This window comes from Herbaspirillum sp. GCM10030257 (genome assembly GCF_042666555.1).
Lineage (GTDB): Bacteria > Pseudomonadota > Gammaproteobacteria > Burkholderiales > Burkholderiaceae_D > Noviherbaspirillum.
On sequence record NZ_JBHTDH010000006.1, the window covers coordinates 111,043 to 168,713 of the forward strand.

Annotated in this window: 52 protein-coding genes (2 of these 52 only partly in view); 32 read left to right on the plus strand and 20 right to left on the minus strand. The window is 57.3% G+C overall.

The features are described 5' to 3' along the window. The 4 genes from ACFQUU_RS11285 to ACFQUU_RS11300 all read right to left on the minus strand — a co-directional run. On the minus strand, positions 1-1,236 hold the 5' portion of the coding sequence (locus ACFQUU_RS11285) for an amidohydrolase family protein (RefSeq protein ID WP_382247039.1). The gene continues 36 nt to the left of window position 1, outside the view; only the first 1,236 of its 1,272 coding nucleotides appear in the window; its start codon is at positions 1,234-1,236; its stop codon lies beyond the left edge, outside the window. A 36-nt stretch (positions 1,237-1,272) separates the two neighbouring features. Beyond that, positions 1,273-1,467 carry a hypothetical protein gene (locus ACFQUU_RS11290; RefSeq protein ID WP_382247041.1) on the minus strand — a complete coding sequence of 65 codons (195 nt, stop codon included), beginning with the start codon at positions 1,465-1,467 and terminating at the stop codon, positions 1,273-1,275. Next, complete coding sequence (locus tag ACFQUU_RS11295) at positions 1,464-2,366, minus strand: ion transporter (RefSeq protein WP_382247044.1); 903 nt, start codon at positions 2,364-2,366, stop codon at positions 1,464-1,466. The genes ACFQUU_RS11290 and ACFQUU_RS11295 overlap by 4 nt, the downstream gene beginning before the upstream one ends. A gap of 185 nt (positions 2,367-2,551) precedes the next feature. Then, positions 2,552-2,911 carry a cupin domain-containing protein gene (locus ACFQUU_RS11300; protein WP_382247047.1) on the minus strand — a complete coding sequence of 120 codons (360 nt, stop codon included), beginning with the start codon at positions 2,909-2,911 and terminating at the stop codon, positions 2,552-2,554. 224 nt (positions 2,912-3,135) lie between these two features. Between ACFQUU_RS11300 and ACFQUU_RS11305 the strand changes: the two genes are divergently transcribed. The 8 genes from ACFQUU_RS11305 (at position 3,136) to ACFQUU_RS11340 (ending at position 11,824) form a co-directional block, all read left to right on the plus strand. Beyond that, entirely contained in the window at positions 3,136-4,260 is a 1,125-nt protein-coding gene (locus ACFQUU_RS11305) for a branched-chain amino acid ABC transporter substrate-binding protein (RefSeq protein ID WP_382247050.1), read from the plus strand. 647 nt (positions 4,261-4,907) lie between these two features. Next, positions 4,908-6,068, plus strand: a complete 1,161-nt coding sequence (locus ACFQUU_RS11310) for a histidine kinase (RefSeq protein ID WP_382247053.1) — start codon at positions 4,908-4,910, stop codon at positions 6,066-6,068. A gap of 140 nt (positions 6,069-6,208) precedes the next feature. Continuing rightward, positions 6,209-6,808 carry a DUF924 family protein gene (locus ACFQUU_RS11315; protein WP_382247056.1) on the plus strand — a complete coding sequence of 200 codons (600 nt, stop codon included), beginning with the start codon at positions 6,209-6,211 and terminating at the stop codon, positions 6,806-6,808. 106 nt (positions 6,809-6,914) lie between these two features. Continuing rightward, entirely contained in the window at positions 6,915-8,084 is a 1,170-nt protein-coding gene (locus ACFQUU_RS11320) for a DNA topoisomerase IB (protein WP_382247059.1), read from the plus strand. Positions 8,085-8,235: 151 nt separating this feature from the next. Further along, positions 8,236-8,538, plus strand: a complete 303-nt coding sequence (locus tag ACFQUU_RS11325; RefSeq protein ID WP_382247062.1) for an antibiotic biosynthesis monooxygenase family protein — start codon at positions 8,236-8,238, stop codon at positions 8,536-8,538. 182 nt (positions 8,539-8,720) lie between these two features. Further along, positions 8,721-9,278 (plus strand): hypothetical protein, encoded by a 558-nt coding sequence (locus ACFQUU_RS11330; protein ID WP_382247064.1) that lies wholly within the window; start codon positions 8,721-8,723, stop codon positions 9,276-9,278. A gap of 312 nt (positions 9,279-9,590) precedes the next feature. Next, complete coding sequence (locus ACFQUU_RS11335; RefSeq protein ID WP_382247067.1) at positions 9,591-10,658, plus strand: SRPBCC family protein; 1,068 nt, start codon at positions 9,591-9,593, stop codon at positions 10,656-10,658. Beyond that, a complete protein-coding gene (locus ACFQUU_RS11340; RefSeq protein ID WP_382247070.1) occupies positions 10,655-11,824 on the plus strand; it encodes a zinc-dependent alcohol dehydrogenase in 1,170 nt (389 codons plus the stop codon). Before ACFQUU_RS11335 ends, ACFQUU_RS11340 begins: the two co-directional genes overlap by 4 nt. A 51-nt stretch (positions 11,825-11,875) precedes the next feature. On the opposite strand, the gene ACFQUU_RS11345 is transcribed toward ACFQUU_RS11340, so the two are convergent. After that, positions 11,876-12,460, minus strand: a complete 585-nt coding sequence (locus tag ACFQUU_RS11345) for a molybdopterin-dependent oxidoreductase (RefSeq protein ID WP_382247073.1) — start codon at positions 12,458-12,460, stop codon at positions 11,876-11,878. Between the two features lie 630 nt (positions 12,461-13,090). Between ACFQUU_RS11345 and ACFQUU_RS11350 the strand changes: the two genes are divergently transcribed. Beyond that, positions 13,091-13,639: a superoxide dismutase family protein gene (locus ACFQUU_RS11350; protein WP_382247076.1), complete on the plus strand. Its 549-nt coding sequence runs from the start codon at positions 13,091-13,093 to the stop codon at positions 13,637-13,639. 154 nt (positions 13,640-13,793) lie between these two features. Here ACFQUU_RS11350 and ACFQUU_RS11355 read toward each other — a convergent pair whose 3' ends face one another. Together ACFQUU_RS11355 and ACFQUU_RS11360 are read right to left on the minus strand one after the other, a co-directional pair. Further along, entirely contained in the window at positions 13,794-14,495 is a 702-nt protein-coding gene (locus ACFQUU_RS11355) for a substrate-binding periplasmic protein (protein ID WP_382247078.1), read from the minus strand. 232 nt (positions 14,496-14,727) lie between these two features. Then, positions 14,728-15,057: a hypothetical protein gene (locus ACFQUU_RS11360; protein WP_382247081.1), complete on the minus strand. Its 330-nt coding sequence runs from the start codon at positions 15,055-15,057 to the stop codon at positions 14,728-14,730. Positions 15,058-15,336: 279 nt separating this feature from the next. On the opposite strand from ACFQUU_RS11360, the gene ACFQUU_RS11365 reads away from it, so the two are divergent. Further along, on the plus strand, positions 15,337-16,035 hold the full coding sequence (locus ACFQUU_RS11365) for a methyltransferase domain-containing protein (RefSeq protein ID WP_382247084.1): 699 nt from the start codon (positions 15,337-15,339) through the stop codon (positions 16,033-16,035). A gap of 133 nt (positions 16,036-16,168) precedes the next feature. Then, positions 16,169-16,996 (plus strand): DUF4198 domain-containing protein, encoded by an 828-nt coding sequence (locus ACFQUU_RS11370; RefSeq protein ID WP_382247087.1) that lies wholly within the window; start codon positions 16,169-16,171, stop codon positions 16,994-16,996. 46 nt (positions 16,997-17,042) lie between these two features. Here the strand turns inward: ACFQUU_RS11370 and ACFQUU_RS11375 are convergent, their stop codons facing one another. Both ACFQUU_RS11375 and ettA read right to left on the minus strand, forming a co-directional pair. After that, positions 17,043-17,258 (minus strand): hypothetical protein, encoded by a 216-nt coding sequence (locus ACFQUU_RS11375; protein ID WP_382247090.1) that lies wholly within the window; start codon positions 17,256-17,258, stop codon positions 17,043-17,045. A 382-nt stretch (positions 17,259-17,640) separates the two neighbouring features. Then, positions 17,641-19,308, minus strand: a complete 1,668-nt coding sequence (ettA, locus tag ACFQUU_RS11380; protein WP_382247093.1) for an energy-dependent translational throttle protein EttA — start codon at positions 19,306-19,308, stop codon at positions 17,641-17,643. Positions 19,309-19,581: 273 nt separating this feature from the next. On the opposite strand from ettA, the gene ACFQUU_RS11385 reads away from it, so the two are divergent. Beyond that, positions 19,582-21,459, plus strand: a complete 1,878-nt coding sequence (locus ACFQUU_RS11385; RefSeq protein WP_382247095.1) for a potassium transporter Kup — start codon at positions 19,582-19,584, stop codon at positions 21,457-21,459. A 35-nt stretch (positions 21,460-21,494) separates the two neighbouring features. On the opposite strand, the gene rarD is transcribed toward ACFQUU_RS11385, so the two are convergent. Then, positions 21,495-22,379, minus strand: coding sequence for an EamA family transporter RarD (gene rarD / locus ACFQUU_RS11390; RefSeq protein WP_382247098.1), 885 nt, complete (start codon positions 22,377-22,379; stop codon positions 21,495-21,497). A gap of 325 nt (positions 22,380-22,704) precedes the next feature. Here rarD and ACFQUU_RS11395 point away from each other — a divergent pair, with 325 nt between their 5' ends. Beyond that, entirely contained in the window at positions 22,705-23,391 is a 687-nt protein-coding gene (locus ACFQUU_RS11395; protein ID WP_382247101.1) for a Crp/Fnr family transcriptional regulator, read from the plus strand. A gap of 106 nt (positions 23,392-23,497) precedes the next feature. On the opposite strand, the gene ACFQUU_RS11400 is transcribed toward ACFQUU_RS11395, so the two are convergent. The 3 genes from ACFQUU_RS11400 to ACFQUU_RS11410 all read right to left on the minus strand — a co-directional run bounded on the left by ACFQUU_RS11400 (position 23,498) and on the right by ACFQUU_RS11410 (position 28,706). Then, the gene (locus tag ACFQUU_RS11400) at positions 23,498-27,058 is read right to left on the minus strand and encodes an indolepyruvate ferredoxin oxidoreductase family protein (RefSeq protein WP_382247104.1); all 3,561 of its coding nucleotides are present in this window, start codon (positions 27,056-27,058) and stop codon (positions 23,498-23,500) included. A gap of 220 nt (positions 27,059-27,278) precedes the next feature. Next, the gene (locus tag ACFQUU_RS11405) at positions 27,279-28,214 is read right to left on the minus strand and encodes a LysR substrate-binding domain-containing protein (RefSeq protein WP_382247107.1); all 936 of its coding nucleotides are present in this window, start codon (positions 28,212-28,214) and stop codon (positions 27,279-27,281) included. A 45-nt stretch (positions 28,215-28,259) separates the two neighbouring features. Further along, positions 28,260-28,706: an Lrp/AsnC family transcriptional regulator gene (locus ACFQUU_RS11410; RefSeq protein ID WP_057288780.1), complete on the minus strand. Its 447-nt coding sequence runs from the start codon at positions 28,704-28,706 to the stop codon at positions 28,260-28,262. 120 nt (positions 28,707-28,826) lie between these two features. On the opposite strand from ACFQUU_RS11410, the gene yedA reads away from it, so the two are divergent. Both yedA and ACFQUU_RS11420 read left to right on the plus strand, forming a co-directional pair. Further along, the gene (gene yedA / locus ACFQUU_RS11415) at positions 28,827-29,765 is read left to right on the plus strand and encodes a drug/metabolite exporter YedA (protein WP_382247112.1); all 939 of its coding nucleotides are present in this window, start codon (positions 28,827-28,829) and stop codon (positions 29,763-29,765) included. After that, complete coding sequence (locus tag ACFQUU_RS11420; protein WP_382247115.1) at positions 29,762-30,391, plus strand: LysE family translocator; 630 nt, start codon at positions 29,762-29,764, stop codon at positions 30,389-30,391. The genes yedA and ACFQUU_RS11420 overlap by 4 nt, the downstream gene beginning before the upstream one ends. Before the next feature lie 131 nt (positions 30,392-30,522). Here the strand turns inward: ACFQUU_RS11420 and ACFQUU_RS11425 are convergent, their stop codons facing one another. Further along, positions 30,523-31,554: a GGDEF domain-containing protein gene (locus tag ACFQUU_RS11425; RefSeq protein ID WP_382247118.1), complete on the minus strand. Its 1,032-nt coding sequence runs from the start codon at positions 31,552-31,554 to the stop codon at positions 30,523-30,525. Between the two features lie 416 nt (positions 31,555-31,970). Here ACFQUU_RS11425 and ACFQUU_RS11430 point away from each other — a divergent pair, with 416 nt between their 5' ends. Further along, positions 31,971-32,603: an ANTAR domain-containing response regulator gene (locus ACFQUU_RS11430; RefSeq protein ID WP_382247121.1), complete on the plus strand. Its 633-nt coding sequence runs from the start codon at positions 31,971-31,973 to the stop codon at positions 32,601-32,603. Positions 32,604-32,607: 4 nt separating this feature from the next. Here the strand turns inward: ACFQUU_RS11430 and ACFQUU_RS11435 are convergent, their stop codons facing one another. Continuing rightward, positions 32,608-34,710 carry an EAL domain-containing protein gene (locus ACFQUU_RS11435; RefSeq protein WP_382247124.1) on the minus strand — a complete coding sequence of 701 codons (2,103 nt, stop codon included), beginning with the start codon at positions 34,708-34,710 and terminating at the stop codon, positions 32,608-32,610. Between the two features lie 305 nt (positions 34,711-35,015). On the opposite strand from ACFQUU_RS11435, the gene ACFQUU_RS11440 reads away from it, so the two are divergent. The 6 genes from ACFQUU_RS11440 (at position 35,016) to ACFQUU_RS11465 (ending at position 44,740) form a co-directional block, all read left to right on the plus strand. After that, a complete protein-coding gene (locus tag ACFQUU_RS11440; RefSeq protein WP_382247127.1) occupies positions 35,016-37,940 on the plus strand; it encodes an EAL domain-containing protein in 2,925 nt (974 codons plus the stop codon). Between the two features lie 103 nt (positions 37,941-38,043). Beyond that, on the plus strand, positions 38,044-39,072 hold the full coding sequence (locus ACFQUU_RS11445; RefSeq protein WP_382247130.1) for a Bug family tripartite tricarboxylate transporter substrate binding protein: 1,029 nt from the start codon (positions 38,044-38,046) through the stop codon (positions 39,070-39,072). 17 nt (positions 39,073-39,089) lie between these two features. Continuing rightward, the gene (locus ACFQUU_RS11450; protein ID WP_382247133.1) at positions 39,090-40,175 is read left to right on the plus strand and encodes a PAS domain-containing sensor histidine kinase; all 1,086 of its coding nucleotides are present in this window, start codon (positions 39,090-39,092) and stop codon (positions 40,173-40,175) included. A gap of 1 nt (position 40,176) precedes the next feature. After that, the gene (locus ACFQUU_RS11455) at positions 40,177-40,815 is read left to right on the plus strand and encodes a response regulator (RefSeq protein WP_382247135.1); all 639 of its coding nucleotides are present in this window, start codon (positions 40,177-40,179) and stop codon (positions 40,813-40,815) included. 430 nt (positions 40,816-41,245) lie between these two features. Next, a complete protein-coding gene (locus ACFQUU_RS11460) occupies positions 41,246-43,627 on the plus strand; it encodes a DUF6351 family protein (RefSeq protein ID WP_382247138.1) in 2,382 nt (793 codons plus the stop codon). 132 nt (positions 43,628-43,759) lie between these two features. Continuing rightward, positions 43,760-44,740 (plus strand): tripartite tricarboxylate transporter substrate-binding protein, encoded by a 981-nt coding sequence (locus tag ACFQUU_RS11465; RefSeq protein WP_382247141.1) that lies wholly within the window; start codon positions 43,760-43,762, stop codon positions 44,738-44,740. Between the two features lie 356 nt (positions 44,741-45,096). Here ACFQUU_RS11465 and glmS read toward each other — a convergent pair whose 3' ends face one another. Continuing rightward, positions 45,097-46,914, minus strand: a complete 1,818-nt coding sequence (glmS, locus tag ACFQUU_RS11470; RefSeq protein ID WP_382247144.1) for a glutamine--fructose-6-phosphate transaminase (isomerizing) — start codon at positions 46,912-46,914, stop codon at positions 45,097-45,099. A 152-nt stretch (positions 46,915-47,066) separates the two neighbouring features. Here glmS and ACFQUU_RS11475 point away from each other — a divergent pair, with 152 nt between their 5' ends. From ACFQUU_RS11475 to ACFQUU_RS11485, 3 genes are all read left to right on the plus strand, one after another. Further along, positions 47,067-47,537, plus strand: a complete 471-nt coding sequence (locus ACFQUU_RS11475; protein ID WP_382247147.1) for an Lrp/AsnC family transcriptional regulator — start codon at positions 47,067-47,069, stop codon at positions 47,535-47,537. Between the two features lie 84 nt (positions 47,538-47,621). Next, positions 47,622-48,029: a hypothetical protein gene (locus tag ACFQUU_RS11480; protein WP_382247149.1), complete on the plus strand. Its 408-nt coding sequence runs from the start codon at positions 47,622-47,624 to the stop codon at positions 48,027-48,029. A gap of 5 nt (positions 48,030-48,034) precedes the next feature. Then, the gene (locus ACFQUU_RS11485) at positions 48,035-48,505 is read left to right on the plus strand and encodes a hypothetical protein (RefSeq protein WP_382247152.1); all 471 of its coding nucleotides are present in this window, start codon (positions 48,035-48,037) and stop codon (positions 48,503-48,505) included. A gap of 19 nt (positions 48,506-48,524) precedes the next feature. On the opposite strand, the gene glmU is transcribed toward ACFQUU_RS11485, so the two are convergent. Further along, positions 48,525-49,883 carry a bifunctional UDP-N-acetylglucosamine diphosphorylase/glucosamine-1-phosphate N-acetyltransferase GlmU gene (glmU, locus tag ACFQUU_RS11490; RefSeq protein WP_382247155.1) on the minus strand — a complete coding sequence of 453 codons (1,359 nt, stop codon included), beginning with the start codon at positions 49,881-49,883 and terminating at the stop codon, positions 48,525-48,527. A 54-nt stretch (positions 49,884-49,937) separates the two neighbouring features. Here glmU and ACFQUU_RS11495 point away from each other — a divergent pair, with 54 nt between their 5' ends. Beyond that, entirely contained in the window at positions 49,938-50,789 is an 852-nt protein-coding gene (locus ACFQUU_RS11495; protein ID WP_382247158.1) for a DUF6279 family lipoprotein, read from the plus strand. Between the two features lie 101 nt (positions 50,790-50,890). Here the strand turns inward: ACFQUU_RS11495 and ttcA are convergent, their stop codons facing one another. From ttcA to ACFQUU_RS11510, 3 genes are read right to left on the minus strand one after another with little or no spacing between them, the layout of a single operon-like run. Further along, positions 50,891-51,814 carry a tRNA 2-thiocytidine(32) synthetase TtcA gene (gene ttcA / locus ACFQUU_RS11500; protein WP_382247161.1) on the minus strand — a complete coding sequence of 308 codons (924 nt, stop codon included), beginning with the start codon at positions 51,812-51,814 and terminating at the stop codon, positions 50,891-50,893. A gap of 14 nt (positions 51,815-51,828) precedes the next feature. Further along, positions 51,829-52,221 (minus strand): dihydroneopterin aldolase, encoded by a 393-nt coding sequence (locus ACFQUU_RS11505; RefSeq protein ID WP_382247164.1) that lies wholly within the window; start codon positions 52,219-52,221, stop codon positions 51,829-51,831. Between the two features lie 12 nt (positions 52,222-52,233). After that, entirely contained in the window at positions 52,234-53,001 is a 768-nt protein-coding gene (locus tag ACFQUU_RS11510; protein WP_382247166.1) for an SDR family oxidoreductase, read from the minus strand. A gap of 98 nt (positions 53,002-53,099) precedes the next feature. On the opposite strand from ACFQUU_RS11510, the gene ACFQUU_RS11515 reads away from it, so the two are divergent. The 6 genes from ACFQUU_RS11515 to ACFQUU_RS11540 all read left to right on the plus strand — a co-directional run. Beyond that, positions 53,100-54,263, plus strand: a complete 1,164-nt coding sequence (locus ACFQUU_RS11515; RefSeq protein ID WP_382247168.1) for a class I SAM-dependent methyltransferase — start codon at positions 53,100-53,102, stop codon at positions 54,261-54,263. Positions 54,264-54,324: 61 nt separating this feature from the next. Continuing rightward, on the plus strand, positions 54,325-54,522 hold the full coding sequence (locus ACFQUU_RS11520; RefSeq protein ID WP_382247170.1) for a DUF2905 domain-containing protein: 198 nt from the start codon (positions 54,325-54,327) through the stop codon (positions 54,520-54,522). Between the two features lie 11 nt (positions 54,523-54,533). Continuing rightward, positions 54,534-54,749 carry a DUF2905 family protein gene (locus tag ACFQUU_RS11525; RefSeq protein ID WP_382247172.1) on the plus strand — a complete coding sequence of 72 codons (216 nt, stop codon included), beginning with the start codon at positions 54,534-54,536 and terminating at the stop codon, positions 54,747-54,749. Positions 54,750-54,871: 122 nt separating this feature from the next. Continuing rightward, on the plus strand, positions 54,872-56,293 hold the full coding sequence (locus ACFQUU_RS11530) for a DHA2 family efflux MFS transporter permease subunit (RefSeq protein WP_382247174.1): 1,422 nt from the start codon (positions 54,872-54,874) through the stop codon (positions 56,291-56,293). A gap of 198 nt (positions 56,294-56,491) precedes the next feature. Then, positions 56,492-57,472 carry a hypothetical protein gene (locus ACFQUU_RS11535; RefSeq protein ID WP_382247176.1) on the plus strand — a complete coding sequence of 327 codons (981 nt, stop codon included), beginning with the start codon at positions 56,492-56,494 and terminating at the stop codon, positions 57,470-57,472. Positions 57,473-57,474: 2 nt separating this feature from the next. Continuing rightward, on the plus strand, positions 57,475-57,671 hold the beginning of the coding sequence (locus tag ACFQUU_RS11540) for a hypothetical protein (protein ID WP_382247178.1). Its footprint extends 286 nt past the window's final position; 197 of the gene's 483 nt are visible here — the first part of the coding sequence; it begins with the start codon at positions 57,475-57,477; its stop codon lies beyond the right edge, outside the window.

The following is a 57,671-nucleotide window of genomic DNA, read 5'->3' on the forward strand; positions in this document are numbered from 1 at the left end:
ACCTGGCAAATCGAGGCTGGCGCGTACGGCGGGTGACTGGCTGATGACGCGCCCGCGCCGGATCACATAGCGTCTTGCCGCCCGCAGGCGGATCGCTTCGATCGGATCGCCGGCGTCAAGAATGACCAGATCCGCATGGCAGCCGGGTTGCAAGCCATAGTCTTCCAGCCCGAGAATGCGGGCCGGGATTTCCGTCACCGCGTTGAAGCAGGCCAGCATGCCTTCCTGACTGGTCATCTGCGCGACATGCAAGCCCATATGCGCGACTTCCAGCATGTCGCCGGAGCCCAGCCCGTACCAGGGATCCATAACGCAGTCATGACCGAAAGCGACGTCGATGCCGGCCGCCATCAGTTCCGGCACCCGTGTCATGCCGCGCCGCTTCGGATACGTGTCATGACGGCCCTGCAGCGTGATGTTAATGAGCGGATTGGCAATTGCGGCGACACCGGCTTCACGAATCAACGGCAGCAGCTTGCTGACGTAGTAGTTATCCATCGAATGCATCGAGGTCAGGTGAGAACCGGCGACGCGTCCATGCAGGCCGAGCCGGTTTGCATGGTAGGCCAGGGTTTCGATATGGCGAGACAGCGGATCGTCGGATTCGTCGCAATGCATGTCGACACGCAAGCCCTTGTCGGCGGCGAATTCGCACAGCAGCCGCACCGATTCGGCACCGTCGGCCATGGTCCGTTCGAAATGCGGTATGCCGCCGACCACATCGACGCCCATCGCGATCGCGCGCTTGAGATTGTCGAACGCGGTCGGGCTACGCAACAGGCCATCCTGCGGAAACGCGACCAGCTGCAGGTCGATATACGGCGCGACACGGCGCTTCACTTCCAGCAGCGCCTCGACCGCCAGCAGGCGATCGTCACAGACGTCGACATGGGTACGAATTGCCAGCAGGCCGCGTGCCGCCGCCCAGTCGCAATACTGCATCGCCCGTTCGATCAGTGCTTCCTGCGCCAGCATCGGCTTCAATTCGCCCCACAAGGCAATCCCTTCGAGCAGCGTGCCCGACTGGTTGACACGCGGTAGCCCATAGCTGAGCGTCGCGTCCATATGGAAATGCGCATCGACGAAAGGAGGTGTCACCAGGTCACCGCCAGCATCGATTTCCTGCCTCGCATGCAAGGCGAGATCGGTACCGATAGCGGCAATACGGCCTGCGACAATGGCAATATCAGCCCGGGTACGATCGGGCAGCGTGGCGTCGCGAATAATCAGATCCATGCGGTTTCCCTGTTTTCTAGTCGGTCAGTATGTCCGTTATTGCTGGCCGCCGGCAGGCATGGACGCGCCGAAATCCTTGCAGAATCGGACGTCGTCATCATGGCCTTCGCTACCGCAGATTTCGCAGATGCGTGCGCGCCGGCGCAAGCTCGCGGTCAGGTTGAGCCGCTGCGTCGTCATCTCGGTAGTTACAATACCGGCCGCGAGCGCCCCTTCCAAAATTAAATTCACTCTTGCTGGTACGGAGGCAGGCCGGTACCGCAGCGCTTACAGTAGTTGGCGTCAGCATCCAGCCCCGATGTGAGGCACTCCGGGCAAGTACGTGTCGTTAGCCGATTACCGACTCTTTGCACTGTCATCTCCGTGGTGATGATGCCCGTGGGGACAGCGAGAATGCTCCAGCCTATTAACATTGTGAAGGAAGCGACTGCCCGACCAGCGGAACTTATGGGGGCGACATCACCATAGCCAACTGTAGTAACAGTGGTAATGGCCCAATATACCGAAGTCGGAATGCTGCTGAAATTTGTGCCAGGTCCGCCCTCAATCACGTAGAGCAAGGTGCCATTGAAAATGACAATGATGACCACCACCGATAGGAAGATAAAAATCTTGCGCCGACTGGCCACCAGCGCCTGGACAAGCATGGTGTATTCCTCGACGTATTGGGTCAGCTTCAGCAGGCGGAACATGCGTAAAAGCCGCAGCAGGCGCAGATCGATCAGAGAATGCAGCTCCGGTATAAATAAGGCGGCATAAGTCGGAATAATCGACAGCAGGTCGATGACGCCAAAAAAACTGGTAGCGTAGCGTATCGGATGGCGTACGCAGGATAAGCGCGCAATGTATTCCAGAGTGAAGGCGATGGTGAAGATCAACTCGATCCGGTGGAGTGCAAGACCGTGTCTTTCACTGATTGCCTGGATACTATCTAGCATGACGACGAACACACTGATCAGGATGGCAGCAATCAGGCCAAAGTCGAACACTTTGCCGGCGCGCGTGTCTGCCTCGAAGATAATGACGAATAATCGCTCGCGCAAACCTGGCTCCGGCTTGCCAAGATAGGCAGAGGGATCGCTTTCAAAGCTCTGCTGCGTCTGGTACTTCTTCACACTTGTCACTGTCATTGGTTATTCCATTACGTCAATCTAGTCTTGAAACCTCTGTCTACCGGCGCCAACCGCCTTCCGGCGGGCCGAATGGCGCTGGCGGTAGTGGTTGCGAGGACGACAGGTCACGGTTCATTGAGGATTCAGGCAAGGGATTTTTGTTATGGGATGGGTGCTGGTAGCCGCTGGCAGATCGAGGGGGATCATTTGTCGGCCGCCTGTGCATAAAAAACGGCTAGCCAAACCGTGTCGGTACCATCATTCCTTGTCCATTCTACGCGGTGGCGTTCGCCCGCCGGAATAGTCACGTGGTCGCCTTCGGCGAGCAACAGCTTGCGGTCATCGCGTTCGAAGCGCAGGCAGGCTTCGCCTTTGAGCAGCAGCACCCATTCGTGTTCTGCCTGCTCATACCAGAATCCCGGGGAAGAACAATGGCCGCGCGATACGATACGCTCAATCCGCACCCCGCCAGCACCGGCCAAGGTTTGAATGAGTTCATCGGCAAGCGCGGCGGGAATGTCCTGATAAACATTCGCGATTCCGTGATTTTGCATATTGTGCATGGACTTGCTATTCCGCATTGATCGTCAGACGCCAAATTTAATTTGAAATTGCCGGTTACAGGAAAATTTATCGTCAAAAATGTCGGGATTCGGGCAAAAGAACGCAAGATAATTTGCCGAAACCTTGTCCATAATCCACATCCGTAACTTAACCACTTCATAACGCTGGCGCTTGCCGACATAACCGGACGTGCCGTCGACAGAGACTTCAACAAGGAAAACGCATGAACCTCAACAAGATTATTGGTGGCCTCGCTCTCGCCGGCATGGTGGGTATGGCATACGGACAAGAAACCGTCGTCAAGATTGGGCACAGCGGGCCGTTGTCCGGTTCCCAGTCGTTCGCGGGCAAGGACAATGAAAACGGCGCCCGTCTTGCCGTGGAAGAACTGAACGCCAATCCGATCACCGTCGCTGGCAAGAAGATCAAGTTTGAACTGGTTAGCGAAGACGACCAGGGTGATCCGAAGGCTGGCGTCAACGTCGCGCAGAAGCTGGTCGACAGCGGCGTCAAGTTCGTTGTCGGTCCGTACAACTCCGGTGTCGCCATTCCCGCATCGCGCGTCTATAACGATGCTGGCGTAATTGTCGCTACAGTGGGCTCCAATCCAAAGATCACCGAACAGGGTTACAAGACCCTGTACCGTATCAACGCCAGCGATACCCAGCTCGGCTCCAAGATGGCGCTGTATGCTGCCAAGGAACTGAAACTGAAGAACGTCGCCGTGATCGATGACCGTACCGCATACGGCCAGGGCGTCGCCGAAGAGTTCAAGAAACAGGCCAAGGCTTCTGGCATGAACGTGCTGGGTCACGAGTTCACCAACGACAAGGCATCGGACTTCACCGCGATCCTGACCAACCTGAAGTCGAAGAAGGTCGAAGCGGTCTTCCTCGGCGGCTATGCACCGCAGGGTGGCCCGATGGCACGTCAGATGAAGCAGCTCGGCCTGAACGCCAAACTGCTCGGTGGCGATACCATCTGTGCAGCTGAAATGGGTAAGCTGGGCGGTGATGCAGTCGGCGAAAACGTCCTCTGCGCACAGGGCGGCGCAATCCTCGACAAGGCAGCTTCCGGCCCGGAATTCAAGGCCAAGTACAAGAAGCGCTTCAACCAGGACCCGGACGTCTACGCTGCATCCTTCTATGACGGCATGATGATGTTCGCCGACGCAATGAAGAAGTCCGGCTCTGTCGATCCGGTCAAGGTCAACGCCGAAATCCGTAAGGGTTCCTTCAAGGGCGTCGCCGGTACTTACTCGTTCGATGAAAAAGGCAACATGAAGCAATCTCCAGTGACTGTGTTCACCTTCAAGAACCAGCAGCCAGTACCGCTGACCAGCTATTGATCAGCTATTGATTGGGTTGGTAATTTCCTGTCAGTTGCGAAAATAAGAAGCGGCGCACCGGCGCCGCTTTTTTTATTTCTGTGCACCGCTTTCACACTTCCTCTGACTTCCGCCTTATACCGATTCCAATCTGGGACGTCACATTAGATCGTCTCTTTACCGGCATCGACATTCGACGCCCGAGTGGCTCTGTAATCAGCGCAACCTGTAAACGGTTGCAGCCGTTGGTCTCAGCCCTGTACAGCGCGTAATCGGCAAGACTAAAAAGTCGGCGGGAGATTCATCCCGTTCGTATCGCGCGACACTCAGGCTGATGATGATATGACGGTCAGGGAATGCCGGCGAAATGCCGTGACTGTCGATGGATGGGCCGTGGATATGCTTGCAGGAAACGATACTGGGGCCTCCAACATGTTGAAAATTAGCAATATGGAAATCTGGCCCTTCCTCCTGCTACACTGATTCTTATAAACAAAAGGTGGCTTGGCGACGCCCCATACCCGCTGCCGCTGCGGCCGCAGCAACGGTAGAGCAACGCTGATCTAGAGGAAATCCTCTGTTGCCAGACATGCATGTCTGGCGTCACTCAGGCATTATTGATCGGTGTTGTGGACCGGCCATGTCTGTATAGCGAGAGGGAGACAAGGGTGTCGAACGTTTTTGCCCAATGGTTTTCAGAAGGCGGCTTCCGGCCGCTTGGGGAAGGCTTTCTCTGGAATGGTGACCTGCTCTGGACCTACCTGGTCCCGGACGCGACCATCGGCTTCGCGTATTACCTGATCTCGATTTCTCTACTCTACTTCCTCCGCAAGCGACCGCACACCCAGTTCCGCTGGATGTTCGGCATGTTTTCACTTTTCATTTTCCTCGCCGGCAGCACGCATTTCGCTTCCATCCTCACGCACTGGCGAGCAGAGTATTGGCTGGCTGCTTTGCTCAACGCCGCGACCGCCATCATCGCCATCGTCACCGCATTGCTGATGTTGCCGGTGATTCCCAAGGCTGCGAGATTGCCCGCACAGAGTCAATTGCGAGAAGTCATTACCCGGCTCGAACATGAAGTCGACGAGCGCAAGAAGGCCGAGGCAGCCCTGCGCGATTCGCAAGCGACGTTACGCGAACTCGCCGCTTACCAGGAACGTATCCGCGAGGATGAACGCAAGCGCATTGCCCGCGAAATCCATGACGAACTCGGGCAAAACCTGCTGGCCTTGCGTCTTGACGTCGCCAGCCTGCATGAACGCGCCGGCAGCCGTCATCCGGCCCTCAAGGAGCGCGCATCGACCGCGCTGGAATACATCGACATGACGATGAAATCGATTCGCAGCATCATGAACAACCTCAGGCCATCTGTGCTCGACCTCGGCTTGCAGGCGGCCATCGAATGGCAAGTCAGGCAGTTCGAGACACGCAACCACATACCGTGTGAATTGCTGATGACCGATGACGGAGCAACGGACTCGGTGCCGGATGCACACGCTACCGCCGCTTTTCGGATACTGCAGGAATCTCTCAATAATATCGGCAGGCATGCACGCGCCACCTTTGTGAGTATCGAGTTGCGCGTCGACCAGCGCCTGTTGACCATGGCCATCAGGGACAATGGAGTCGGCATGTACCCCGGGGATCGCCGCAAGGCGCACCGCTTTGGTTTGGTCGGCATTGAAGAGCGCATTACGATTCTCGGTGGCGAATTGCATATCGAAAGCATGCCGGGGAATGGGACGGTACTGCGCATCAGCATCCCCTTGGGCACAGCGCCTTCGCCCGAGATCGACAAACGCGTCACTGCATCGCTGGACGTATAGAGGGCTAGCGCAAGCGACATGGCGCGAAGCCGGTCGCCGGCTGCGCCGAAATGAGTGCGGGTTTCAGTGGCCCTGATCCTGCCGGCACGCCTGGCTTCGCTCCGCTATCATTGGCTACCCTATCCAACGAAAGCCCCTGTATGGAAAATGTTGCCACCATTCTTGATTTCTGGTTCGGTTCCGAGGCTGACGACAAGGCAGTCGCCGATGGACAGGCAAAACTGTGGTGGAGCAAGAATGCCGCCGTCGACCTTGCCATGCGCGAGCGCTTCGCCACATTGACGGATAAGGCTGCGTCGCATGCTCTCGATGACTGGGCCGACACGTCGGCAGGCCTGCTTGCGCTGATCCTGCTCACTGACCAGTTTCCACGCAACATGTACCGTGAGACGCCGCGCTCGTTTGCCTTCGATGCGCTCGCGCTGGCCTGGTGCAAACAAGGATTGGGCGACGGTCTTTATGCAACACTGAGGCCGATTGAGCAGGTCTTCTTTTTTCTTCCGCTTGAGCATTCCGAGTCGCTCGACGACCAGGATCATGCAGTCGAGCTGTTTGCCGAACTGCTCGCCAAGGCGCCGCCACCACACCGCGACACTTTCGCCGGCTTCCATGATTTTGCGCTTCGCCATCGTGAAGTCATTCGCCGCTTTGGCCGTTTCCCACATCGAAATGACATACTGGGCCGTACCTCTACGCCGGAAGAACTGGCTTTTCTTCAGGAAAAAGGTTCACGTTTCTGAAAGGCGTGTTTCTGAAGGGATGTTGCCTAGCACTAGTTGACTTCGCTCACGGCAGGCAAAAGCTGTAACGGTAAAGTGAGAGCTCGCCTCTCCTGCCAGCAAGCTCATGACGACAGCCTCTCCTCCGGTTCAAGATATCCCCTCGGTTGCCAAGCAGATCGGTCTTCGCTATGTCGCAGATAATATTCCCGGCATTACGCGCTGTCCGCATGGTGAAGGGTTTCGCTATATCGACGCAGACGGCAAAGCGGTCGCTAATGAAGTGACACTTGCACGTATTAAATCGCTGGCAATACCGCCGGCGTGGACCGATGTCTGGATCTGTCCATGGGACAACGGGCATCTGCAGGCAACCGGCCGGGACGCCAAGAAGCGCAAGCAGTACCGTTATCATCCGCGCTGGCGCAGCGTACGCGATGAGGCCAAGTACGAACGCATGATCAGCTTCGGGCAGGCTTTGCCGGGCATTCGCAAGGAAGTCGACAAGGCATTGAAGCTCCCCGGACTGCCGCGGGAAAAAGTGCTGGCTACCATCGTCTACCTGCTGCAGGCCACCATGATGCGGATTGGCAATGAGGAATACGCACGGCAGAACAAGTCATTCGGCCTGACCACGCTGCGTGACCGCCATGTCCGTATCGACGGCTCGGAAGTCGAATTCCGGTTCCGTGGCAAAAGTGGCGTCAACCATACGATTAAGGTGGATGATCCGCGACTGGCGCGCATTATCCGAAAGACGCGGGACTTGCCGGGGCAAGATCTGTTTCAGTACGTCGATGATGATGGCGAGCAGCGTACGATCGGATCGAGCGACGTCAACGATTACCTGCGCAGCATCACCGGCGAAGACTACACAGCCAAGGATTTTCGTACCTGGTCCGGAACCGTGCTCGCTGCCCTGGCACTGCAGGAATACGAAAAGTTCGATTCGGAAGCGCAGGCCAAGAAGAATGTCGTGCGCGCCATCGAATCGGTCGCCGAAAAACTCGGCAATACACCCAGCATCTGCCGCAAATGCTATGTGCATCCGGCGGTGATTGAATCCTATCTTGACGGCACCATGCTGCATGCCTTGCAACAGCGGGCACGGGATGAGTTAAAAACTGACCTCCATGCGCTCGGACCTGAGGAGGCCGCCGTGGTGGCCTTGCTGCAACAGCGTCTGAGCATGCCATCTTCGAGTACAGCCAAGGAAAAAACGGTCAAAGCGCGCAAGACTGCACCGCGCAAACGTAGTGTTAAAGCAGCACCTTCAGTTGCAAGGGCTTCGAGGTAAGCGGTGTTGCGCTCCTGCGGCAGCGCTGGCGGTTCAGGTCCGGTAAAACATCCACTTGTCCAGGATTTTTCCCTCGGGTACGGCAGTGGCGAACCCAAGGCAACATAAGATGTAATAATTCCAAACCGAACCAATCACCGCAAGGAACAACATGATTCTCGAACTCGCAGACATCCGCATCCAACCCGGCAAGCAGGCTGAATTCGACGCCGCCATCCAGCGTGGTGTGGAACAAGTCATTTCCAGGGCCAAAGGCTTTCAGGGTTACAAGGTCAACAAGGGCATTGAATCGCCCGACCGCTACGTGCTGATGATTTTCTGGGAGACGCTGGAAAACCATACGGTCGACTTCCGCCAGTCGCCGGCATTCCAGGAGTGGCGGGCGATCGTTGGCCCCTACTTCGCTGCGCCGCCGGCGGTAGAGCATTTCACTCTGCTGACAAAGTCCGCCTGAAGCCATCCGGGCGCTGGCATTGTTGTTGGAATTCGTCCTACAGGCGGCCATTATCGGCCGCCCGCTTTGCATCAATTCAATTCATTCTGCCGCGCGCAATGATATGATCCGAATGCAGTCCGCGAACCAGCAAGCATGCAGGGGGACAGGACAATCTCCATTGCCACAGAGGTTGAACAAGAATGCCATTCAATGCTGACGTAATTACCCTGACGCTGATCGCGCTGCTTGCCGCGCTCGTCATCGGCATCGTCGCATATGCCGTCTCGGCCAAGGCCAAGCTGCGCAGTACGCAGCGTGACATCACCTCCATCAACGCAACGATCATCGATTACTTCCGTCGCAGCGGTGTCCAGGTTGCCTGCGACAGTACCCGCCTGGCAGGACGCAATGCCTTTACCGCCGTTGTCGAATCCGAGCCGATGAAGCGATTCCGGCTGTCACACATTATCGAAATGACCCTGCGCGAACATGTGCGCAAGAACTGCGGCTTGCAGCTTGAAAAGGTTTACTGGCGCTTCCCGATCAAGGAAACCGCGCCATCCGAGACGGGCGATAAAGCAGCCGATGCGTCACCTGACACTGGCAAGGCCGAACAAAGTCCTGACGATTACATCAACGAAGGTCTCGAACATTACCGACACATTCCCAAGCCCGAAGTCACCGAGCTGGACTGGGAAACCTTCGAACAAGTCTCCACGCTTGGGCGCGACAAAAACGAACAACAGGGCAATCCCTGATTTCCCGATACGCTGTGCGATTGCCCGCCTGAGTGCAGCTGCCAGCCGCGCGCTGTATCGTTTTCCCTCTATTCCATACGGATGTATTTCCTGACTGGTATCGCAAGCGCGATGCTATTTCCTCTTTCCAAGCCAGTCGGGGCGAACGGGTTCTAATACCAATCCCCGTCTCGCCACTGCAGGGAACTCCCCCGAATCATTGCCTGACTAACTAACTCTTTAGTTGTTGAAATGTCATGCCCGGCCGCAAGATGCGTTTGCATGCCGGCTCCGCAATTCATGTGGTTCATTCAGCCAGCAAGGTGCGGGCGGATGACCAGCGCCACGGAGGAATACATCATGCAGGATCAGGCAGCACGACCGGCCCCCATCGGGCCGGCAGCGAGCGGGCATCATCTGCCGAGCGCCAACGATTTTCTTAGCAGTTCAAACCCCCAGTACGCATCATCTTATGACGCCCAGTATCGGGCACCCAATGCCGGACGCGCCGAACAGCTGGCCAAGGCATTGGGATGGTTCAGCATCGGCCTCGGTCTTGCACAACTGCTTGCGCCGCGCCAGGTTTCGCGTGCCATCGGCGTGGCAGAGAGTCCGACACTGATGCGCGCAATCGGTGCGCGCGAGCTGACCGCCGGTGTTGGCATCCTGAGTCAGCGGCGTCCTGCAAACTGGCTCTGGAGCCGGGTTGCCGGCGATGCGATGGACCTCGCCATGCTGGGTGCCGCAGCCCGCTCTCCCGGTACCCAGCGCCGCAGGCTTGCGATTGCCGGTGCGGCCGTTGCGGGGATTGCCGCACTTGACCTGCTGTCGAGCATGGACAATCAGCAACGCAAACTCATGGGACAGGGACCGACTATCAGCGGCGCGGTGAATGTCGAAAAATCCGTCACCATCAACAAGTCGCCGGAGGAATGCTATCGCTTCTGGCATGACTTCGAAGCGTTTCCCCGCTTCATGAAGCACATCGAATCCGTGCAGCTGACCGGTGAAAACCGCATGCACTGGAAAGCAACAGGGCCACTGGGCATGACCGTGGAATGGGATGCAGAGCTCACCGAGGATCAGCCGGGTCGACTACTGGCATGGCGCTCGGTCGAGGGTGCCGATGTCGACAATGCCGGCAGCGTACGCTTCGAGTCTGCGCCAGGCGGGCGCGGCACCATTGTGCGCGTCGTCATGCAATACAGTCCGCCGGCCGGTGTTGCCGGTGCGCTCATCGCCGGCATGTTCGGTGAAGAGCCGTCACAACAGATTGACGAAGACCTGCGCCGCTTCAAGTGGCTCATCGAAACCGGCGAGATTCCGACTACCGTGGGCCAGCCTTCCGGTCCGCGCGGCGCATGGAACCGCACACTGTTCAGGAAAGGAACACCAGGATGAGAGCAAATGTCTGGCATGGCAAACAGGATGTGCGGATCGACAATGTGCCTGATCCCGAAATACTTAATCCACGCGACGCCATTGTGAAGATCACGTCGACCGCGATCTGCGGCTCCGACCTGCATCTGTACAACGGCTTTGTGCCGACCATGGAGAAGGGCGACATCATCGGCCATGAATTCATGGGTGAGATTGTCGAGCTTGGCAAGGACGTGAAAAACCTGAAGATCGGCGATCGGGTAGTGGTGCCTTTCCCCATTGCTTGCGGCAATTGCTTCTTTTGCGAGGAAAAGCTGTATTCGGTCTGCGAAAACTCCAATCCCAATGCCGCGATGGCGGAAAAGATGTGGGGCCATTCACCGGCCGGTATTTTCGGTTATTCGCACCTGACCGGCGGTTATGCGGGCGGTCAGGCTGAATATGCGCGCGTGCCTTATGCCGACGTCGGACCGATCAAGATCCCGGACGGCATGACCGACGAACAGGTACTGTTCCTGTCCGATATTCTGCCGACCGGTTACATGGCGGCTGAAGCCTGCGATATACGGCCCGGTTCCGTGGTCGCGGTGTGGGGATGCGGCCCGGTCGGCCAGTTCGCGATCCAGAGCGCCTATCTGCTTGGCGCCGAGCGTGTGATTGCGATTGACCGTTTCCCGGAGCGCCTGCGCATGGCGCGTGAAAAGTCGAAAGCGATCACCCTTGATTACGAAGAAGTCGATGTATCGGCCGCATTGAAGGAAATGACCGGCGGCCGCGGGCCGGATGCCTGTATCGACGCGGTTGGCATGGAGGCGCATGGTATGGGGTTGATGGGTGCCTACGACCGCGTCAAGCAGGCGATGAGCGTGGAAACCGATCGTCCGATTGCCCTGCGCCAGGCACTGATGGCGTGCCGGAATGGTGGCGTAGTGTCGATTCCCGGCGTATACGGCGGCTTCCTCGACAAGATCCCCTTCGGCTCGGTGATGAACCGGTCGCTGACCATCCGTACCGGCCAGACGCATGTGCAGCGTTACATGAAGCCGTTGCTCGAGCGTATCCAGAAAGGAGAAATCGATCCGACGGTTGTCATTACGCACCGCATGTCGCTCGACGAAGCGCCGCACGGCTTCGATATCTTCTGCAACAAGCAGGATGAATGTATCAAGATCGTATTGAAGCCTTAGCCTAAGGCTTCACCGAGGCGGCGGGCTGCCTGCTCATCCTGCTACGGGGCGCTATTGCACTTCGATGTGGTAGAGCCCCCAAGGGCACCAGCCGAAGCGCTCGTTTAACGGGCGCGCCGCCATGTCCGGAAAACGATCCGCATCGTAGACTGCCCACAGCGGTCCGAGTCCACCCAATGGTATTGGCCGTTCGTCGAGATGGGTCGCGACGATGAAGCGGTGTTTTTTCAGGTCGGCTACCGTCACTGCCACCGCATAGCCGTCTACGGCACGCAGCAGCAATTTCGCATTGTCCTGCGGGCGGGCGCCTGCCGCCTTTACCACGTCTAGTAACAGCGGGCCGCGCAATGCATGCGGCTTGCTGTCATATTCCAGGGTCGGACGAATGGCGACGGCGGGCATTGCCGCCAGCGCGGCGAAATCAAAAGTGTGCGCCTTGTCGAATTTTACGCCCTGCTTCTTCATCATCTGATCGAGCGCGGGGTCCAGCGGTCCGCGGTTGCCGGCACCGATTGCGCCGGTAATGGTAAGCAATGCCGGCCCTGGGCGCGTCGTGCTGCCGGTTTTGGCGTTGGCCACGGCGGGTAGTAGGGTTCCGGCGGCCAGTCCGGCACGGATGAATTCGCGCTTGTTCAAGTGTTCTCCCTGGGTGAATGGAGCGAACGATTTTAACGTAGAGGACCTATCAAAATACCCTTTATCGCATTAGTCCTTCTACCGTAAGCCATTGTCTTTGTTGAGGCGCCTTCCTATCGTCATGCTGGCAGGACACTGACAGGGGGCACTTATACCAATCCCAACCCATAACGCACCATGACATCGCGTCTTTTTCCGCCTGCCTGCGTTGCACTCGTCGTCAATAGCCCGCTATTGACTCCTCCTACGCCTTGCCAGTCAAAAAAATCCATCGATCTCATTTGTCACGTTATAGGTTGGGATTGGTATTAGTGCCATCGGTTGACGCGGGCATCCACTCCTTGTGCATTTGGGCAAGCTCAAACACAGTCTGTTCCTATTGTTAAAAAGTTACGTTGCATGAGAATATGTGCTGCCAACCCGATTCACAACACAACATAAAACTGCGGCTTTTTCCGACTGGCCACACTGCACTCATCATGTCGATAGCAAGATTATGCGTTTCTCCTGTGCCGTGTCGGTCAGAAACCCCCGCCGAGTTCATTCGTGCTGTTACGGGTCAGAATTGGTGTAATCGTGGAGACGTTTTAATCGTGTCAATCAAAAGCATTCAATAGAAGGAGGTCTCGTATGCGCATCATTTCCAGCGTGCTGCTCGGCAGCGTCGTTCTCACCGGCTGCGCCGGTATGTCCGGTAAGTCCAGCGATGGTGGCGGAACGCCCACGCCCATCGCCGTGTCGCAGCTCAACCCGACTCAAGGCAACAAGGCGAACGGCGCCGTCAGTTTTGTGCAGAAAGGTGACAAGATCCTCGTCGATGCGCGCATCGATGGCTTACCGCCGGGACTGCATGGCTTCCATATCCATGAAAAGGGAGACTGCAGCGCACCTGACGCAACAAGTGCCGGCGGCCACTTCAATCCTTCCTCGAAACCGCATGGTGATCCGGCGCATTCGGAACATCACGCGGGTGACCTTGGTAACCTGAACGCGAATGCAACCGGCAACGCAGTAATGCAATTGGCAGTCCCCTTGAGCGACTTCAGTCTTGCCAAAAACGCGCCGAACAGCATTGTTGGCAAGGCGCTGATCGTCCATGCCGACCCGGATGATATGAAGACCCAGCCTACCGGTAATTCCGGCAAGCGCGTCGCTTGCGGTGTGATCACTTTAAAGTAACTACAGCTTGGGATTGGTATAAACGGTGCCGGGCATGGTCATTCAATAAGCCAGGTCGCGACTCCTGAATTTGACGTTTCTTAAGCCGCGTGTACTTGCATTCGCTTTCATGCCCTGTGCAGTGCACTAAGGACGAATAACAGGAAACCGCTGCTCAGGGCTGAAGGAATTCCTGGTATTTTTTGAGAATCGTGCCATAGGTGCCGTTTTGTCGAATCGTCCTGAGCCCGGTATTGAATCCATTACGAACCGCAATGTTACGGAACGCCGCCATCCTAGGGCTTGGAGGGAACAGGGGATGGAAAGTCAACGCTTGCACCGAATCGATGGGCGATTCGATCTGCTGCGACAGATATCGGAAAACTAGGCGATCCGTCACAACAACGTCGGCCCGCCCAGTAAACAGCAGCTTGTTCTGGGTCAGCTGCTGCGGATATTCCTTGTACGCTGGGTGCCCGGTGACGGCGTCTTTGTAGGCGTCGCCGAGAACCATGCTGGCATTCTGGAACGCAGCAACCGAATACAGGCGTAAGTCATCCATCCCGCGCAGCCGGATCTGCCGGCTGGTTAGAGTAATCGCAAAATTCTGATAATGCAGGTAGGGGTCGGAAATGTATTCATCGCCACCAATGCCTTCCGTGATACTCAGCATGCCATCGAGGTGACGTGCGCGCAGCAACGCGAGGGCGCGGGCTGGCGGCAAATGTTGGGCAACCATCCGGTAGCCGCCGGCTTCCAGTGCTTTCTCTGCAATTTCGTATTCAAGACCGCCTGCGCCGGCGCCCATGATATAGGGCGGCTTGGCAAGTCCGACTCCAATCTGCACCTCAATGAGCGGCGCACCGGTGTCGGCCATGCCTTGCCTGGCAGGGACAAGCACTAGCGCCAGAAGCAGGGATAGTGCGTGCCTTCGCCGCTGCGAATTGCCTATTAAGGTAGGGCTGCGTGTAGAAAACATAAGGTATAACGCCGTGCGGAGACCATTCTGCAGTGTAACCAATCCCGACATGGCCGAAAGCCGATTATAGATTGGGAAAGAAAATAAAGCTGCTCGATATCAAGACCTTGCTGAGGTCCCTTTCCAAGCTTCAGGAAAAGCTTGAGTCTACCGTTTGCAGCGGTTGTCCGACCTGGTGTTCGTGCAGCGTTCCAGACATGCGTGCTGTTATGCCATATGCCAGTACGGTGAGCTGCGCAAGCGCGTTAATGCCGGCGACCAGGGCAAATAATGGGCTTTTTACGACATAAATGGCATACAGGATCGTGACCAGGGTAACGCCTATCCACCCACCCCAGGTCAATAGAGAAATCGAATGGCGCATGAGTGGATCGCGGTGATAGCGCAAAATCTGTGGGATATACAGAGCCGTCGCGGCGAGGCCGGAGACACCATACAAAACGCTTAACACTTGTTCCATGGTTTCCTGATAAATGCATCCATCCAATGTCAAGGCGTTGTTCTGCCATTGATGGGCAATAGACTGGTGTTATGCGGAAATGTTCCCTTGGGAAATTTTTTAACGTATGGACGAGCTTGCGAAGACATGGCGCTTGTGTTTTCACAATCGCTGTTCTGCAGCGGCATTGAATAATGTGCAAGGAGAAAATCCAGCATGGCAGTTCGCTGCGCCGGCTATTGTTTGAGGGGCAGCGCCAAACCTGCTTGCCGGACCACTTTATCTCGGGAGAAGGAAGATATGAAGAACGCAGTCCATGCGCGATACAGCGAAGCACCGGCCGGGGGATTCGTTGACAGAATCCTGACAGCACAGCGACGCAAACTATTCGAGTCATTTCTGGAATTCAAGAAGGGTAACGCCAACGACACCACGCTCAATGTGGGCATGATGCCGGCGACGCTGTTCGAGAAGCCGGATTACCTGAGTACGTGGAGCGACCAGAAGGAACGCTCCCGCATTTTGTCCTATCAGATTGAACCGCCCATGACTGGCCCGGTCCAGCGCGGTGCGCCGTTAGTCAAAGAAGAGGGACTGCTTTTGCCATTCTCCGACGGTGCATTCGACTGGGTAGTGTGCAATGAAGTGATTGAGCACGTCGGCAATAATGCCCGGCAATTTGCATTGGTAAAGGAGTTGTACCGCATCGCCCGTAAAGGCGTATTTGTGTCGACCTCCAATCGCCGGCATCCGATTGAATTCAATACTGGCATGCCATTCATTCATTTACTGCCAACACCGGTATGGCGCGGAATTCTCGGCAAGACGGGCCATCATGGCTGGGCGTCAGAGTCTGTGCTGAACCTGGTGGACGGTCCTGCGCTGTACCGCTTCGCCGAGATGCTGCCGGGTTCGCCAAAGCACGATGTCGGGCATAAACGTGTGTTCGGGGCCAAGGCGCATTTCTTCCTGATGATTCATAAACCGCAAGTCAAATGAGGCGGTATGGCATGAATCCGAATAAGGGGCGCGCTCGTACAATTGATTAACGATTAACGGGGGCAGCGTTGCCTCGCGTGCTTACTGTTTTAGCCGTTCTTCATGTCCATCGCTAACCGACACTGAATCCGAAATGATAAAACGCCTGGGCGCTGCATGCGCTGTTCTTGCATTGCTCGCCAGCTTGCCCGCCGCCGCACATGAATTCTGGATGATGGCAAAGCCGTTTTCTCCGGCCGTTGGTGCACCCACGTCGATTACCTTGCATGTCGGAGAGTATTTCCATGGCGACCTGTTGCCTATCGCGTCAAGACAGACAGCTGCGCTGCTGCTCTATTCAAAAGGCAATCCGCGTGATCTGCAGAGGCAATTGCTGACCGAAACGGCGCTACCGGATTTGCAGATGTCCTTCCCGAATTCCGGCACTTACATGCTGGCCTACGACAGCAATCCCAACCAGATTGCGCTCTCGCCAGATAAATTTCACGCCTATCTGCATGACGAGGGACTGGACCACATCATTCGTCAGCGCGAAGAAGCAGGCAACGCCACTGCGCCCGGACGCGAACGCTACCGGCGTAACGTCAAAACCTTGTTACGTGTCGGCGGCAAGTCCGATGGCAGTTATGCGGCGCTGACAGGGCAACGCCTGGAAATCGTGCCAACTTCGGATCCGCTGGCCAAATCGGCAGGCGACAACCTGAGCTTCACGCTGTTTTTTGACAGCAAGCCATTGTCAAACGCCCTGGTCAAGGCGTGGCATAAACGCGAAGGGCAAACCATCACGATTCGTGCACGCACCCGGGCTGACGGCAAGGTCAATTTCAACCTGCCTTATGCGGGACCCTGGATGATCAGCGTGGTGCATATGGTGCCGGCTGTCGATGCGCCGGATGTAGACTGGGATAGCTTCTGGGGAAACCTGACGTTCGAACTGGCTGGAAGAAAAAGCGGCCGATAGACGCATTCACCACGCTTTCCATCGGCCGATGCTGCTTTGTCTGAAGTTAGCCGCCGAAGTACGGGTCGGAGGCGGAGTCATGCCGGTTGTTGCCTGTCCATTGTCGGTCGGATGAGCCGGCGCCACCCATCATGCTACTGTGCATGCGGCCATCGCCGCTCATCATGCTGGTACCGCTGGACATCCTGCTTCCTTGATGCATTCCCATGCCCGAACAACCGGCAAGAAAAGCGACGATGGTCATGATGGAAAGTTGTTTCATATTGCACCTACCTTGTTTGTTATTGCGTTGAGTCAGGCGCGTCTCCAATATGGTGGCAAACGCGGTGCTGTACTATAGGACGCATGTCGGAGGGCTTATGGTGCGGCGCACTAAGGTTTGAGACCGCTCAAGCAGGTAGCAGATTGACGTTGAGTTCAGGCTTGTCTGATCAAGAAAGTGGATTCAGCCCTTATTGAGCTTGGGGAAAATGTGTGTGCTGAGGGAAAAACGTGCCATCGCCGCGCGACGCAGGTCATCGCCTGGAAAACCTCTTTTAACGCGCAACTCGATCGCCAGGCAGCCTGAGCATTCCAATAAAAATCGCCCCGGCTGACGGGGCGATTTTCAGGGCTGATAGCAGCGCATTGGCGCTTTCTCCGGATCAGCGAGTAACCGGCTTGTAGCGAACACGCTTCGGCTTCGCGCCTTCCTCACCCAGACGTTTTTTCTTGTCGGCTTCGTATTCCTGGTAATTACCGTCAAAGAACACAACCTGTGAATCGCCTTCAAAGGACAGAATATGCGTGGCGATGCGGTCGAGGAACCAGCGATCGTGCGAGATCACCATCACGCTACCGGCAAACTCGAGTAGCGCATCTTCGAGTGCACGCAGGGTTTCGACGTCGAGGTCATTGGACGGTTCGTCAAGTAGCAGCACATTGCCGCCCATCAGCAGCGTCTTCGCCAGGTGCAGGCGTCCGCGTTCGCCGCCGGACAGGTTGCCCACGATCTTTTGCTGATCGCCGCCCTTGAAGTTGAAGCGACCGAGATAGGCGCGCGATGGCATTTCGAATCGTCCAACGGTCAGGATGTCGGCGCCGTTCGAGACGTCTTCAAATACCGTCTTCTTGTTTTCGAGTTGTTCGCGCGATTGCTCGACCAGCGACAGCCTGACTGTCGGTCCGATCACCACTTCGCCGCCGTCCGGTTGCTCTATGCCGGCGATCATCTTGAACAATGTCGATTTACCAGCACCGTTCGGGCCGATGATGCCGACGATGGCGCCAGGCGGAACCTTGAAGCTGAGGTTGTCGATCAGCAAGCGATCGCCAAAGGCCTTGCTGACATTCTTGAATTCGATGACTTCATTACCAAGGCGCTCCGCAACCGGAATGAAAATTTCCTGGGTTTCGTTGCGTTTCTGGTATTCGTGTTCGGACAATTCGTTGAAGCGAGCCAGACGCGCCTTGCTCTTGGCCTGACGGCCCTTCGGATTCTGGCGCACCCATTCCAGTTCCTTGGCAATGGTTTTCTGGCGTGCGGACTCGGTCGCTTCCTCCTGCTTCAGGCGAGCTTCCTTCTGCTCCAGCCAGGAACTGTAATTGCCTTTCCAGGGAATGCCGTGGCCGCGATCGAGTTCGAGAATCCATTCGGCCGCATTGTCGAGGAAGTAACGGTCGTGGGTAATGCCGACGACGGTACCCGGGAAGCGCTGCAGGAATTGTTCGAGCCAGTCCACCGATTCCGCATCGAGATGGTTGGTCGGCTCATCCAGCAGCAGCATGTCCGGCTTGGACAGCAGCAGGCGGCATAGTGCGACCCGGCGTTTTTCACCACCGGATAGCACGCCGATCTTGGCATCCCAAGGCGGCAGGCGCAGCGCATCGGCGGCCATTTCGAGTTGCACGTTGACGTTGTTGCCGTCGCTGGCGGCAATGATGGCTTCCAGCCGGGCCTGCTCGGCGGCCAGTGCGTCGAAGTCGGCATCCGGCTCCGCATACGCGGCGTACACCGCGTCCAGCTTGGCCTGTGCCTCGAAGACTTCGCCCAGCGCCGATTCGACGGCCTGGCGCACGGTCTGTTCCGGGTCGAGCTGCGGTTCCTGCGGCAGGTAACCGATGTTCAGTCCCGGCATCGGGATCGCTTCGCCTTCGATTTCCTTATCGATACCTGCCATGATCTTGAGCAGCGTGGATTTGCCCGAGCCGTTCAGGCCAAGCACGCCAATCTTGGCGCCCGGAAAGAAAGAAAGCGAAATATCCTTAAGAATCTGGCGCTTGGGCGGGACAATTTTGCCCACGCGGTTCATGGTATAGACGTATTGAGCCATAGGAATATCAGAGATCGAGTAATCGTCCTAAATGAGGAAGAATGCAAGCATACCCGATCATGCCTTACGAAGGCGCGCCCTGAGGGGGGAAAACCGGATTGGCAAGCTGAGGCAAAGCTTTATTCGAGAATTTTGTGTTTAGCGACCAGGGCGGCAGCGCGTTCTCAGTCGCGATGATATATGTACGTATGCTTGCAGGTATGTCAAAAATTACTTGCAATTCCGTCGTGCACCTCCTATTGTGCAATGCACCATAACAACCTATCACCACACGTGGCACATTCCCATCACAAGTCCGGTCTTGTCCCCCTTACGCTGGCGGCAATCGGCATTGTTTATGGCGACATCGGCACCAGCCCGCTGTACACCATGAAAGAAGTCTTTTCCAAGGAGCATGGTCTTCCGCTGACACCCGACAATATCATGGGTATCGTGTCCCTCATCTTCTGGGGGCTCACCGTCATCGTTTCGCTCAAGTACGTCACGCTGGTTCTGCGCGCCAACAATCGCGGTGAAGGCGGAATCATGGCCCTGATGGCGCTGGCCTTGTCGTCGGTCAGTCGCTCAGGAAGATTTTATTTTCCGCTGATGGTCATGGGTTTATTCGGCGCCACCCTGTTTTACGGCGACAGCATTATCACACCGGCGATTTCGGTTCTGTCGGCCATAGAAGGACTGGAAGTCGCAGCACCCGGACTGGAACCTTACGTCGTACCGTTGACGGTAATCGTACTAGTTGGTCTTTATTCGGTGCAGGCACGTGGCACCGCCGGCATTGGCAAATGGTTCGGGCCCATCATGGTGGTCTGGTTTGCGACACTGGCAGCCATGGGCATTGTCAATATCATTGAAGCTCCCGACATCCTCGCCGCGCTCAATCCCCTGTATGCGCTGAAATTCATGGTCCAGAACGGACTGGTCGCCTTTATCGCGCTGGGGGCCGTCGTGCTGGCGTTCACCGGTGCGGAAGCGCTCTATGCCGACATGGGGCATTTCGGTCCCAAGCCTATACGCATGGCATGGTTCCTCGTTGCTTTTCCCGGCCTGGCCCTGAACTACCTGGGCCAGGGTGCACTCCTGATTCACCGCCCTGAGGCGGTCGACAATCCCTTCTTCCAGCAGCTTGGACCCTGGAGCATTTATCCGCTGGTGGCCTTGTCAACCGTAGCAACCGTGATCGCGTCGCAAGCCACGATTTCCGGTACGTTTTCGATGACCAAGCAGGCGATCGCACTGGGTTTTCTGCCACGCATGCGCGTCGAGCATACGTCGGCGACCGAAATGGGGCAAATCTACCTGCCCATGGTGAACTGGCTACAACTTGCCGTCGTGGTGCTTGCGGTGATCGGTTTCGGCTCGTCAAGCAATCTGGCCGCCGCGTACGGTATCGCCGTCACCGCCACCATGCTGGTTACTACAGTGCTGACTTTTTTCGTGATTCGCTACCGTTGGCACTACAACCTGTTGCTGTGCTTCTTTGCCACGGGTTTTTTCCTGATCATCGACGTCGCACTGTTTTCTTCCAATGCATTGAAAATTCTGCATGGCGGCTGGTTCCCGCTACTGCTCGGCATCATCCTGTTTACGATCATGCTGACCTGGAAGCGTGGCCGCGAACTCGTGTTCGATAACCTGCAAAAACACGCGATTCCGCTCGACGCCTTCCTTGAGTCGCTATTCATTGCGCCGCCGATACGTGTTCCTGGCACCGCCATCTATCTGCGCGGTGAAACCGATGGTGTGCCGCACGCGATGCTGCACAACCTGGCGCATAACAAGGTGCTGCACGAAAGGGTTATTTTCCTGACCGTGAAGATTCATGAAGTCCCATGGGTACCGCTGGCCGAGCGCGTGCGTGTGTACGCCTTAGGTCATGACTGCTATCAGCTTAACGTGCATTACGGCTTCAAGGACGAACCCAACATTCCACAAGCGCTGGAAGCTGCCGCCGAATTTGGGCTGACATTTGAATCCCTGGAGACCTCCTATTTCATCGCCCGCCAGACCGTAATCAAGGGACCTGGCGCCGGGATGGCACCGTGGCGCGAGCACCTGTTTGTCGGCATGTCTCGCAATGCGCGTGGAGCCGCCGACTACTACCAGGTACCGTCGAACCGCGTGATTGAACTGGGTACGCAGATCATGATTTGACGTCAACGTGCGCCGGTTTCCGGCGCACGTTGACGTCATGCGCTGGATGCCTTGCGGCTCCACGCCTGCCACAGCCCCTCCAGCGAGTACACCGCCAGTGCACCCCAGATCAACGCGAACCCGGCGAGGCGCGCCCCGCCAAACGGCTCATGGTAAAGCCATACCCCGAGCAGCAACTGGATCGTCGGCCCGATATATTGCAGCAGTCCGAGCAGCGATAGCGGAATACGTCGCGCTCCGGCCGCAAACAGCAGCAGTGGAATCGCTGTAATCGGACCGGCCGCAGCCAGCAGCAGTTGCGTACTGGTCGACGCTGTGATGAAGCTGTTATGGCCCTGGCTCGCCAACACGGCCAGATAGATAAACGCTACCGGGAACAGCAACAACGTTTCCAGTGCAAGGCCTTCCAGCGCACCTAGCGATGCGGTCTTACGTAGCAAACCGTAAAACGCAAACGTTGCGGCCAGCAGCAACGCAATCCATGGTAAATGCCCGCCATGCCAGGTCAGCCAGGCAACACCGCAGGCAGCCAGCGCGACGGCCATCCACTGCACCACGCGCAAGCGTTCGCGCAATAGCAGCGATCCCAGCAGCACGTTGAACAGGGGATTGATGAAATAGCCAAGGCTGGCCTCAACCACGTTGCCGTTGTTGACCGCCCAGATGTAGATAAACCAGTTGCTCGATAACAGCACCGCACTGGCCGCGAAACCTGCCAGCACTTTGGGCTGACGCATGACACCCCGCAGCCATCCCCAGTGGCGACGCCAGGCCAGCACCACCACGACGAAGGCCAGCGACCACACCATGCGATGCAGAAGAATTTCCAGCGGCGGGACTTCCTGCAGCGACTTGAAATACAGGGGAAAGATGCCCCACAGCGCATAAGCCGTGGCGGCGTAGAGCATGCCAATGTTCATAAAGGGTTCGGTCGTAGGAGTATGCCGCACCGATTACCAATGCAGGCCGATGCAGCGTGTGGCAATGCCACGGAAGCGGGATGCCCGCGAGCGCGTACATTATGTCAGCAATCATCATGCCGCGTGACTGCGCCCTGCGTTGGGTAACACGTCATACGCAAGATAAGACAACGACATTCGCGTACCGCGATGCTTGGCACGCATTGCGCCTGCGGTTATGATCAGTTTCATCAGGTCCGCGTCCCGGCGATATCAGCCATCACCAAACGACAACGAACGATATCAACCGATATCGACTGATATCAATTCATCACCTTACGACTTCATGACATCCACCCCCATCACGCTCATCAACATGATTCGCCAGACCGCATGGGCGCATTCGCTCACCGCTACGCAGATGGCGCAGGTCGAACAGGATGCTGTAGAGCGTTTCGTCCCTTCGGGCAGCTATGTCTGTCGCAAGGGCGACAACGTTGAGTGCTGGATCGGCACCATCGATGGTTTGCTGAAGATGAGTAGTGTTTCGCCGGAAGGCAAGTCGATTACTTTTACCGGGGTTCTGACCGGCGCCTGGTTTGGCGAGGGCTCGCTGCTCAAGAGCGGGCCGAGGCAATACGATGTGGTCGCCTTGCGCGATACCCGGATAGCCGAGATACCGCGTGCGACCTTCCTTCATCTGCTCGATAACAGCATCGGTTTCAACCGCTTCGTCATGACGCTGCTCAACGAGCGTCTCAGCCTGTTCATTTCACTGGTTGAGTATGATCGCATGCTTGACACCAACGCGCGCCTCGCACGGTGTCTCGCCGCGCTGTTCAATCCGCACCTCAATCCGGGTATCAGCCATCAGCTGAAAATTTCTCAGGAAGAGATCGGTTACTTGTGTGGCGCATCACGACAGCGCGTCAACGGCGCCATTCGCGTGCTTGAGGATGCGGGACTGGTACGTGCCGAATACGGTGCCATTACCGTACTCGATCTCGATGGATTGCGCACGTTCCAGGGATAAGGATTCGAACAAGGTCAATCGCAGGCGGTCTATTAGTCGGACCTGGGCGGAGACCGGCATGGTCGCGTGCTGGCTTTGCACGCGACCACCCTGACGTTACCGGACGTCAGGCCGCATGCGGTAAGCCCTTCTGCACAGCCGCATAGTTCTCCATCAAGGCCTTACGCTGAGTTTGATATTGCTGCACCGCTGACTCCTTCACATGCCCGAAGCCGCGTATTTTTTCCGGCAGACCGGCAATCTCGATAGCGAGTGGAAGCTGGTCGGCGCTCAGTGTGTCGAGCAGTGACAGGATCATGTCGCGGTACTCGACGATCAATTGCCGCTCCATCTTGCGCTCGGCGGTATAGCCGAACACATCGAGCTTGGTGCCGCGAAGCTTCTTCAATTTCGCCAATACGCGGAAACCTTGCCATACCCAGGAACCATACTGCGCTTTGACCAGATGGCCTTTGGCATCCTTTTTGGCGAGCAATGGCGGCGCCAGGTTGAATTTAAGCGAGAAGTCACCGTCGAACTGCTTCTTTAGCGATTCGACGAACTGGCCGTCGGTGTACAGACGCGCGACTTCATATTCATCCTTGTACGCCATCAACTTGAAATAAGACTTGGCCACCGCCCGCGCCAGCTTGTCACCCTGGCCCAATGCAGCTTCGGCATTGCGCACCGTGTTGACCAGTTGCTCGTACTGCGCCGCATAGGCGGCATCCTGATAATCGGTCAGGAATGCGACACGCCGCTTGATCAGGGTATTGAGGCTTTCCGGCATTTGCACGGTAACGGTCTGAGCCGGCACCGCAATGCGTTCGACGCGTGCAAGATCAACCGCGGCGCGCCGTCCCCACAGGAAGCTTTTCTTGTTTGACTCGACTGCCACACCGTTCAGCTCGATTGCCCGCAGCAATGCCGCTTCGGAGACCGGCAGTGCACCTTTCTGGTAAGCAAAGCCGAGCATGAACAGGTTGGTCGCAATCGCGTCGCCCATCAACGCTGTCGCCAGCCGTGTCGCATCAATGTAATCGGCGCGGTTGGCGACCGATTCATTGATCAGCGCCTGTACTTCATCGAACGGGAACTGCCAGTCCGGGCTCTTGGCAAAATGCCCGGTCGGTTGCTGATGGGTATTGACGACGGCACGTGTGCGGCCGGCGCGCATCTTGGCAATGGCGTCCGCCGCACCGGCGGTCAGCATGTCACAGCCAAGCACCAGGTCGGCCTCGCCGGTCGCGATGCGCTGCGCACGGATCGAGCCCGGCGTGCGCGCAATACGGATGTGCGAGGTGACCGAACCGTTCTTCTGGGACATGCCTGTCATGTCCAGCACCGACACACCTTTTCCTTCAAGGTGCGCAGCCATGCCGAGCAAGGCGCCGATGGTGATCACGCCGGTGCCGCCAATGCCGTTGAGCAGGATATTGTACGGCGCGTCGCAGCTCGGTAATGCCGGATCGGGCAGGACCCCGAAGTCATCCTGTTTCGCGGTGCCGGTTTTCGATTTTTTCAGCGTGCCGCCTTCGACCGTGACAAAGCTGGGGCAAAAACCTTTGACGCAGGAATAGTCCTTGTTGCAGGATGATTGATCGATGGTGCGCTTGCGTCCGAATTCCGTCTCCAGCGGCATGATCGACGTGCAGTTCGATTGCACGCCGCAATCGCCGCAGCCTTCACACACCGCGGCATTGATGAACAGTCGCTTGTTGGGATCGGGGTATTCGCCTTTTTTGCGGCGACGGCGTTTTTCAGCAGCACAGGTCTGGTCGTAAATCAGAACCGAAACACCTGGTACTTCACGCAATTCACGCTGTACCGCATCCATGTCCTTGCGGTCATGCAGGCTCACATTGGCCGGCAACGACGAGCGGTCTTCGTAGCGGGCGAGGTCCTCCGTGACCAGGGCGATGCGTTGCACACCTTCGGCCGCCATCTGCTGCGCGATCATCGGCACCGAAACCGTGCCATCCACCGGCTGACCGCCGGTCATCGCAACCGCGTCGTTGTACAGGATCTTGTAGGTCATGTTGACCTTGGCCGCAACCGCTGCACGGATGGCCAGGTAACCGGAGTGGAAATAGGTGCCGTCGCCCAGGTTCTGGAATACGTGCGGTACCTTGGAAAATGCCGCCTGGCCTATCCATGGTGCGCCTTCACCGCCCATGTGCGTAGTCAGCTTGTTGAATTCCGGGTAGATCGCGGTGGCCATCACATGGCAACCGATGCCGGCCAGCGCAAAACTGCCTTCCGGAACTTTGGTCGACGTATTGTGCGGGCAGCCGGAGCAGTAATAGGCCGGGCGTGGCGGCGTATTCACCGCTTTGGTCAGCACCTTGTCCTTGGCTTCAAGGAAAGTCAGGCGGGCCTTGATCAGGTCGCTGGTATGAAAGCGGGCGATGCGCTGCGCGATCACGCGCGCGATCTGCGCGACCGAAAAGTCGGCTTTCGAGGTCAGCAGCCAGTCGCCGCGCGGATGCACCCATTCACCTTTTTCGTCGAACTTGCCGATCACGCGTGGGCGGACGTCATCACGCCAGTTGTAAAGTTGTTCCTTGAGCTGGTATTCGACGATCTGGCGTTTTTCTTCGACCACCAGGATTTCATCGAGCCCTTGCGCAAATTCGCGCACGCCGTCCGGCTCCAGCGGCCAGGGCATCGATACCTTGAACAGGCGGATACCGATGTCGGCGGCCATTTTTTCATCGATGCCGAGTTCTTCCATTGCTTCCAGCACATCGAGGTAAGACTTGCCCGAGGCGATGATGCCCAGCCGTGCGTTCGGACTGTCGATGGTGGTGTGGTTAAGCTTGTTGGCGCGCGCATAGGCCAGCGCGGCATAGATCTTGTAGTCCTGCATCAGCGCTTCCTGCTTGCGCGCCTGGATGCCGAGGGTATCGGTCGACAGCCGTGCATTCAGCCCGCCCTCCGGCATCACGAAATCAGTCGGGTAGGCGATCTGCAGGCGGAAGGGATCGGCGTCGACCGAAGCGGTCGACTCGACCGTATCGGCCAGCGCCTTGAAACCGACTGCGCAACCGGAATAACGGGACATTGCCCAGGCATGCAAGCCGAGATCCAGATATTCCTGCACGTTGCAGGGATACAGCACCGGGATCATGCAGGCAGAAAAGATATGGTCGGACTGGTGCGGCAGTGTCGACGAGTATGCGCCATGGTCGTCGCCGGCCACCAGCAGGATGCCGCCATGCTTTGCCGTGCCGGCATGGTTCATGTGCTTGAAGACGTCGCCGCAACGGTCCACGCCCGGCCCCTTGCCGTACCACATCGCAAACACGCCATCGTATTTGGCCGGGCCGATCAGGTCGACTTGCTGCGTACCCCAGACCGCGGTCGCCGCCAAGTCCTCATTGACGCCGGGGACAAACTTGACATGGTTTTCCTCGAGGATCTTTTGCGTCTTCCACAGGGTTTCATCGAGCCCGCCCAAAGGCGAGCCGCGATAGCCGGAAATGAAACCGGCAGTATTGAGTCCAGTCGCCAGGTCGCGCTGACGCTGCATCAGCGGCAAACGCACAAGCGCCTGTATGCCCGAAAGAAAAATCTTGCCGGAAGTTAAGGTGTATTTGTCGTCGAGTTTGACGGGGGCGAGAGCAGAAGCGCCGGTGGATACGGCGTCTGTCAGCCCAGCAGTGGCCACTGCTGTATCGGCTTGCATTACATTGTCTCCAAAATGGTGATTTCAGATAGCGCCTGGCACTAAGGCTGTCGGGTAAGACGGACTTCATGCCAATGTCGCCGGATCGTTGTCGGATCCATACAGCAAACTCTGGTGTGAATCTGCTATGACCTAAAGTGTAGGGCGCGAGACAAACAGATGCAAATATGGAATGCGGATAGGGGTATAAGTTAAACTTATACCTCATCGGGTGATCGGCTCAGGAACCTAGTGCCTCGGCGCTTGACCACTGGCCGCTTTCACACAGGTTCCTAGTAATAGCGAGCACCAGACGGCGTACTGCGGCAGCGCCGTTGGTCAGAGGAATGTTTTTTGAGTAGCAAAGCGCCACGGTACGCGACATCCGCGCGTCGCTGATCGGATACGCAACAAGCAAACCGCGTTCGATTTCCGACAGCAGTGGAGCGACAGGGAGGATCGTCGCTCCGATGTCGGCTAGCAGCGCCGACTTCAGGATCGCGACGGAATTGATGTCGATGACATTCGACACCGATAGTCCAGCGGTACGGGCGCAGTTCTCGATCCGCGGACGCACGCCGTGTTGCAGTCCCGGCAGGATCAGCGGCACCTGCAACGCCTTGGCCAAGGTAATCGATGCGGTCTTTGGTGCAAACTGCGACGCTGCACGCGTCACGAACATCATGTCTTCTTCGACCAGCGGCGTTGTTGCAAACGAGCCGAGTTGCCCATCATCGAACAACACCGCGAGATTAATACGACCGGATTTGAGCTGGTCAATCAGTGTGCCGGATAATTCCTCGGTCAACTGCAGTGAAATTTCCGGATAGGTCTGGCGCACCGCCGTCAGCAGCGGCAACGCCAACGCGTTCGATACGCTTTGCGGGATTCCCAGCGCCACCGTGCCGGATGGCTTGTCGGCGGACTGGGCAACCGCCGACCGGGCGTCGTCGACCTGTTTCAGGATCGCTTGCGCATGCTCGTAAAAAGTCTTGCCGGCATCAGTTGATAGCACGCCCTGTGCGCTGCGATGCAGCAATTGTGCGCCGAGCTCTTCTTCCAGTTGCTGGATTTGCTGGCTCAACGCCGGCTGCGCAATGTGCAGCACGCGTGCGGCGCGCGACAGCGACCCGTGATCGACGATGGCAACAAAGTAGCGGAGTTGACGAAGTTCCATGGGCGGGATGATAACCGGGATTGCCGCAGCGGCCGCGTTTGTCCGTCAGGCGGCCGGCCTGATCGGTTTGCGCTCAATAAAAGACGACAGGATTAGCGAAGTCGACGTTACGCCGCAGCGAGTCAGCTCGACGATGACCTTTTCCAGTTCACCTACCGAGCTCGCTACGACTTTGACGATGCTGCAGTCGTCGCCGGTAATCGAATGGCATTCCACAATCTGCGGCACCTGGGCGGCTACCACTTCGACAGGCGTTTCATGGCTGCGCTTTGACACACGAATGAAGGCGGTAATGCCATAACCCAAAGCGGCCGGATTGACGCGCGCATGGTAGCCAGTGATCACGCCGGTAGTTTCCATGCGTCGCACCCGCTCAGCTACCGCTGGCTGGCTCATATGGATACGCCTTCCGATTTCGGCCAGCGTGATGCGGGCGTCGCCTTGTAGGATTTCGAGAATCTTCGCATCCATCAGATCAAATTCATACTTCATGGCGATTTCTCAGAATTTCAATGAAAGAAAAGGAAAAAACAGAAATTTGCCTTTGATTATCTATTTTAACAGCGCTTTTTGACCACTAGACTGGATATCCGTAAAAAGAAGGATAACAAAATGCGAACCCTCCCCAGACTTGCCTTGCTCGCCCTGCTGACTGTGTATCTGGTCTGGGGCTCGACTTACCTGGCAATTCACTTTGCCTTATTTTCGTTCCCTCCGTTTTTGCTGATGGGAAGCCGTTTTCTCGTCGCCGGCGCACTCTTGTTTGTCGTACTGAAGCTGCGTGGCACGTCCAGTCCGACTGGCCGCCAATGGCGAGACGCCGGAATCGTCGGCACATTGCTACTTGGCGGCGGCATGGGTTTCACGGCAGTCGCGCAGCAAACCGTTTCGTCAGGATTAACGGCGGTCTTCATCGCCAGCGCACCCCTGATGTTTGCCCTGTGGTCCGGCCTTTTCGGCGAATGGCCGGGCCGCCGTGACTGGGTTGGCATTGTCCTCGGCTTTTGCGGAGCCATGCTGCTGGCAAGCGGGGGCGAAATGGCGGCCAGCCCGATCGGCGTGATGGCATTATCGGTCGCTGTATGCAGCTGGACCTTTGGTTCGGTGCTGTCTCAAAAGAAGCTGGCCATGGCGCCCGGTGCCATGGGCTTTGCCAGTGAAATGCTTTTGGGCGGCGCGTTGCTGACCATCGCCGGTCTGCTGCAGGGAGAGCGTATCACCTTGCCGATCGAACTCCAGGCATGGTGGGCCTGGACCTATCTGGTCACCGCCGGATCGCTCGGGGCCTTTTCTGCCTATATGTATCTGCTGTCGCGGGTGTCTCCTGCACTCGCCTCCAGTTATGCCTATGTGAACCCGGTGATTGCCGTTGCGCTGGGTGTCGCACTGGCCGGTGAAACGGTCGGGCCACGTGAAATGGTCGCCATGGCCATCATCCTTGGCAGCGTGATTTTGCTGACCACCTCGCGCACCGCCACCAAACCGACGGACAAGCCGGCGCAGCAAAGAGACGATCTCACCCCGCAACTAAAACCAAGGAGAGCAACATGAGCTGGGAAACCTTCCTGATTTTCGTCGTCACCACCGCGGTGGTTTGCCTGACGCCGGGGCCGGCGGCCTTGCTGGTGGTCGCGCAAGGCATGTCGAACGGCTATCGGCGGTCGTACTGGGCGATTGCCGGCATCGCGCTTGGCAATGCCATTTATTTTGCCTTGTCGGCAACCGGTGTGGCTGCATTGATCGTTGCCAGCAGCACCTTGTTTTCGGTGATTAAATGGATAGGCGTTGCCTACCTGTTCTATCTCGGTATCTCAGCAATCCGCAGTAAAGCGAGTGCGCTGACCGTGAGCAGCGACGCCACCCATGCGACTACCGGTATGCGTGCCTTCTGGCAGGCGATGGTGGTTGAACTGTCCAACCCCAAGGCTTTGCTGTACTTCGTCGCCCTGCTGCCGCAGTTCATTGATCCCTCGCGCCCAGTCGGGCCGCAATTACTGATATTCGGTATTACCTGCATCGGTCTGGATACGATGGCCTACAGCTTGTATGCCTGGCTGGGCAGCAAGACGCGTCGCTTTACCGCAAATGCGCGCTTTGTGAAGACCAGTAACCGTGCGGCCGGTGGCTTGCTGATGGTCGCAGGCGCGATGATGGCAACCTTGAAAAAGGTGGCATGAACCACGCGGGACAGGTCGATATGGGGCTTTGCCCGCCTCCAATATAACCGATGGATAAACGAGGCACTCTTTAGCCGATAGCAAACCAAGGAGTCGGCTGAATGGATTGAGGTTAGCGAGAGAACTAAGACTCAGAAGAACTCGACGGTATCGTTCGAGACTTCGGAATGCAGTTCGCCGCTCTTGACCAGTTCGTCGTAGTAGCAGACGCGGTTGCGGCCATTGGCCTTGGCGTAGTACAGGGCCTGGTCGGCGTGGCCAAGGATGACCACCGGCGATTCATTGGAAATACTGGCAAAGCCAAGGCTGACAGTGACTTTTCCAACCTGTGGGAAGTCATGCTGCTCGACATTGGTGCGGAAGCGCTCGAAAATCTTGCGGGCGTCTTCCAGTGTGGTGGAGCGCAGCAACACTACAAACTCCTCGCCGCCGAACCGGAATACGCGGTCCTGCGAACGGAAGGACTGGCGCAGAAGATTGGCTACCAGGATCAGCACTTCGTCGCCGTAGAGATGGCCGAACTGGTCATTGACCCGTTTGAAATGATCGATGTCGACCACCGCCAGCCATTGACCGATGCCGGAACCCGGCTGATGCCGGCGCTCATCCTGCTCCTGCAGCGCGCTTTCCGGCGAACTGGAGGTCAGAAGGCGTGAAAACTTTTCATCGAAGGTTTTCCGGTTGAGCAAGCCGGTTAGCGAGTCGCGTTCACTGTAATCGAGGATGTTCTGGTAATTCCGGTAGACGCTCAGTATACCTTCCATCATATGCAGCGTATGGCTGCTGTAAGGCGTCGGATTGGTGACCTCGAGGCAGGTGCTGACCTTATCGTTCAGCCAGACCGGCAGCCAAAGCGTACGATCGCCGGCGGCATTGACGTCTTCCATGCAGGTCTTGCGCTGCTTGATGCTTTCGACCAGGGCCGGATAGCGGGTAATCGGCTCGCCATTATTGTCTGGCGCCTCTTCCATCGAAGCGATTTTGCCATCCTTGATGCCGACGCGGGGTCTAATGTACAACTCATCCCTGAACCGGAACAGTTCATGCACAAACACCCTGGAAGCACCAACCAGCTCGTGGAGAGCTGAGACGATGGAACTGTCGAGCAAAGTATGATCGCGCTGACAGGTAATATCCACCAGGTGCTTGAGCAGGGCTTCCATGTTCAAGATCCTGGGTTTTTAAAGAGACTGAAACGAACCAGGGGCAGCCGGCCTTGTGCGCAGAATGGGTTCAGCATGAAAGCGGATGATCCTGGATTCTTGTAAGCGGTGGCGATAACCCGAACCGGCGACTGTACTGCACTGCAGGACGGCAACCAGTCCGAACTTGTAGTTATTTTTGGTAAGACCTTGCGGCTATTCTATCCCGAATCTGCAAAAGTGTAGACGCCTGTCGCATTTATGTCATGGACACTGTGGTATGTGGGTAAAAACGGTCGTAACAGGCGCAAAAGCATCTATTTAGCCTGTCGGCGCGGGTTAAGCGAAGAAGTACTTTGTCATGCTTTCCAGCGTTTCGCTAGAATGGACGCGGTCATCCGACCATTGATTTCCGTCTTGTCAGGAGTGCCCAGCCAATGCCCGCCCAAGTTGCCGCCAGCCGCCACCTTCTTATTGTGGATGACGATGCGCTCATTCTTGCTTTCGTCGCCTCGGTGCTGACACACGCCGGCTATCATGTGACACAGGCCGACTCGGGCGAGACAGCCTTGTCGCTCGCCCTGGAAAATCCGCCGGACCTCGCGCTGCTGGATATCACGATGCCCGGTATGTCAGGCATCGAACTGGCTCGCCGATTACAGGAAGAGACGACGACGCCGGTCATGTTTCTGTCCGCGCATGGTGAAATCGATATCGTCAAGGACGCCACGGCCCATGGAGCGGTCGGTTATCTTGTCAAGCCGGTCGAGGCAACCCAGATCGTGCCGGCGGTTGAAGCTGCGCTGGCCCGTGCCGAAGATATCAAGCGCCTGCGCCGCACTGAGGCCAATTTGACAACAGCGCTGGCAGCCGGCCGTGAAACCAGCATGGCCGTCGGTTTACTGATGACCCGTTTCCAGACGGACCGGGAAACCGCGTTCGAGGTACTGCGGGATTTTGCCCGTTCGCGCCGGCGCAAAATCAATGAAGTCGCTGATGAATTGCTGAAGGCTGAGGAAACGCTGAACGCGTTCAGGAGCGCATTTCTGGAACATGCCCGCAGCAAGTAAGCCTTTAATGTAGTCCGGCCTGACGGTACCAGGCGCTGAACTCGGCACCCGGCATCGGCCGTGCCAGGAAATAGCCTTGCGCCTGATAACAGTGGCGCTGCTCCAGAAAGCCGCGAACCTGTTCCGACTCCAGTCCCTCAGCGATGACCTCGATGCCGAGTGAATGACCGTACGCAATTGCCGCTTCGGTCACCGCGATACTTGCCCGATCGTTCGGCAGCGTCGCGATCAACGAGCGGTCAATCTTTACGCGGTCGATGGGCAGACGGCTGAGTTGCTCCAGGCTGGCATAGCCGGCACCGAAATCATCGAGCGTGATGCGCATGCCGAGCGCCTTCAGCTCGTTCAGTGCGCCGATCGCATAGTCGAGATTGCCAGTCAGTGCACGGTCGCTGATTTCAAACCAGAGCAGGCTTGGATCGATGTCAAGCCGAGGCATTTTGCTGGCAAGGGCATTTGCCAGACCGGCCTCACGAAATTCCATCGCAGACAGGTTGATGCCGATATCGATGGCACGCAAGCCTTCATGTCGCCAGCGACCGTGCTGGGCACAAGCTTCGCGTAGCACCCAGCCGCCGATTTCACGCATCATGCCATTCTGTTCGGCCACCGGCAGGAAGACGTCCGGCGGTACAAAAGAGCCATCCGTTCCAGGCCAGCGCAACAGCGCTTCGACGGCCATCAGCCGGTGCGTATGCATGTCCACGATGGGCTGAAAATACAACTGCAGTTCGTTATGCGCAAAGCCGGTACGCAGGCGCTGCTCGATCTGCCTCGGATCGACGATCGTATCGCCCCCGCCCGCATAAAAGCGGTAGCTGGCCTTGCCGCGCTGTTTGGCTTCATACATTGCCGTATCGGCATTGCGCAGCAGGGAAGCGATATCTTTCCCATGGCTGGGAAAAAGACTGATGCCGATGCTGGGTGAAGTGCGCAATTCAAGATCCTGGATGCGGTAAGGCAGGCTCAGTTGCGTAACCGCATGCTGTGCGGCATGCGCTGCACCCAGTGCATTGTCGAGCTGGGTTACCAGCACCACGAACTCGTCGCCACCCAGCCGGCCAATGATGTCCTGGGAGCGAAATGACATCTTGAGCCGCATCGCAACCTCCTTGAGAACCAGGTCGCCGATGTGATGCCCATAGCTGTCGTTGATCGGTTTAAATTCATCGAGGTCGATGAACAAGACCGCAAACAGCTTGCCACTACGCTGCGCCGCCGACAGCCAGCCGTCCGCCAGTTCCAGCAGCAATGCGCGGTTTGGCAGGCCGGTCAGTCGGTCATGCTGAACCGTCTGGCGCACTTGTTCTTCACGTTGCCTGTGGTCGGTAATGTCGAGGTGGGTACCGATCATGCGCTGCGGCCGGCCATGTTCGTCGAGCACCAGCCTTGCCTTAGCCTGGATCCAGCGATAGCTTTTATCCCGGTGCCGGAAACGAAATTCGATTTGATAATCCTGTGTCGGGTTTTGCAGGAAGTCCTGAATGCGTTCCTGGGTCATAGGCAAGTCCTCCGGATGAACTCGCCGCAGCCATTCGTCATAGCGATTGGTAATTTCGTGATCCTGGTAGCCGATCTGCCGTTTCCAATGGGGTGAAAAGTAGGCATCGTTGCTTGCGATGTCCCATTCCCAAAAGCCCAGACTCGCCATATCGACCGCAAGTTGCAGTTTGGTTTCCGCGTCCTGCAGGCGTAATTCGGCAAGCTTTTTGTCGGTCACATCGGAAAATGTGGCTACTGCCTCAACGATGGATCCCTTCGCATTGCGGACCGGCCTGGCGTTGACCAGCAGACAGACGGTCGTGCCGTCACCGCGCAGATAGGTGATTTCTTCCGGGCCGACATGTTCGCCGCGCAAGGCGCGAATGATCGGAGATTGCTGCGGATCGGCCGGACGCCCTTCGAATACGATTGCGCCATGAGCGGTATGGCTGTCAAAACCAGACATCGCGCGTAACGGCAGGCGCAGCAGGCGCAGCGCCTCGGCGTTATTGAAGAGCAATTTACCGCTGGGTGCTTCCGCAATGGACACACCAACCGGCATCTGATCCAGCACTTCAGCCAAATGGCGAAAGCGCAGATGAGGATCGTTTAACGGGTCGTCCAATAGCATGTTTCCCAATCGAAGATGGGACTTCAGTTCAGCTGATAGACCGGGAAAGGCAGCTGTTGTTTCGCTTTTTGGTCAATAAATCCATCGACAAATGGTAGAAATGCAAAATGTTTTGTCTTGATCAAGTCATGTTTCCTGCGAGCCATATCAATCCCACGCGGTTGCGTCATACGTTGGGGTCGGTGGCAGGAAGTGCTTGTGCTTTCTCACCCATGTTGCTTGTGGAAAGAAACCCATGACCCGGCTTGCTGTCTGATCAAAACGTCCAGACGCGCGTTGCGCCCACCACAATCATCTCAATGAAACTTCTGTTCCAAGAGGCAAGCCAGGCTGATGAACTGTATCGCCTGATTATCGACAATGCTCTCGATGCGTTCGTCGCGATCGACCATCATAGCCGTATCGTTGAATGGAGCGACGGCGCCGAAAGAACCTTTGGCTGGACAAAGGAGGATGTTGTCGGGCGCCTCCTTACCGATACGATAGTTCCGGAACGATTTGCCGCCGCACATGATGCAGGTTTGAAGCAATACCTGAATGGCGGGCCAGGACGTATTGTGGGACGCCATGTTGAAATGCCGGCGCGCCGCAAGGACGGCAGCGAAATCCCGGTCGAGCTGACTGTTACGCCGATGGAGATGCCGGGCACTCAGCTGTTCTTCGCTTCGCTACGTGATATCTCCCAACGCAAGGCGCTGGAAGAATCCCTGCACCAGCATGCCAATATCACGACCTCGGTGCTCAACAGCATGGCGGACGCCGTGGTTGTCGCCGATCTCGATGAACGGCTCATCATGGTCAATCCAGCCGGACAGCGCTTGCTGGATCCTGATCGCAATGGTCTGACGGAAGGCCAGTCACTGGATGCCATCCAGTTGTACCGGACTGACCGATTGACGCCTTATCCCCATAACGAGCGGCCGATTCCGCGCGCATTGCGCGGCGAACATGTCGATGGACTGGTGGCATACGTGCGCCACGCGGGTGACGGCGAAGGCGTATGGGTCAACGCCAATGCGCGTCCGTTGATGGATATCCAAGGAGCGCTGGTTGGTGGCGTGGTGGTGTTCCATGACATTACCGAACTGCGCCGGCGCGAAGAAGCCATGGCGCAGCAGTCGCGGCTGTTGCAGAAGCAGGCGAGTTTGCTGGACCTTGCGCGGGATGCGATCCTCGCCCGCACGACCGAAGACGTCATCACCTACTGGAATCTCAGCGCCGAAAAACTTTATCAGTATCCGCGCGAGGAAGCGCTCGGCCAGGTCAGCCATGTCCTGCTGCGTACGCGGTTTCCGCAACCGCTTGACGAAATCCGGGCAATCGTCCAGCGCGACCATTACTGGGAAGGCGAGGTCATCCATGTTGCCAGGGACGGCCGCGAAATGATCATCTTCAGCCAGTGGGCACTCGAGTTCCACAATGGCCAGCCTTACCGCTATCTTGAAACCAATGCCGACATCACCCAACAAGTCGAGACGGAGCGTGCGCTCAAGCAGTCGCAGCAGGACTTCCGGCTATTGGTCGAAGCATCGACCGACCATGCGATCATGATGATCGATCCACAAGGGTTGATCGCCAGCTGGAACTCGGGCGCTGAACGTATTTTCGGTTACGCCGCGGACGAAGCGATCGGACGTTCAATGGACATGTTGTTTACCAGGGAAGACCGTAGCGTCGGCATGCCATTGCGTGAACTGGAAGAGGCAAAAAGCAGCGGCCGGTCCGACGACGACCGCTGGCACCAGCGCAAGGATGGCGAGCGCTTCTGGGCAACCGGCGCCGTGACGCCGTTATGGAATCCGGATGACAGCCTGCGCGGTTACGTCAAGATCCTGCGCGACCAGACCACCCAGCGGCTAGCGGAAGAGCAGACCCATTTCCTCGCCAACCATGACGGCCTGACCGGCTTGCCGAACCGGGTCTACTTCAGTAATCAGTTGCACCAGTCACTGTCCCTGTCACAGCGCAACGGCGTGCCTTTGGCCATTCTCCTGCTGGACCTGGACCGATTCAAATACGTCAACGATACTTTCGGCCACCATACCGGCGACCTGCTGCTCAAGGAAGTTGCGCTGCGCATTCGCTCCTCCATCCGGGAATCCGACTTTATCGCCCGCCTGGGTGGAGATGAATTCGTCATCATCCAGATGGATGTGTCGCAACCGGACGCGTCGGAGACCCTGGCCCGCAAGCTGGTGCTCGAACTGGGACGCCCATTCCAGCTTGAAGGTCAGGAAGTGTTGAGCGGCACCAGCATCGGCCTGTGCGTGTTTCCGAAAGACGGCAAGAATTCGGTTGAATTGCTCAAGCGCGCCGACCTGGCGCTGTACCGTGCAAAAAATTCCGGGCGCCATAATTTTCAGTTCTATACCTCCGACCTGTATTCGGAACAGACCTGGAAGAAAGACCGCGAGGCGGCGCTGCGCGGCGCATTGAAGAATCACCAGTTCGAGCTCTACTATCAGCCGCTGGTCGAACTGAGCAGCTGGAAGATTTCCACGGTCGAAGCGCTATTGCGCTGGAACGCCACCGAGCTGGAAACCGTGCTGCCAGGAGAGTTCCTGGAAATTGCCGAACAGAGCGGCCTGATCGTCGAGATTGGCCAATGGGCGCTGCGTGAAGCTTGCCACCAGGTACGGCGCTGGCAGGCGCAGGGTTTGAGCGAGCTGCGCCTGTCGGTCAACTGTTCGGCCCGGCAGTTCAATGATCCGAAGTTCGTTGCCATGATTCCTTTCATCCTGGAAGAAGAAGGCCTGCCAGCCGCTTGCCTGGAACTGGAAGTACCGGAATCCATGCTTGCTCAGCATCCGGAAATCAAGGAGCAGCTGTCCTTCCTGCGGGGCTTGGGCATCCGGCTCACCATCGACAACTTCGGGACTGGCGCAACCGCGCTGATCGACTTCAAGGATTTTGGTATCGATGCGCTGAAGATCGACAAGGCGTTCGTGCAACACGTGCCGCATCGCCGCGAAGACTCGGCGATTACCTCGGCCATCATCAGCCTCGCGCACAACCTCGGCATCAGCGTGGTGGCGGGCGGCGTCGAAACCGCGGAACAGCTTGCGTACCTGAAGGCGCGGGACTGTACCGGCGCACAGGGCTTCATCTTCAGTCCGCCGTTGCCGGCGCATGAATTCGAAGAACTGATGCTCAACGGTAGCTGGGCACGCGTGAACCGTATTCCCGGAATGAATGACGGACTCACGGCCAACGACCTGCATTGACGTCGACGTAGTTTCCCTCCGTGCTTTCCTTCAGCACCTCGCGCGGGCGCTCGCTATACTGTGGCGCTCATATCTATTCAACCGATTCGCCCAGGAGACCCGCATGACATCGAAGCGGAATGCATTGCCCAACCCGCGTCGCCGTATCCTTTCCATTGCCGCCCTTGCCCTCGCTGCACATGCTCCATGGGCCGCGGCGCAGTCCTCGGATTTTCCGGCATCCGGCAAACCGATTACCTTTGTCGTTCCTTTTCCACCGGGTGGTCCGCTCGACGCGGTTGCCCGCATTCTCGGCGAAGCCGTCCGTCCCTCCCTAGGCAACGTGGTGGTCGAAAACCGGTCGGGCGCCGGTGGCAACATCGGCATGGACGTGGTGGCAAAGGCCGCGCCCGATGGGCACACGATCGGCATGGGCGCCTTGTCGACCCATGCGATCAATCCATGGCTGTATCCACGCATGCCCTTCGATCCGCTCAAGGATTTTCAGCCGGTCACGCTGGTAGCCGACCTGCCTAATGTGCTGGTGCTCAATGCCGACTTTGCCGCGCAAAACGGTATCCGCAACGTAGGCGACCTGATCGCCTACCTGAAGCGCAATCCCGGCAAGGTCAATTTTGCCTCCGGCGGCAATGGCAGCGGCGGCCACCTGGCAGCGGAACTGTTCAAGCAGGCAGCCGGCGTCTACATGGTGCACATACCCTACCGTGGCGCCGCACCTGCGCAGACCGCACTGTTGAGCGGGGATGTGCAAGTGATGTTCGACAACCTCGGTTCGGCCGCTCCACGCATTCGGGAAGGACGGATCAAGGCTATTGGCGTGACGACCTTGCGCCGGGCATCGGCCTATCCCGACTTGCCGACCGTCGCCGAGAGCGGCGTTTCCGGCTTCAAGGATTTTGATATCAGCACCTGGTTCGGCATTTTTGCGCCCGCCGGCACGCCGCCGGCCATTGTCGACAGACTTAACAAGGAATTTACCGCGGCACTGCGTTCGCCCGCCGTGCGTGAACGCATGCTGAAACTGGCCGCCGAACCTGCGCCAACTACACCGAAACAATTCGGTGACCTGGTGCGCCGCGAAAACCGCCGCTATGAAAGCGTGGTCAAGCGGTCGGGTGCCAAGGTCGATTGAAACGAGGCGAAACCGGGATGAGCGACAGCAGCCACGAATTCGATATCACCAGCATTCCGTTTCGCGGTCTGGTGGAACAGGCGCTGGCGGGCGTCTACATCATCCAGGATGAAGTATTTCAGTACGTGAATGCCACCTGGGCCGCCATGACCGGGCACCTGCCCGAACAACTGATCGGGCAGCCGGTATCTCGTTTCGTGCCGCCCGATGATGTCGCAGAAGTCAGTGCTCGCTATCATCGTCGCGTATCCGGCGTCGAGCCAAGCATGCGATTCGTGGTGCGTGGATTGCACCGGGACGGCAGTACTGTTTTTATCGACGTGCATGGTACGGCGCTGGAATACCGTGGGCGCCCCGCCGTGGTTGGTGTCGGCATTGAAGTCACCGAGCAGCTTGAACAGACCCGGCAGTTGCAGGAATCACGGCAGCAATACCAGGAGCTTGCCGCTTATCTGATTGCGGTTCGTGAACGCCAGCGCTCGGCCTATGCGCGGGAAGTGCATGATGTGCTGGGCGGTTTGCTGACCTCCATGAAACTGAATGTCGGCCGCATTTTGCGCCGTACCGAGCACGATGCGCAGGGCGAGATTCGGGAAATCGCCGATGATCTGAACGGGCTGTTGCAGGAAGCCATCAACAATGTGCGCGAGATTTCCGAATCACTGCATCCGCAGGCGCTGGAGTATCTTGGACTGGCGACGGCCATGGCATCGTATCTCGAGCGTTTTGAAAAACGCTCGGGCATTCGGGTCACCATGCAGCCCAAGGAATTGCACATTCCCTTGAGTAGTTCACGCGCGACCATGGCTTACCGCATCTTCCAGGAAGCGATGACCAACATCGCACGCCATGCGCAAGCGACCGAGGTGACAGTGCTGGTGGCCTGTGATGCCGAATCCCTTCGGGTCGAAGTCCGCGACAATGGGATCGGCATGCCGTTGCGCGCCAACGCCACACCCGACCTGAACGCCCCCTGCTTTGGTATCCTGTCCATGAAAGAACGGGCACGCGAGCTTGACGGCACACTGGATATCGGCTCGGCACCAGGGCAGGGGACGCGCATTGTGCTCATCTCACCGCTCGACGCCAAAGAGGACTTGTAATTTGATTAAGCTGATGATCATTGACGACCATGCGATGTTCCGGTCGGGCTTGAAAAAAATGCTGCATGACGAACCGGATTTCCAGGTCATCGATGAAGCGGGCGACTGGGCCGAAGGCCTGTCCAAGCTGCGCAGTCATGTGCAACTCGATGTTGTTCTCCTCGATATCAACCTGCCGGCACGCAGCGGTTTCGATCTGCTGGAAGTCATTCATGCCGAATTCCCCGCGCTACGGGTCATCATGCTTAGCATGTATTCACAGCAGCAGTACGCGCTGCGAGCATTGCGTGCCGGTGCTCACGGCTATGTAGCGAAAGATATGGAAGCCTCGGACCTGATCGGCGCGATCCGTACTGTCCTCAATGGCAAAAAGTACATGTCGGCCGAGGTGACGGAAATGCTGATTTCTTCGCTCAATGGTCCCGATGATAATCCTGCGGAGCCAAAGAAGTTGTCGATACGTGAGGCGCAGATTTTCGAGATGCTGGTGCGCGGCGAGTCGCTGACCATGATCGCAGCCCGGTTGTCGATCAGCGTGAAGACCGTGAGCACCTATCGCAGCCGGATCCTGGAAAAACGCGGCCTGACCACCAATGCGGAACTGATCCAGTATGCGGTGCGGAATAACTTGATTGACTAGCAAAGCGCTCAGGGAGAGTCGCTCACGTTTCACCCATCGCTGTCGGCTTACCGCCGTCTCGTGACTTGCGGGAGCATGAGACGCGCCATCCGACCTTGCTCTACGCGGCGTAAGAGGTGTTCAATGCCGTCATCGATGCATGGAACCGCAAGGCATGCCTTCCATGCCATCTGATTAATCTCAAACTTCCTGATTCCGACAACCGAGCTACGTCTGCCGTCACGCTGCACTTAACGTCACTAACCCGATGATCGCGTGACATCGCAGCGCAGCATCTGCCCCACGGTTGCGATGTCAGAACTTTCCGACATGCGCGCCTGCGCTTTCCGACTTGTTGGCGTCGCCGGCTCTTCCTATCATTTTTTGCATCTGCGCACCGTGTGCTGCGGACGGCGCCTGCGGGCGACCAAAATAACATTCTGGAGACGATATGAACTACAACACGCCGTGGTTACGGGTTCTTCCCGTAACTGCCATCAGCCTCGTACTGGCTGCTTGCGGTGGTGGCGGCAGCAATGAAGCCGCCGCACCGGACATCAAGGTCTTGTCCAGCCGGGCCGACTTTGTCAGCGGCGGCGATGCGCTCGTCGAAGTCAGCGTTCCGACCGGCGTCAATGCGTCCGACATCAAGGTCGACGTCGGTGGACGCGATGTCACCAGTGCCTTCGCGGTACGCAACGGGCGCCTGGCCGGCCTGGTCAGTGGCCTGGCAAATGGTGACAACACCATCACCGCCCAAGGCAATGGCTTCAAGGCGGCCAGCCTGAAGGTCACCAACTATCCGATCGGTGGTCCGATGATTTCCGGACCACAGGTACAGCCTTGGGTCTGCGCCACGCCGACCGCTCAGGCCGAATCCGGCAGCACGCCGTCCAGCAACGGCAGCGGCCTGTCGACCACGGCAACCGATGCACAATGCAACATCAAGACGGAAGTCCGCTATTTCTACAAGACGAATGCAGCCGGTTGCACCAACGCGCTGCCCGACCCGACACCACCCGCTGTCGCGCCGGCCAACGCCTGCTTCAAGCCCTACGATCCTGCGGCACCGGCGCCGACCGACATGGCAACCACCACGACTGATGCCGGTGTCACTGTTCCGTACATCGTCCGTCGCGAGCGCGGCACGGTGAACCGTGGCATTTACGATATCGCCGTACTGGCCGATCCGAGCAAGCCCTGGACCGCGACAGCGCCGCAATCGACCTGGAACGGCAAGGTACTGTACCAGTTCGGCTCCAGCACAGGTCAGCCACGCAAGCAGTTCCGCCCGCAAGGTTCATGGGCTGACGACAAGTCGCTGTCACGCGGCTTCATGGTGGTGCAGAACAGCCTGACCGATTCCCAGTACAACTCGAACCGCGTGCTGATGACCGAAACGGTCATGATGATGAAGGAGCGCATCGCCAAGAATTTCGGTGAGATCAAATTCACCATGGGGGCTGGCTGCTCGGGTGGTTCGATCAACCAGAACACCGCTTCATCGATCATGCCGGGCTTGCTGGACGGCATCCAGCCGACTTGTACCTACCCTGATTCGGAAACCACCACGATGGAAGTACAGGACTGCGTCCTTCTGGTGGAAACCTATCAGAAGCCCGAATGGCTGGCACTGATGACCGCGGCCGGTTACACCCAGACGCAGATCAATGCCAAGAAGGCTGCGGTCAATGGTCACGTCGACCAGACCGCCTGCCATGGATGGAACAACCTGTTCGGCAACAACAGCAAGCCGGGCAACTTCTCTGCGCGGATAGTCAGCGACAATGTCACAGGTGCCATCACCCAGGCTCCAACGACAACCAATAACTGCGGGCTGCCGGCATCCATGGTGTATGACCCTGTCAGCAATCCGAACGGTCCGCGTTGCGGCGCGCTCGACAGTGCCGTTGCCATCTTTGGCAAGGTTCCCGGAACCAACTACGCACGCGATACGCGCGACAACGTCGGCGTGCAGTACGGTTTGAAAGCCTTCGTCAGCGGCGCCATCACGGCGGAAGAGTTCGTCACACTGAACGAGAAGATCGGCGGCGTGAACCGTGATTCGGTGTTGTCGGCCAACCGTACGGCTGCGGATCAGGAAGGCCTGGAAATCGCTTATCGCGCCGGCATCGTCACCAGCGGCAAGCAGCTGGCGAAGACACCGATCATTGATATGCGCGGCTGGGATGACTCGCTGCTGGTGCCACTCGCCAACGGCGCAGTCGGTTCCGCGGCCGGTCTGACAGGCATCCACCATGTATGGCGCAGCTTCCAGTTGCGTGATCGCATGGACAAGGCTAATGGCAATCACGACAACCATGTGATGTGGCGTTACGGACGCAATGGCTTCGCTCCTTCTGGAGCCGTCGCCCTAGACTCTTTCCTGACCATGGATAAGTGGCTGACCAACCTGAAAGCCGACACCAGCACGACACCAATCGAGCAAAAGGTGGTCAAAGCCAAACCGGCTGAGGCAGTTGACTTCTGCTACCTGAGCAACGACGTCACGCAAAGCACCAAGGTCACCAACAAGGCGATCTGCGATGCCGACCCGTTCCTGCGTCCGGCCAGTTCGCCGCGCCAGGTGGCTGGTGGGCCGTTGTCGGAAGACATCCTGAAGTGCCAGTTGAAGCCAGTCAGTGTGGCTGACTACGCACCTCAGACATTGAGCGCGACACAATTGCAACGTCTGCAGGCAGTGTTCCCGACCGGTGTCTGTGACTGGAGCAAGCCTGGCGTGGGCCAGCAGGCCGCTGTTTCGCCGCTGACTTTCGCAGCCGGCGCCGGTGGCCAGCCGATTCCAGCCGCGCCGGTATCGACACCGCGCTGATCCTGAAACGCTGAAATTTCAGGTCAGCATGGCCCGCATCCTGTTGGGTGCGGGCCATTTTGTTATTTTTGTTATGCTGTTGACCGCACCAGCATTTACGATGGATACGTTGTATCGCATGAGGAGACAAAGATGAGCCAATACAAAATTACCCGAAGAAATTTTATCAAGGCATCGGCAGCCGTCGGTGCCACCATTGCACTTCCCGCGTTCGGGCAGGCGCAATACCCGTCACGCCCGGTCCGCCTGCTGTGTCCATGGCCGGCGGGCGGTTCCACCGACGTGGTGATGCGCGCGTTCGGCGATAGCCTGGCCAGAACATTGGGCGGCACCGTGGTCGTGGAAAACAAGCCGGGCGCCGGCGGCATCCTGGGCGCAGTCGAATTGGCCAACGCACGGCCGGACGGCTACACGCTGTCGCAGCTTCCACTGGGCATCTTCCGTTTGCCGCACATGCAAAAGGTCTCTTTCGACCCGATGAAGGATTTGACCTATATTGCCTGCCTGACCGGGTACACCTTCGGCATGGTGGTGCGCGCCGATTCGCCGATGAAAAGTATCCAGGACGTGGTCGCCTATGCCAAGGCCAATCCGGAAGCGTTCAGCTATGGATCGACAGGCACCGGCACGACTCCGCACCTGGTCGTCGAACAGTTTGCCAAGCGGGCAGGGATCAAGTTGCTGCATATCCCGTTCAAGGGAAATGCCGATGGCATGCAGGGTTTGCTTGGCGGACATGTCATGGCGCACAGCGATGCGACCGGCTGGGCCTCAGCGGTGGAAGCGGGCAGGGCGCGTCTGCTGGTTACCTATGGCAGCAAGCGTACGAAGCGCTGGCCAAATGTGCCGACCTTGCAGGAACTGGGTTATCAAACCGTATCCGATTCGCCGTTCGGCATTGGCGGCCCGAAAGGCATGGATCCCGCGCTCGTGAAACGCCTTCAGGATGCGTTCAAGAAAACGCTCGAAGATCCGCTGGTCACTGCGACGCTGGACAAGTTCGACCAGCCCATTATTTATATGGATAGCGCAGCCTATACCAAGTTTGCTCAGGATACCTTCCGGGAAGAGAAGGAAATGATCGAGAGCATGGGTCTCTCCAGGAAAACTTAATTATTCTGTAAATTCTCCTGCAATATGACGGTATCTGATAACAGCTGCCGTCTTTTATCTTCTATACAAAAGCGATCAGGCTTTTGTTGGCAACAGGCTATCGAGCGATCAGCAGGTGTGGTGGTCGACGGGGAAACTGTCAAGGCCAGCGTGGCAGTTGGGGTGACAACTCTGGACCCGCAGGATGACAATGTGCGTAGCTGAATCAAGCGCGCGGATGACGGCCTCTACAAAGCCAAGCGGAAAAAAGCCAGGACTGAATTGCGTTCGGCTCACCGCGCCGTCGATACAAGGTGGTTGGCGGATTTTCATTCCCCCAACCATCCTTTTTTGCACGTGCTTGCCCTGTTGTCAGCTCATTCCACCGTGACCGACTTCGCCAGGTTGCGCGGCTTGTCGACATCGGTGCCACGCGCCAGCGCAGTGTGGTATGCCAGCAGCTGCAGCGGTACCACGTGCAGGATTGGCGACAACGCGCCATAGTGCTCGGGCAGGCGGATCACATGTACGCCTTCGCTTGGCGTTATCTTCGAGTCGGCATCGGCGAATACATACAGTTCACCGCCGCGTGCGCGGACTTCCTGCATGTTCGATTTCAGCTTTTCGATCAGCGTATCGTTCGGCGCAACAGTCACCACCGGCATTTCCTTGGTGACCAGCGCCAGCGGGCCGTGCTTGAGTTCACCGGCGGGATAGGCTTCGGCATGGATGTAGGAAATCTCCTTGAGCTTGAGCGCACCTTCGAGCGCAATCGGGTAATGCAGGCCGCGGCCGAGGAAGAGGGCGTTTTCCTTGCGGGCGAATTCTTCCGCCCAGGCGATGATTTGCGGTTCCAGCGCAAGTACGGCGCTGATCGATACCGGCAGGTGGCGCATCGCCTTCAAGTGGGCGGTTTCCTGCTCATCGCTCAGGTGGCCGCGCACTTGCGCCAGCGACAAGGCCAGCAGGAACAGGGCGGTCAGCTGGGTAGTAAAGGCCTTGGTCGACGCGACCCCGACTTCGACGCCGGCGCGGGTGATATAGGACAGCATGCACTCCCGCACCATCGCGCTGGTAGACACGTTGCAGATGGTCAGTGTATTGACCATGTCCTGCGCCCGCGCGTGCTTGAGTGCGGCCAGCGTGTCGGCGGTTTCACCGCTTTGCGAAATGGTGACCACCAGGGCATTCGGATTGGGTACGCTGTCCCGATAGCGGTATTCGCTGGCGATTTCAACATTGACCGGAATGTGCGCAATCGACTCGATCCAGTATTTTGCGGTCAGACCGGCGTAGTAGCTGGTGCCGCAGGCAAGGATCAGCACCGAATCGATCTGCTTGAAAACCTTGTAAGCCTTGTCCCCGAACAGCTCGGGCATGATGGCCGAAACGCCTTCCAGCGTGTCGCCGATCGCGCGTGGTTGCTCGAAGATTTCCTTTTGCATGTAGTGACGATACGGGCCGAGTTCGGCCGCACCGGTGTGGGCATGCACAGTGCGCACTTCGCGCTCCACCGGCTTGCCGGTGTGGTCGACAACCCAGTAACGCTGCAGTTGCAGGTCGACCACATCGCCTTCTTCAAGGAAGATGATCTGGTCGGTGGTGCCGGCCAGTGCCATGGCATCCGAGGCGAGGAAGTTTTCACCTTTGCCGACGCCGACGATCAGCGGCGAACCCTGGCGGGCGCCAATCACACGATGCGGTTCATCGCGGCTGAATACCGCAATCGCGTACGCGCCATGCAGGCGCTTGACGGCTTGCTGCACGGTCTCGAACAGGTCGCCGGTGTACATATGGTCAACCAGGTGGGCGATGACTTCGGTATCGGTCTGGCTTTCAAAGATGTAGCCCGCTGCCGTCAGTTCCGCACGCAGTTCGTCGTGGTTTTCAATGATGCCGTTGTGGACCAGCGCGATACGCTCGCGTGAGAAATGCGGGTGAGCATTGTGGGTAGCGGGCGCGCCGTGGGTCGCCCAGCGGGTATGCGCAATGCCGGTAAAGGCTTCGAGGCTGGCTTTTTCCACCTGCATTTCGAGGTCGGCTACGCGCGAGGTGCTGCGCGAGCGCTGCAACTTGCCATCGACATGCAATGCCACGCCGCAGGAATCGTAACCGCGGTATTCGAGGCGCTTGAGGCCCTGTAAAAGAATGGGGGTGATATTACGTTGCGCTACTGCGCCGACGATGCCGCACATGTGAACTCCCTTCGCGAATACTGTATTGACGCTTGTATCGTACGAGACGACTTATGAAATAAGCTGTCTAAATTGACGAATTTATGAAATATATTTTCAGTCTCGTCTGGAAATGAAATATAATTTCATTAAACCAGATTATTTTTATAAAAATGAATCAAACCATTACCTTGGACGACTTGGACCGCCGCATTCTGAATGCACTACAAATAGATGCCGCCCGGACAAACAATGAACTAGCAGCAAGTGTGCATGCTTCACCGCCGACATGCTTGCGTCGCGTCAAGCGTCTCATTGACGCAGGTGTAATCACGCGTCAGGTAGCGATTCTCGCGCCTGAAATGGTCGGAACGCCATTGACCGCAATCGTGGAAATCACCCTGGATCGCCAGGGTGCTGAACATATGGCGGAGTTTGAAAGCCTGGTGGCCGCTGAAACAGCGGTGCTGCAATGCTATCGGGTATCGCCCGGGCCGGATTTCGTGATGGTCGTGCAGGTGACCGATATGCCGGCCTATCATGCATTGGCGCACCGCTTGTTCGCGTCGCAGGCAAATGTGCGTAATGTCCGCAGCTTCTTTTCCATGCACCGCAGTAAATTTGAAACGCGCATTGCGCTTTAATCTGCAAAGGTACGCGTATATCCGCACACCAGTCCGACGCTAGGAACCGCACCTGTCCCGAAATCCCGGTATAGTCCGGTGCACATGTCAATCGCCGCCAGCATGCACGCCAATATCCGTCTTTTCTTTATCTTCTTCTGTATCTTCTTTGGCACTTCGCCGGCGATCTCTTCCGCTGCGGAGCCCGCGCAAGAGTCCATAGCTGCAATCGAACAAGCGGTGGCTTCCTGCCGTGGCGATCAGCAATGCGAGACTGCCGTGCGCAAACGCGAGACATTGGCTGCGGAAAAGCGGCAGCAGCGAGACGCGGCGGATAATGCATTGAAAGCGTCCAGCCCGGGCAGCTATTATCTGATGCTGCTTGGCCGGTTCCTGAAGGCCATCGCTTTTATCGGTGGTGCGGCGGGACTATATGTTCTTGTCATGCATTTCCTGTTCGGCAAGCAGAAGCAAAAGCGTCGCCGAAAAAACCAGAACGACCTTCCACATTGAATTGCATGCACCCTGATACGACCGATCTTACCCCTCTTGCCCCTGTCACCTTTCCCATCGTCCTGCGGGCGCGGATGCCTGTTGGTCTCTTGTTTCTCTGCCTGCCGCTGATCGCGATTGGCCTGATGGCAGCATCAAGCGATCGCTACATGGAAGTAGCGCTGATAGCGGTCATGGCAGGCGCGATAGGCTTGCTGCAACATTTTCCCGGTCTAAGCACGCTAACGCTCGATGACAAGGGTTTCGTGGTGAAAAGCGTGTTTGGATCGCGTGCCGTTGCCTGGCGTGACGCGCGCAATTTCCGTCCCATCAGGAAACGGCGGACCGACATGGTGACGTGGGACGATGGTGATGGAAATCCCTGTCCGTCCCAGGCGCGAGCACACATTCTCGCGTCCTGGAAGTCGGTCGATGCGGCGACACTCGCCGCACTCCTGAACCGGACGCGGCAACAAGTGACCGGATCTTCCAATTAGCGGATGCGCGGCGTGTTTTTTATTTCTTGACCTTGACCGGACGCGTCCACCCGTCAATCGTCGTCTGCCTGGCTCGCGAAACGGTCAGCTTGCCTTCCGGCGCATCCTTGGTCAGCGTCGTGCCGGCCCCCAGCGTCGCGCCCTTGCCTACACGTACCGGTGCCACCAGTTGCGTATCGCTGCCAATGAAGGCATCGTCTTCAATGATGGTGCGGAATTTATTGGCGCCATCATAGTTGCAGGTAATCGTGCCCGCACCAATATTGACCCGTGAGCCAACGGTGGCGTCACCGACGTAAGCCAGGTGATTAGCCTTGCTATGCGCGGCAATCTGGCTGTTTTTGACCTCGACGAAATTACCGATATGGACGTCCTCAGCCAGTTCGGTTCCCGGGCGCAGCCGTGCGTAAGGACCGATTTGGGAGCTGGCGCCGATGACTGCATCTTCGATATGGCAAAACGGCTTGATGCTCGCATCTTTGCCAATACGCGCATTGCGTATCACGCTGTGCGCGCCGATGGTTACACCATCTTCTACTTCCACCGTGCCTTCAAATACGCAATTGACATCGATAGTGACGTCGCGTCCGCAGCTGAGCGAGCCGCGAATATCGATGCGCGCCGGGTCGGCCAGCGTTACACCTTGTTCCAGCAAGGCATTGGCAAGGTTGCGCTGATGAATGCGTTCCAGCTCCGCGAGTTGCACCTTGCTGTTAACACCCAGGGTTTCCCATACCGCTGACGGCTGGGCTGATACTACCGCAACGTCGTCGTCCACAGCCTTGGCGACGATATCCGTCAAATAGTATTCCTTCTGTGCATTGTTGTTGGACAACGTGGAGAGCCAGGTCTTCAGCTTCTTGGTGGGCACTACCATGATGCCGGTGTTTACCTCACGGATGGCGCGTTCTTCTTCGCTGGCGTCTTTTTGCTCGACGATGCCGACAATCTTGCCTTGCCGACGCACAATCCGGCCGTAACCGGTTGGATCATCCAGTTCGACAGTGAGTATCGCCAACTTATTGCTACCGGCACTGTCCAACAATTGCTGGAGCGAATCCCTGGTCGTCAATGGCACGTCGCCATATAGCACCAGTGTGGGCACGTCATCCCGCAAGTGCGGCACGGCCTGCATGACAGCGTGGCCGGTACCGAGCTGGGGTTCCTGCTTCGCGAACGACAGATCAGACGCTTTTACCGCTTCCGGCACGGCATCGCCGCCATGGCCGTAAATAACGCACAAGGTAGAAGGTGACAAAGCCCGTGCCGTATCGATGACATGGGACAGGAGCGGTTTGCCGGCGAGTGGATGCAAGACCTTGGGAAGTGCAGATTGCATGCGCTTTCCCATGCCTGCAGCGAGGATGACAACATTCATAGAACACCAATGGAAGTGATGCAAAATTTTAACATGCGGATTTCTCGAAGCTTTTTGGCAAAGTGGAGTGTTTTCCTGTTTGCATGCCTGCTAGCCGGATGCAGCGCAATCCGGCTTGGCTACGCGAATGGCGACACGGTGATGTACTGGTGGCTCAACGGCTATGTCGATTTCACCAATGAACAAAAATCCTGGGTTAAGGCGGACATCGACGATTTCATGGTGTGGCATCGCAAGACTCAGCTCAATGACTATGCTCAATGGCTCACTCAGCTTCAGCAACGCATCCAGCAACCTGTCACGCCTGAAGAAGTGATGGGCGATTATGTGGCAACCAAGAAACGTATCATGCTGGTGGTAGAGAAAGCCTTGCCCCAATTGACCAATCTTGCCATGGATCTGCAGCCGGAGCAGATTGCACACCTCGAGAAAAAGTTTGCTTCCAACAACGAGAGCTATCGTAAAGAGTACTTGCGCGGCAGCCTTGAGGACCGTCAACTTTTCCGTTTCAAGAAAGTCATGAAGCAAGCCGAGTACTGGTACGGCAACTTCAATAGGGAACAGGAAGTGCAAATCCGTGCAGCATCGGATGCGCGCCCGCTGAATAATGAATTGTGGGCGGCGGAGCGCAAATTGCGGCAGCAGGAATTGCTGCGCATTCTGAAGAAAATTCAGGCAGAACATCCGCCGCGCGATGCCGTCGCTGCCATGTTGCGCCAGTATATCGAACGAAGTTTTGACAACTTCAGCTATGCCGAGAACAAGGAATTTTTCGATAATACGCGATCAAGCGCATCGAACATGGTAGCGGTGATCGCAAATGTCGCCACGCCAGCGCAGCGCACGCATGCCGTCAAGCGATTGCAGGCATGGATCGATGATTGTAAAACGCTGGCGGCGAGATAACGGGCAGCGCTACGGGTACAAATATGGATGGCGGCCTTTCGTTGTTGAACGTGGTGTAGCAACGAAAGGCGCCTGTCAGAACCGACTGCCCGGGGGCCTGCCTAGTCGCCCAGCCCGCTGAAGCGTACGATATTCGGCGCCGGTGTTGCACACGGCTCCTCATCGAAAGCGATATCGCCGTCCGTCACGGCTTCCCCGGTGGCCTTCAATTCCGTAAAGCCGAACAAATCCTTGTCCATCAAATGAGAAGGAACTACGGTCGACAGTGACGAGAAAATATTCTCGACGCGTCCGGGATGCTTCTTTTCCCAATCGCGCAGCATCGCCTTGATCTGCTTGCGCTGCAAATTTTCCTGACTGCCGCACAGGTCGCAGGGAATGATCGGGAACTGCTTGACCTGCGCATAGCGTTCCATGTCTGCTTCCTTCACATACGCGAGCGGACGGATCACGATGTGCTTGCCATCATCCGATTGCAATTTGGGTGGCATGCCTTTCAGCTTGGCACCGAAAAACATGTTCAGGAAAAAGGTCTCAAGGATATCGTCGCGATGGTGGCCGAGCGCGATCTTGGTTGCACCAAGCTCGTCAGCGACCCTGTATAGGATGCCACGGCGCAGGCGCGAGCACAGAGAGCAAGTGGTCTTCCCCTCGGGGATCACGCGTTTGACAATACTGTAGGTATCCTGATTTTCGATGTGGAAGGGCACGCCGATCTTCGTCAGGTATTCGGGCAGCACATGCGCCGGAAAATTGGGCTGCTTCTGGTCGAGATTGACGGCAACGATATCGAAATGAATCGGCGCACGTTCGCGCAACGTCAGCAGAATATCGAGCAAGCCATAGCTATCCTTGCCACCCGACAGGCAAACCATCACCTTGTCGCCTTCCTCGATCATGTTGAAGTCGCCGATGGCTTGTCCGACCTGGCGACAGAGGCGTTTGTGCAGCTTGTTGTTTTCGTAAGCGATCTTCTCGGCCTTCTTGGCACTGATCACCGCTTCGTCATGCAGGACGTCGTTCATTGTCAGCTCCGGCATCATGGCTTGATATGGATGACTTCGACACCGACGCTGTCGCAATCCGGATAGACATCCGGCTTCTCGGTCGATACCCGTACCGCTCGCACCTTTGGATGCTTCAGCATCTCACGGGCGACGTCGTCGCACAGGGTTTCCTGTAAATGGATATGGCCTTGCGCCATGCGTCTGGAGATGGTATCGCGCATGAAGTCGTAGTCGACCACTTCATGCAGGTGGTCGCCCTTGGGTGTGGATTCGGCCAGCGGTATGAACAGGTCGACATTGACCAGCACGCGCTGCTCGCCTTTCTTTTCGAATTCATGGACGCCGATATTGATCATCACTTCATAGTTACGCAGGAACAGGCGACGGCAGTCGGTAAGGCTGGGATGCGAGAGGGTGGAAAGCATAATGGCTACAGGTTATTTGGCAACGAACATCACGTCGCGCTGGAGGGGAATCAAATGCTGGCCGCCATCGACCACCAGCGTGGTGCCGGTGATGGCCGGCGACTCGGCGACAAAGCAAACAGTGGACGCAACATCGTCCGGTGTACTGGAGCGGCCCAGTGGGGTGACCCGATGGGCCTTGGTAAATTCTTCTTCGGTCTGTTCGCCCGATACCAGCGTGATGCCGGGCGCGACACCGACAACGCGCACCTTGGGTGCCAGTGTTTGCGCCAGCATCATGGTGGCCGTCTGCAAGGCGGCTTTCGACATCGTGTAAGACAGAAAATCGGGATTCAGGTTGAACAGCTTCTGATCAAGGATGTTGACTACGACGCCTTGACCGTCGTCTGGTATCTGCGCATGCAGGGCCTGCGCCAGCAGCAGCGGCGCGGCGACGTTGACCTGCATGTGACGGTCCAGCATGTCGTGCGAAAAGCCGGCAGCATCATCGTAGGCAAACAGCGAGGCGTTGTTGACCACGCAGGCAATGGTGCCAAGTGTCTCGGCCGCTTGCGGTAACAATACCCGGACCGCCTGTTCATCGGCCAGTTCGCATTGCAAGGCCACCGCACGCCGTCCCAGCGCCTGGATGTCGCGCACGGTCACAGCGGCGTCATCGGCCGAGCGTCCGTAATGGACTGCGATATCCCAGCCACGCCGCGCCAGCGCCAGCGCAATGACGCGCCCGATGCGCTTGCCCGCGCCGGTCACGAGCGCTACTTTGCCGTTTCCTGTTGTCATGGTGCTATTGGTTGTCAATGGTGATCGATGGCGACTTGGTCAGCAGCAGTGCCGGATTAATTCCCAAGCAATCTGCCGATTTCAATACAATACGGGACATGCAACTGCAACTGCCCCAACCTTCCGCCGATGCGCTGGCCGCATCCAATGCACTTTGCCAGCTGATTGCCGACGAGATCAGGCAACATGCCGGCTGGATTCCATTCGCGCAGTACATGGAACTGGTGCTCTATGCGCCAGGGCTGGGATACTACAGTGGCGGGGCCGCAAAACTCGGTAAAGACGGAGATTTTACAACCGCGCCTGAAATCACGCCGCTTTTTGGTGGTGCCATGGCGCAGATGGCCGCCGAACTGATGCCCCAGACCGATTTCCAGATTCTCGAATTTGGCGCCGGCACCGGGAAGCTGGCCCGCGACGTGCTGACCGAATTGCGGCAATTGGGTGTAGCCATTGAACGGTATGCCATTGTCGAAGTGTCAGGCGAATTGCGCGCCCGACAGGAGGAAACGTTGCGCGAGTTTCCCGAAGTGACATGGCTGGACCGGTTTCCCGACAGTTTTTCCGGCGTGGTGCTCGGCAACGAAGTGCTCGATGCGATGCCGGTCAACCTTGTGGTGAGGACCGACAACGGCTGGCAGGAGCGTGGCGTCGGCCTGAGCCCCGCGGGCGGATTTGTGTTTGAGGACCGCCCCTGTCATGCGGACCTGATCAGGCAGGTGCCGGACGCTGCTGAACTACCGGCGGGCTATCTCACCGAAACCCATCCCGTAGCGGCAGGATTTATGCGTTCACTGGGAAAGATGATCGCTTCGGGACACACGCAGAGCGGGCGCGGCAGTGTCGCCATCCTGATTGATTATGGATTCCCAGCCCACGAGTATTACCATCCTCAGCGCATGCAGGGCACGCTGATGTGCCATTATCGGCATCATGCGCATCCGGACCCGTTCTACCTTCCCGGGTTGCAGGATGTGACCGCGCACGTGGACTTTACCGCCATGGCACAGGCAGCCGCCGATAGTGGTCTGGACTTGCTCGGCTACACCAGCCAGGCTGCGTTCCTGCTCGATGCCGGTATTGGCAAGCTTTTACTGCGGACGTCGCCCGAGGATGCCAAACGCTATTTGCCGCAGGCCAACGCCGTGCAAAAGCTGATTTCACCAGCGGAAATGGGCGAATTGTTCAAGGTACTCGTGGTCGGAAAGGGCGCGACGTTACCGGACCGCTTCGGTCGCAATGACAGGAGCTATCGACTATGATGCGCCGCTTTACCCTGCCTGAAGACCAGCCGCGTTGCGGATATCTGTTGAGGAATACGCAATGATCCGCTGGGTGCTGACAATCTTTATCGCACTGATCGTGTTTTCGGCGGCCTTGCCATGGCTCGAAAAACTCGGCATCGGCCGGTTACCGGGTGATTTCCGGTTCACCCTGTTCGGGCGCAAGTTCATGCTGCCGTTTGCATCCACCATTCTGATGTCCTTGCTCGTGGTGCTCGTTGCACGGCTGTTGCGCTAGAAAGGCACTGCATGATCCGCTGGGTTGTCGCCATTTTTCTTGCCCTGTTTGTGTTTTATCCGCTTCTGCCGTTTCTCGATAGATTGCGGGTGGGCCGGATGCCTGCCGATGTACGTTTCCGCATGCGTGGCATCGTGCTGTGCCTGCCGTTCGGATCCACGGTAGTCTGGTCGGTATTGGCATTTGTAATTGCAGAAATCGTCAGCTGGACCTGCATGTTTTGCTAGCTGACCAGGATAGAACGCTATCCTCCTGCGGGGCACGATAATGCCCAAGGATTGCAGCAGCGCATACAAGTTGCAGCTGGAACAAATATACTGTCCGGCTATATTCTCCCAGCGACCTTTGCATGCAACCTACCCTGGAACAACTGCGCGCGCGTTATGGTACCCGCTACAAATGGCTGGTATTAGGGACCGTCATGATCGGTACCATGGCATCCATTCTCTCTTCTACGATCGTTAATGTCGCAGTACCTGACCTAAGCCGTTACTTCACGCTCGGACAGGAACGTGCGCAATGGGTTTCGGCCGGATTCATGCTGGCCATGACGCTGTCGATGCTGACCACGCCCTGGCTGTTGCTGCGTTTCGGCTTGCGCCGCACCTATTCGGGAGCCATCCTGTTGTTGCTGTTTGGTGGTGTGGTCGGCGGATTCAGTATCAACTACCCGATGCTGTTGTCGATGCGTGTCGTCGAGGGACTGGCTGCCGGCATTCTTCAGCCGATTCCCTCGATTGTGGTGTTACGCGCCTTTGAGCCACATGAACAAGGCAAGGCCATGGGCGTATTCGGTTTCGGTGTCGTTCTGGCGCCAGCTATCGGCCCCAGCGTCGGCGGCGTGCTGGTAGAGTATTTTGGATGGCGCTCGATTTTCTTCGTGGTCGTGCCTTTCTGCCTAGCCGTGCTGTTCATGGTGCGTCGTCTATTGGCAGTCAATTCACCGATGGCTGGCGATACCCGCCCCCTGGACTGGAAAGGATTGCTATTGGCAGGACTGGGCATCATCATGCTGCTCAATGGCATGGTGCATCTGCATGAAAGCAAGCTTCAGGCGGTCGGTCTGCTGCTGGCTGCAATCGGAATGCTCACAGGTTTTGTCGTGTATCAGTTGCGCAACGAAGGTGGCTTAATGAATATGCAACTTTTTCGTTACCGCCAGTTTGCCATGGGTGCCTTGGTCGCTTTCATTTATGGTGCCGGCCTGTTCGGTTCTACTTATCTATGGCCGGTCTATATGCAGATAGCACTGCACTACGCACCTTCGCAAGCCGGCGTCGTTCTCCTGCCTGCGGGCATCGTGCTCGCCGTCACGATTATCATGGCTGGCAAGCTCGCCGACCGTTTTTCACCGAATATTCTGGTTTCAATTGGGTTGGCTTTGCTGGCCTTGTCCTTTGCCTTGATGGCGTTCGGATCCAGAAGTACTAGTTATCTGATGCTGATGGGTATCGCCATCATCGGGCGTGTCGGACTTGGCTTTGTGCTACCGGCGCTCAGCCTCGGTGCAATGCGCGGCGTGGATTACAACATGATCGCGCAGGGAGCCAGCACCATCAATTTCATCCGGCAACTTGGCGGAGCAATTGGCGTCAGTCTGGTTGGCATTGTTCTGGAATGGCGGCTTGGCGCCCAACAAGGAGTGACTTCGGCCCAGCAGGGTGATCCAGTTCAGGCGTTCAACGAAACCTTTGTGCTGGTTGCCGTGCTTTGTGCGATGGCAATCCTCGCGGCATGGCGTATGCGTCCGATTCCACCGGCACCCGTCTGATATCTGTTTGCGTTGCACGGAAACCCCAGCCATGACATCGCTTCGAAGTTTAACTGCGTCAATCGTTGAGCCGCAGTCGGGCATGCGTGCAAATATGCATAACATGCTCAACCTTTGCGGCATCAACAAGATCGACCATGCTGTCAGCTCCGGAACCGCCATCCGGCCGCTCAAGAACAAATCCTACGACCTGATTCTTTGCGAATACGATCTTGGAGACGGTCAGGATGGGATGGCCAGCAGCTGCTGGAAGATCTTCGTCACAATAAGCTGATTCATCTCTGGACTGTTTTCATTATCGTCACCGCCGAGCGGGCGTACGAAAAGGTTGTAAGCGCCGCTGAACTGGCACCGACCGACTACATCCTCAAGCCATTTACCGCCGATACGCTACTCGACCGTATCGGCAAAGCCATTGAAAAACGTACGGCTTTTCTTCCTGCATACCACCTGATGGAGCACGGCAATCTGCATGAGGCGATCGAAATTTGCCAGATCGGCGAAGAAAAATACCGCCGTTATACGGTTGATTTCATGCGCTTGCGCGCGGAGCTACATGTAATTCTTGGCGAGGCCGAGGCAGCAGAAACGATCTACCAGGAGTTGCTTGCCACAAAAGCGATAGCCTGGGCAAGGCTGGGACCCGCTAAAACCCTGTTCATGCAGCAGAAATTTGGCGAAGCGGAATTGCTGCTTAAGGCACTGGTAGAAGAAAACAGCAAGTACATGGATGCTTATGACTGGCTCGCCAAAACCCATCTGGCTGGCGAACAGTTGTTAGAAGCCAAGGATGTTTTGGTGGAAGCCGTCGCTATCTCGCCGCATTCCGTACGGCGCTTGCGCAAGCTTGGGGAGGTTGCGCTTGAATCAGGCGACATTGAGACGGCCGAAAAATCCTTTCAAAAGGTGGTCGCCAAGGCGAAGTATTCCGAATTCCGGGACCCCGAAGATCATGTGTGGCTGGTACGTACACTGGTCAAAAAGGCGATACCAATCAGGCTTCGTCAGTCATCCGTGATCTGGAGAAGTCGCTTGGCAATTTCGACAAAACACCCGCTTGCCGTGCCTTGTCGTCGGCACCCGTACAAACTGAGCTCGGCAATGCGGAGCAGGCTGCGCAAGACTTGGCGGCGGCCGTTATGGCCTGTCGCCATACCGACGGTATCTCCAATGACATGAAGATGGAGCTAGCTAAAACTTGCCTCGGCCACAATTTGGAAGAGAGTGCATCCGAAGTTATGCGTGACGTGATGAGCAACGCTGCCGATGACGCGGCTCTCGCCAAGGCAATGCGCGTCTTCGAACAGGCAGGGCGCCGCGAGTTGGCCGAGAAGGTCGTCAAAGAGAGCCGCCGCCAAGTGGTTGAGCTGGTATCGTC

Bases quoted from the DNA above. Each gene is read 5' to 3' on its own strand.
- ACFQUU_RS11295 (WP_382247044.1), bottom strand. From the start codon at position 2,366: ATGACAGTGACAAGTGTGAAGAAGTACCAGACGCAGCAGAGCTTTGAA.
- ACFQUU_RS11300 (WP_382247047.1), bottom strand. From the start codon at position 2,911: ATGCACAATATGCAAAATCACGGAATCGCGAATGTTTATCAGGACATT.
- ACFQUU_RS11305 (WP_382247050.1), top strand. From the start codon at position 3,136: ATGAACCTCAACAAGATTATTGGTGGCCTCGCTCTCGCCGGCATGGTG.
- ACFQUU_RS11315 (WP_382247056.1), top strand. From the start codon at position 6,209: ATGGAAAATGTTGCCACCATTCTTGATTTCTGGTTCGGTTCCGAGGCT.
- ACFQUU_RS11320 (WP_382247059.1), top strand. From the start codon at position 6,915: ATGACGACAGCCTCTCCTCCGGTTCAAGATATCCCCTCGGTTGCCAAG.
- ACFQUU_RS11325 (WP_382247062.1), top strand. From the start codon at position 8,236: ATGATTCTCGAACTCGCAGACATCCGCATCCAACCCGGCAAGCAGGCT.
- ACFQUU_RS11330 (WP_382247064.1), top strand. From the start codon at position 8,721: ATGCCATTCAATGCTGACGTAATTACCCTGACGCTGATCGCGCTGCTT.
- ACFQUU_RS11335 (WP_382247067.1), top strand. From the start codon at position 9,591: ATGACCAGCGCCACGGAGGAATACATCATGCAGGATCAGGCAGCACGA.
- ACFQUU_RS11340 (WP_382247070.1), top strand. From the start codon at position 10,655: ATGAGAGCAAATGTCTGGCATGGCAAACAGGATGTGCGGATCGACAAT.
- ACFQUU_RS11350 (WP_382247076.1), top strand. From the start codon at position 13,091: ATGCGCATCATTTCCAGCGTGCTGCTCGGCAGCGTCGTTCTCACCGGC.
- ACFQUU_RS11355 (WP_382247078.1), bottom strand. From the start codon at position 14,495: ATGGCCGACACCGGTGCGCCGCTCATTGAGGTGCAGATTGGAGTCGGA.
- ACFQUU_RS11360 (WP_382247081.1), bottom strand. From the start codon at position 15,057: ATGGAACAAGTGTTAAGCGTTTTGTATGGTGTCTCCGGCCTCGCCGCG.
- ACFQUU_RS11365 (WP_382247084.1), top strand. From the start codon at position 15,337: ATGAAGAACGCAGTCCATGCGCGATACAGCGAAGCACCGGCCGGGGGA.
- ACFQUU_RS11370 (WP_382247087.1), top strand. From the start codon at position 16,169: ATGATAAAACGCCTGGGCGCTGCATGCGCTGTTCTTGCATTGCTCGCC.
- ACFQUU_RS11375 (WP_382247090.1), bottom strand. From the start codon at position 17,258: ATGAAACAACTTTCCATCATGACCATCGTCGCTTTTCTTGCCGGTTGT.
- ettA (WP_382247093.1), bottom strand. From the start codon at position 19,308: ATGGCTCAATACGTCTATACCATGAACCGCGTGGGCAAAATTGTCCCG.
- rarD (WP_382247098.1), bottom strand. From the start codon at position 22,379: ATGAACATTGGCATGCTCTACGCCGCCACGGCTTATGCGCTGTGGGGC.
- ACFQUU_RS11395 (WP_382247101.1), top strand. From the start codon at position 22,705: ATGACATCCACCCCCATCACGCTCATCAACATGATTCGCCAGACCGCA.
- ACFQUU_RS11400 (WP_382247104.1), bottom strand. From the start codon at position 27,058: ATGCAAGCCGATACAGCAGTGGCCACTGCTGGGCTGACAGACGCCGTA.
- ACFQUU_RS11405 (WP_382247107.1), bottom strand. From the start codon at position 28,214: ATGGAACTTCGTCAACTCCGCTACTTTGTTGCCATCGTCGATCACGGG.
- ACFQUU_RS11410 (WP_057288780.1), bottom strand. From the start codon at position 28,706: ATGAAGTATGAATTTGATCTGATGGATGCGAAGATTCTCGAAATCCTA.
- yedA (WP_382247112.1), top strand. From the start codon at position 28,827: ATGCGAACCCTCCCCAGACTTGCCTTGCTCGCCCTGCTGACTGTGTAT.
- ACFQUU_RS11420 (WP_382247115.1), top strand. From the start codon at position 29,762: ATGAGCTGGGAAACCTTCCTGATTTTCGTCGTCACCACCGCGGTGGTT.
- ACFQUU_RS11425 (WP_382247118.1), bottom strand. From the start codon at position 31,554: ATGGAAGCCCTGCTCAAGCACCTGGTGGATATTACCTGTCAGCGCGAT.
- ACFQUU_RS11430 (WP_382247121.1), top strand. From the start codon at position 31,971: ATGCCCGCCCAAGTTGCCGCCAGCCGCCACCTTCTTATTGTGGATGAC.
- ACFQUU_RS11440 (WP_382247127.1), top strand. From the start codon at position 35,016: ATGAAACTTCTGTTCCAAGAGGCAAGCCAGGCTGATGAACTGTATCGC.
- ACFQUU_RS11445 (WP_382247130.1), top strand. From the start codon at position 38,044: ATGACATCGAAGCGGAATGCATTGCCCAACCCGCGTCGCCGTATCCTT.
- ACFQUU_RS11450 (WP_382247133.1), top strand. From the start codon at position 39,090: ATGAGCGACAGCAGCCACGAATTCGATATCACCAGCATTCCGTTTCGC.
- ACFQUU_RS11460 (WP_382247138.1), top strand. From the start codon at position 41,246: ATGAACTACAACACGCCGTGGTTACGGGTTCTTCCCGTAACTGCCATC.
- ACFQUU_RS11465 (WP_382247141.1), top strand. From the start codon at position 43,760: ATGAGCCAATACAAAATTACCCGAAGAAATTTTATCAAGGCATCGGCA.
- glmS (WP_382247144.1), bottom strand. From the start codon at position 46,914: ATGTGCGGCATCGTCGGCGCAGTAGCGCAACGTAATATCACCCCCATT.
- ACFQUU_RS11475 (WP_382247147.1), top strand. From the start codon at position 47,067: ATGAATCAAACCATTACCTTGGACGACTTGGACCGCCGCATTCTGAAT.
- ACFQUU_RS11480 (WP_382247149.1), top strand. From the start codon at position 47,622: ATGTCAATCGCCGCCAGCATGCACGCCAATATCCGTCTTTTCTTTATC.
- ACFQUU_RS11485 (WP_382247152.1), top strand. From the start codon at position 48,035: ATGCACCCTGATACGACCGATCTTACCCCTCTTGCCCCTGTCACCTTT.
- glmU (WP_382247155.1), bottom strand. From the start codon at position 49,883: ATGAATGTTGTCATCCTCGCTGCAGGCATGGGAAAGCGCATGCAATCT.
- ttcA (WP_382247161.1), bottom strand. From the start codon at position 51,814: ATGAACGACGTCCTGCATGACGAAGCGGTGATCAGTGCCAAGAAGGCC.
- ACFQUU_RS11505 (WP_382247164.1), bottom strand. From the start codon at position 52,221: ATGCTTTCCACCCTCTCGCATCCCAGCCTTACCGACTGCCGTCGCCTG.
- ACFQUU_RS11510 (WP_382247166.1), bottom strand. From the start codon at position 53,001: ATGACAACAGGAAACGGCAAAGTAGCGCTCGTGACCGGCGCGGGCAAG.
- ACFQUU_RS11515 (WP_382247168.1), top strand. From the start codon at position 53,100: ATGCAACTGCAACTGCCCCAACCTTCCGCCGATGCGCTGGCCGCATCC.
- ACFQUU_RS11520 (WP_382247170.1), top strand. From the start codon at position 54,325: ATGATCCGCTGGGTGCTGACAATCTTTATCGCACTGATCGTGTTTTCG.
- ACFQUU_RS11525 (WP_382247172.1), top strand. From the start codon at position 54,534: ATGATCCGCTGGGTTGTCGCCATTTTTCTTGCCCTGTTTGTGTTTTAT.
- ACFQUU_RS11530 (WP_382247174.1), top strand. From the start codon at position 54,872: ATGCAACCTACCCTGGAACAACTGCGCGCGCGTTATGGTACCCGCTAC.